Origin of the sequence: Exiguobacterium sp. PvP048 (assembly GCF_040549175.1) — a bacterium.
Classification (GTDB): Bacteria; Bacillota; Bacilli; order Exiguobacteriales; family Exiguobacteriaceae; genus Exiguobacterium_A; species Exiguobacterium_A artemiae.
In genome coordinates, this window is sequence record NZ_JBEPSU010000002.1 from 573,680 (window position 1) to 618,763 (window position 45,084).

Genomic DNA, 45,084 nt, shown 5'->3' on the forward strand with positions numbered 1-45,084 from the left:
GGGTCCGGATTGAAATTGAGTATCCGATTTACCGCCGGGGAGGGTTTATTGTTTCTTTCTATACATATGAAAATGGAAAACCTGATTTATGGTGGAGATCTGACTACGATACGATGAAACAGGTGCATCGTTCTCTTGTGAGTACTTTGAAAGAACTACGGTTCCATTTTACAGAAATCACAGTATTTCAGAAAGAAGCACCGCTTTGGGAAAGTGAAGATGCATCCGGTGAACAGATCGCGAAACGCGTCGAACATCCGCAAACCCAAATCATGCAGTATGACGGGTATCAAGCCTTTGTGAACGACTTACCGCGTCCGTTACCGGGCTGGGAAAAAGCATGACAGGGAGAGAATGATATGAATCAAATCGCAGCAGTACTCGGTGGGCTTCAGCAGAAAATCAGTCATGGATCAACGTTCATTCAACGGAAGTACAATGAAATCGGGCAGGCGAAATTCAATCTTCCGGAACCGGTGACGGCAGCATCACTTGCGGCATTCGAAGCCGAATTTAATCAAAAATTGCCGAGTGAATACCAAACGTTCCTTGAATTGCATGACGGAGCGGATCTGTTTATTCTTGACGACGGTTTGGGGCTGGTATTGCATTCCTTGGAGCGGGTGATTGAAGCGACGAATGAGGCAATCGAATATGAGTTGATTCATGAGGACTTCGATCATTACTGGGTAATTGGGGAAATCAATGAGGGTTATCTGTTGATTCACCGTGAGTTTGCAAAAACGGAGGATACACCATATATGTATTGGGTGTTCCATGAATTATCGACCGAGGACGCCGATCCAATCGGTCAAAATTTCGGAACGTTCCTTGAGTATTCAATCATTGCCCAAGGAGACGTGTTTTGGGAATTTAAAGACTTCAGCATTGAGAAGGATGATTATTTCGTCGAAGAAGATACTCCGAAAGAAGACGTCAAGCCACCGTTGCCAATCAAATTCGTCGATTCCGTTCGGGTCGAAATCGAATATCCGATCTCAAAAACTGATTCAGATTACGAATATACCGTCTCGATCTACGAAGGGAAGTCTGGGAAAGAACGGTTGATGTCGCGTCATGAAGGCGGATCCCGTTTTAACTAAATTTAGCGAGAATTCTCCCACCTCTAAGCGTCTCAGGGAGAAGCCCAGCGGAGGTGGGAGATGAATCGCCCTGTTTTTCAAGACTGAGATTGTTTGATAAAATCAGTGTAACGAATCAACAGGAAAGGTGTGATTGCATTGCTGAAGGCGTACAAGTTTCGACTCGATCCGACGAAACCCCAACAAGAATATTTCGTGAAGACGTTCGATTGTGTCCGTTTCGTCTACAATAAGATGCTTGAAGAGCGGATCCAATTGTATGAAGATTCGAAACTGAACCCTAACGCGAAACAGAAGCTCCCAACCCCGGCGAAGTACAAGCCGGAATTCCCTTTCCTCAGAGAAGTCGACAGCCTGTCTCTTGCGAACGCTCAGATGGATTTGAACAAAGCGTATACCAACTTTTTTCGAGATCCGTCTGTCGGGTTTCCGAAGTTCAAATCGAAGCACAACGCCCGTGCCTCTTACACAACAAATAATCTGAAGGGGAGCATCCGAATCGAAGATCGTAAGGTGAAACTTCCTAAGATTGGTTTCGTGAAGTTGAAGCAACACCGTCCGTTCGTTGGCGTCATCAAGTCCGCGACGGTCTCGATGACGAAGACCCGGAAATTCTTCATCTCCATTCTTGTCAATCAGACCGAAGAGCGATGGGTTCCCGCTAAGAATAAAGTAGGAATCGACCTTGGTCTGGAACACTTCGCCATCATGACGAACGACGAGTGGACTTCTGAGAAAGTTGCCAATCCTCGTTTCCTTCGAAAGTCCGAAGAGAAGATCAAGAGGGCACAACGTGCCTTGTCCCGCAAAAAAAAGGGGAGTAAGAATCGAGACAAGGCGAGGATCATCCTCGCCAAGAAGCATGAGAAGATTGTAAATCAGCGTCAAGATTTTCTTCATAAGCTGTCGAAACGGATCGTTGACGATAACCAAGTCATCGTCGTCGAGACACTGAAGTCGAAGAACATGATGAAGAACCATACGATCGCCAAATCGATCGGAGACGTCAGTTGGTATGAGTTCGTCCGGCAGTTGGCCTATAAATGCACATTCTACGGACGAACACTGATCAAAGCGGACCAATGGTACGCCTCAACGCAAATCTGTTCTTCTTGTGGAACGAAAGGCGAGAAGAAAACGTTGGATGTGCGCGAGTGGACATGCACTTGCGGTGCGCATCATGATCGAGATATCAACGCAAGTATCAACTTGTTGCTGTTAGCAGACTGAAACCCCTTCAGGGTGGGAACCACCCGATGAGCTTGGTCAATAACCGTAGCTCGTAAAAGTACGGTCTTCCCAAGAAGCTCCCACTTCAATTTGCGAAGCAAATAAGTGGTGAGTAGTTCACCGCTCGTCGGACTCGTCCTGATTGGGTGGGGCATCATCGGAATGATGTTACACGGCTGGGTCACGGGATATGAGCGAAACCGAAAACGGATCTAAACAGGATAATGCTTTGAAATCAACTGACGTGAACTCTTCCCGACGCTAAATACAGCGTAGGGGAAGAGTTCACGTTTTTTGCTGAAGAAGATACAAAGCAAAAGCCAAACGTATGTTAAGTGTTGGCGATTAAACGTTTTAACTTTTGTTCCGTCGTCGTGCCTTCCATCGGTGTATAGATACTGCATCTTAAATCAGTCTCTCCCTGAACTTGCAGTGAGGTCAGATCAAACAGCATCTTTCCGGCTTTTGCATGCCGAAATTCAATCATGATCTCGGGTGCTTTACTGACCTGGCTTTGAGTCCATAGTTCCAGGAAGTCTGGATATGTGCTGCTCATCTCCTCGATAAAGGCGGTATACCACTCGTCTCCGGAATACTGACCGTAATAGGTGCGGAAAATGGACAGAAAACCTTTTGCGAAATGTTCCCAGTTAACAGCCAGTACCTTAAATTCCTTTTGGGAAAAAACAAGCCGGATTAAATTTCGTTGAGATTCCGGGATGTTTGCAAAGTCTACGAATACGTGGGCCGCCGCCGTATTCCAACCGATGATCTGGCAGTAGCGGTCCGTGACAATCGTCGGACAATACGTCAGGTCCGATAAAATTTTTCGAGCGATGAACTGATCGGGGATGGATCTTTTTTTAAAGGCGGAGTGACGGAGTTCGCATCAATCGTTAAATCGTACAGGTACTCCCTTTCATCCTTGTTCAAACACAATGCCTGCGCCACACAATCCAGGACACTTCTCGAAACTTTGATGTCTCTGCCTTGCTCGAGCCAGGTATACCACGTCGTGCTGACGCCTGCTAATTGGGCTACTTCTTCCCGGCGTAACCCCGGAGTGCGTCTTCTTGTGCCGGACGGAAAACCGAGGGATTCCGGTTTAAGCTCGGCTCTTTTGGTTTTTAAAAACGTCGACAGTGCGTCGAGTCTGTTTTTATCATTCATGTCTTGTCCTCCGATCGAAATCACCATCCAAGTATAATTTATAATAGGATAAACAGCCACTTGTAATAGGAGAGTAAACAGCTATGCTTACCCTATACGATAACGAGGAGTGAGGAATTTGGAACGAGTGGTTATTACAGGTGTTGGTGTGATTTCTCCTATTGGAAATGATGTCGATACATTTTGGAAGCATTTAATTGAAGGAAAGTCCGGTATTTCAATGATTGATACGTTTGATACAACGCCGCATAAAGCAAAGATTGCTGGAATCGTTCGGGATTTTGATGCGGAACAGGTCATTGGGAAAAAAGAGGCGCAACGACTGGATCGGTTCACACAGTTTGCACTCGCAGCCGCAACCCAAGCATGGGAAGATTCGGAATTAGAAAGCGTTACTACGGATCCCGAGAGGATGGGTGTGTATGTCGGTTCAGGAATAGGCGGAATCGAGACCCTGATTCAGAACGTGGATGTCCTGCATAAGCGGGGAACGAGAAGAGTGAGTCCGAGTTTAGTACCGTCCATCATGTCAAATGCGGCTGCGGCTCATATCAGCATCAAATGGAAAACCATGGGGCCGACGATGTCGCCGGTATCGGCATGTGCCATTGGAAATACAGCGATTGGAGAAGCATTCAGGCTGATTCGTATGGGAGAAGCGGATGTCATGTTTGCAGGAGGGACGGAAGCCGCCATTACGGATTTATCTTTAGCGAGTTTCGGAAACGCGACTGCCTTATCTACACGAAACGATGCCCCCACTCAAGCCAGCCGTCCGTTTGATGCAGGACGCGACGGATTTGTGATGGCCGAGGGGGCGAGCATTTTAATCATCGAATCACTGACACATGCTTTAGCAAGAGGGGCGAAAATTTATGCCGAAATCGCAGGGTATGGAGCGAGTTCTGATGCGTATCATATAGTGGCCACTCATCCGGAAGGTCAGGGCGCATATCTGGCCATGAAAAAGGCATTGCAGAGTGCCGGAATCGAAGCCGGTCAAATTGACGTCATCAGTGCGCATGCAACCAGTACCTTGGTGGGCGACCAGTCAGAAACGCTGGCCATCAAAAAACTGTTTCAGGAGCATGCCTACACGATTCCCGTTACAGCAAACAAGTCCATGCTTGGCCATATGCTCGGAGCGGCAGGAGGAGCGGAAGCGATCGCCTTGGCGAAGAGTTTACAGTAGGGGATCATTCCACCGACGATCAATCTCGAAACGGCAGATCCTGTATGTGATTTGGATTATGTTCCGGGAGTGGCCAGAACCGCAGAGATGACATTCGGATTATCCAATTCCTTTGGGTTTGGCGGTCATAACGCGGCGATTGTCTTAAAAAAATTCGAAGACTAACCGATTGATTTCTTAATGAGATGGACGCAACAGGAAACAGTTCGTCACGACCAGTCTTATTCGGCACCGTCTTGACCGGGTATCACTTGCATCGAATTCAGCAGTGAGCCAATATGAAGGGGAAGCTACAAAATCGAGTATTCAAAAGGGGATTCGACAGATGATTAAGCTGATTTTGACTGACATGGATGGCACGTTCTTAAACAGTAGCGGCGATTTTAATCGGACTTTTTTTCAAGAAATCCAGACGTTGTTGAAGCAACACAATATTCAATTTGCACCAGTCAGCGGTAAGCAGTGTGAACGGATTGAAGAGCTCTTTTTGGAAGCCGCCAACGGGATGTGGATTTTAGGCGACAGTGCGACGCGGATTAAACGGGCGGGTACTTACGTTTATGAATCCCTGCTTCCGAACAACATCGGTCGTCAAATTATCCGGCAATTGGAGAAACTGGAGCTCGGACATACGATCATCGCCTGTACAAAAACAGCAGCAGTCGTCAGCGAGACGATTTCAGACGAGAAGTGGGCAATCGTCCGCGGATCGTACAGACAGGTGGAGCGGGTCGCAGACTTAACGGCGATTGAAGACGATTTTGTCAAAATTACCATTCATGATCCGAAGTTACGTTGTTTTGAGACGGTCAAGTCACTGGAACCGTTCCGGGATAGTGTTTATTTTGTTGCCTCGGAAGCCGCCTGGATCGATATCGCGAATCATGGGGTCCACAAAGGAACGACCGTTGAACAATTGCAACGGATCTTACAGGTCCGGCCGGATGAGACGATGGCATTTGGTGACGGCTATAATGATTTGGAACTGTTTGAACAGGCGGATTTCAGCTATGCCGTCAGTAATGCCGTACCGGAGTTGAAGGCCCGGGCGCATGCCGTAATCGGATCAAATGATGCGGACAGTGTGTTGCAAACGATTCAGCGGACGATCGAGGAACAGGCGGAAATCAAGATAACTTGAGGACACGTAAGGAAAGCTGAAATAGATGGAGGCAAAACAGTCAAATTAAAATGTCATGGTTTCTCAATCGGAAAGCCATCTGACTGATCCGATTTATATGTTTCCTTCAGACAGTGAAAGGTTTCTTCCTCATTGAGCAGAATGAAACAACCCCGGTCGTCAAAAATATACAGGATGATGTCTTTGCCCGGATTCACAAAATAAATCTCGGGATAGTACGTCTGTCTTGATTTAAATCGGGGATACAACTCAGGAAAGTCTTGATTACAGATCGCTTGAAGCAACTTTTTATAACGAATGGTCTGTCTGCTCGGCAACAAACGGGCGTATTGGTAAATGACTTCCTCCTCACCACGGACATGCTTTTTTTCAAACTCAATCGCGTATCGTTCCTTGTTATTTTTGAGAAAACGCTCAAAAATTTCCGTACTTTTCATTGCAGGAGAATAAAGTTCTTTTCGGACACGTACAATGAGATACAGACGATCATCTTCTTGAAACAGATCTTCAAACAAAGTGAGGGATTTTTGATAGACCTTCTCAAAGTACGCCATGTTCAGTTCGTCAGAATCCTCTTGAATTTGGTAAAGTCCTTTTTCCAAGTCGAGACTGAGTGTCAGCGGACGCTCCGCAAAAGATTCTTCCAAAATATCTGGATTGTCAAAGTGAGTGCGGAAATAAGCATTTAGATTCATAAGGACTTCCTTTCTTATTGATCGTTATGTACTTTTCTGATGGGATTAAATAAAGAATGATGCCTCCAGATAAATAAAAATGTTAGCGTATACATAAGCAAAATAAAACGATTTACCAAAAAAGAATTGAATTCCTAGCGAATCAGCATGTAACATCTCATCCAAAGGACATTATGGACTTTTTTGTTTTCGGATAAATGCAGCACTTAATATTACAATTCAGTATACATTAATTTAAATTGTCAAACGTCAGTCAATAGTTTAAATATCAACTCCGACTAATTTAAGAATCGCAATGATTACGATGATAGATAACGCGAATGAACCGGCATAAGCCAATTGCTTTTTCATTGGTTATGTCCCTCCCACTATGTTTCGACATTAAAGTTGCTTGGAGCAAGTATGTACTCAAGCGCTTCTTGTTCATACTGTTATCTTAACATGAGTGATTTTAATTGTAAATAATATCCATACGAGAAAATTCTCGTTGAAAGGGGAGTGTAATATGCCTAAAAAATCCATTCAAGATTATGCTTTTTTCGGAAATATCAAAAAGATGAAGACATGTATCGCGCGCGGAGATGATTTGAATGCGCTCGATGAAGAAGGATCTGCCGCACTGCACTGGGCAATCGAGGAAGGGTACGACGAAATCGTCAAGCTGTTGCTTGATCATAGGGCGGACATCAATCAACGCGATAAAGATGGTCTGACACCGTTGCATCTCGCCTTGTATGAAAAGCAGGGTGAAATCGCGATTCAACTGATTGGTCGCGATGCAACCCTTGATTTTGACGGGCACGGCTTTACGGCACTGCATTTTATCGCTGCCCATTCCGGCAACAAGCGGGTTTTCCGAAGATTACTGGAAGACCGGGCACTGGTGAATTGGCAGACAGATGATGGAGAAGGGTATACGCCACTGCATTATGCAGCTCAAGAAGGAAAAATAAAGAAAATTCGTATGCTGGCGGAAGCGGGAGCCGATGTCAACCGGATGGAAAGGAACGGCTTCGCACCGCTCCATCTGGCTGTCGGGGAAGGACATGTCAAAGCGATACAGGCATTACTGGCAGCAGGAGCTGACATTGAAATCGAAAATCCGTTAAATGAGAACAATACCCCTTTAATGCTGGCGAGTCAGTACGGTTTAACCGAAATCACCAAATTATTGTTGGAACACGGTGCCAATCGACAGCATCCAGACGCGGAAGGAAGAACGGCACTCGACTTTGCCGTCAAACACCGTTATCCGGAAATCGTAGCTTTATTACAAACTTAAGCAGGAGGAAATCGATGTGAAGAAATGGATTGGGGTCTTGATTATCGTCCAGACGGTTTTGTTTAGTATGCTGATCATCCAGCTCAATAAAATGACGGAGACGATTGCGGCTGTGGGATCTATGATCGTCACGAAAGATGGGGATATTGCCTGGGGAGGGGGCTTACCGACAACAGATTATATCCTGTTCGGAATTTTGATTATTTTAGGAATCTATCTCGTCATTCCGGCAGACAAAATAAAGTGGTAATCCATATGAATTCTGTTCAACAACAGCATCCGGACATGATAAACTGAAGGTATGGAATATATTTACTTATTTCCTTGGAATAGAAACTAACTGGAACACAACCCACATAAAAAAGGACGTGACAGGATGAAAAAAGTAACGGTTCGTAAAGCGGTGGCAAGTACGCTTGTAACGGCTCTTGTATTGACGGGTGTCGGAGTTAACAGCAATGTAGCGGACGCTTCGACCAAGACGACTCAAGTCGCCAAGAAAAAATTCGACTACAAAAAGTATCGCGCCAAACAAACGAAAGTCGTAGCATCGTACGGCAGCACACTCTTCCATATGGGGAATCTGGGTGGAATCAAAGTACCGGACTATATCACGGATTCTGTGTACCGCGCTAAAGTGGAAGCGTATAACAAAAAATCAAAACAGTATATGACGGACCGGAAGAAGGCACGAAAAGAAGCGGAAGCCTTGAAAAAGCTGATTAAAGAAGTGAACACGCAGAAGGAAAGAAAGGCTGCGGACAAACGGATTGATACTTTGAAAAAAGAAACGATTCGTTTGACGAAGGCGGAAAAGGTGTTGACCAAAGAAGGACAGGCTCTTTATAAAGTGATTGTTGACTACGAAAATAAGCAAATCAAGTTATTTGAAGGTCAGTACGGATCGATTACAAAAGCTTTAACCGTACTCGACTATAAGGACTACGCCAATCGTTTGAAAATCTACCTGGATGCCAATAACTTCAGTGCAGACGAGAAAATCGAAATCATGGATCAAGTATATGATCGGCTTTTGTATGCTCGTGAAGACTCATCAGAAATCGTCGGAGACAAACGCGGTGCAATCAGACTGCTGGTTTACGCCGGTAAATTTGAAGAAGCAAATCAACTGTTTGTGAATACAAAAGAAACGATCCTGGTTGAAGAAAACGCGAAATTAGATGCGTTATACACAAAAATTATTGAAGTCTACATGACGGAAAAGTAACAACAGAATTGGTTTACAATGCACAGCATCCTTTTCGGATGCTGTTATTGTTATGCTTATTTTTACTTTAAGCTCTATTCTGCTGGGGCGGAGAAGACAGGGAGTTGAAGATGATGTTAGAGTTACAGCTTTTGAACATTGATGAGCTCGAAGTTCCCGAGAAAATATACGTCTTGATTAAAAAATGAAGCAAGGAGTGTGCACGAAATGAAAAAGCGGTTTACCGTGAAGTCCAAACAACATCTGAGCGGAGGAATCATTAAAATCATCGTCGATACAGAGACCGGTGTGAATTATATAATGACAAGCGGTCTTGGTCTCAGTGGCATGACACCCTTATTAGACAAAGAAGGAAATGTGGTTGTCGATAGAAATTAAATCTCTATACACATTTTTATGTGTCTTTTAAAACGTTTATCTATACGTTTTTTGAAACGTGCGATACGATGTATATAGTTATTAAAGTAAAGAAATTATCTACTATATCATATTTAAAACTATCCACGTGCTTTTCACTCATTCATCTAAACGTTTCAATGGCCTGGTGCCTATCTATGAAAACTGAGATTACTGTAACGAGGTGAAGAGCAGAGTGGGATTGAGGAGGAGTTTTATATGATTTCGAAATCAAAAGAACGGTCGGTTGTGATGCTTACTGCGGATCAAATTATCTCAACGACTGCTGTCTCACGTTCTTTCAAACAAACAAGAGAAAAAGCACAAGAGGTGCCACTCTTCGTCACTAATGCGCAAGGAGAAATTGATACGGTCGTTGTAGGTTTTCATCAATTCGAAGAAATGAGCGAGATGATTGTCAAACAAGCAGCTTTAATTGAAGAATTTGAGCTTCTTTCTCGTCTGCGAGATGCGGAAAATTCGCCGGAAACATTCATTGATGCTGACGACGTGTTTGCTTCTCTGAGCATTGACTAAAAATCAATGTTGAAAGTGTGGAATGCTCGTGTTTGAACTACCTCCACCTACGCTTTACTTAGAGGTGAAGGATTCCTGAGTTATCCGACCTAACGATCGAAACCTGATCAGGCTAGCCCCGTCGTCCCGACGGTTGAAGAAGCTAAGATACGTTCGGCTTCTTGTTTGAGATTCAGTCCTGCGTTCACATCCCGGTCGTGATGGATCCCGCAACTCGGGCATGTCCATTCCCGTAAGCCAAGATGTTTCACGTTTTTGTGTTGATGGCCGCAACTGGAGCACAGTTGGCTCGAAGCAAAGGTCTTGCCGACCTTCACGACGGTTTTCCCGTACCAGCCCGCCTTATATTCGAGCAGGCGGAAGAACTCCGACCAGCTGACGTCCGAGATGGCCTTGCTCAACTTGCGGTTCTTCTGCATGTTCTTCACCTGCAAAGTCTCGATGCCGATGACATCGTGGTTTTTGACGATCTCGGTCGATACCTTGTGCAGGAAGTCAGTGCGCTTGTTGGCGATCTTCTCGTGGATACGGGCCACCTTCCGCTTCTGCTTCTGATAGTTCTTAGAGTCAGAAAGCCTCACTTTCTTGGCCAGGGCGATTCGTTGACGGTGGGAGAGCTTACGCTGTTCGCGCGCCAACTTCTTCTCAAGTGTTCGGAAGTAACGGTCGTTCTTGTAGATCGTGCCGTCTGACAGGGTGGCAAAGTTCTTGAGTCCGACATCGACACCGACAGATGAACCGGTCTTCGGCAGTTCGTGGATTTCCTGCTCGACGAGCAGGGAGACAAAATATTTGCCTGACGCATTACGTCGGATCGTGGCATTCAAGATACGGCCTGTGATCTGTTTCGAATAGGCGAAACGAACCCATTTCAGCTTCGGAAGTTTGAGCTTGTTGCACACAATCGAGACTTCAGGAAGTTGAGACTTGCCCTGTATGTTGGTCGTGTACGACTGGACGGGATGGCGCTTGGACTTGAAACGAGGGTGATCGTTCTGCTTCTTGAAGAAGCGGTCGAACGCATCGGCAAGATGTTTGACGCTGATCTGTACAGATGTACTATCGACTTCCTTCAACCAGTCGAACTCCTGCTTCAACAAAGGAATTTCTTTGGAACAAGAACCGTAGGACAGCCCTTTCCCAGTGGTCTTGTACATTTCCTCCCACTTCGCCAGGAAATGGTTGAAGACGAAGCGCGAACACCCAATCGTCTTCGCGATCAGGATTTCCTGCTCTTTTGTGGGATAGATTCTGAATCTGTAGGCCTTGTGCTTCAACACCATGTTTCACCTCCTTCAAAAGGACCTTCAAACAAAAGGATCTTTAAAAGGACTATACCCGAAAGACAGGCTGGCGATTCATCTCCCACTTTCACTTCGTTTAGAAGTGGGAGTATTCTCGCCTAAATTCGATAAAGTTAATTTTCACCCTAAAGCTGTTAAAGAACTTAAAAAACTGGATCGACAAATCATTCGAATTATTCAGCTTGATGTACAGGAGAAATTAGCAGTTGATCCAAAAAATCACGGTGAACCGCTACGTGCTCCATTAACTGGTTGTTATAAGCTAAAGTACAAATCATTGAATCTTCGGCTCGTTTACACGATTCGTGACGAGCAATTAACGATCATAAAAATATCGGATGATCAGGAAATTCAGCAAGAGATTGAAGGGATTGTTAGTATTTTAGCAATTGGTGAGCGTACGAGAGAACGCGTGTATAAAAATGCGTTAAATCGAAAAGAAAAGTAAGTACAATTTGTGATGATTAAAGAAGACGATTCCTGTATTGGACGAGGAATTGTCTTTTTGTATGTCGTTAAAATCGATTAGTTTTGATTTCTATTTCGTAAGAACAAGTTCCTTAAAGAGTACTTCTCATTCTTAATAATGCAATCGATTGCATACCGATTCTTTTAACACCTTGTCTTAAATGAATCGGATTTCTTACAAAAAACTAGTTTTTATTTCACCGGATTTATGTAAAAATAGAACACAACAAACTGAGAGGATTTTTAGAAAAATAAACGAGTAAACTATCTGTCTTTTGGATAGGAGAGAGAATCGTTGTTTTTCAAATTCTAAATAACTTATTCGTTTTGAACCTGGAGGGGAACGTATGAAAGTGTTGAAGATGTGGAACCAAATCAGTTTAGTGAAGCAAATTGCAGTCGGTTTGATTATTGGTATTATTTTAGCTGTATCGATTCCTGAAGCTGCCCAGTCCATCACCATCTTTGGAACACTGTTTGTTTCCGCGCTGAAGGCCGTTGCGCCGGTTTTAGTATTCTTCCTGGTCATGGCAGCAATCGTCCAGCATAAAAAAGGACAACAGACGAACATGAAGTCGATTGTCTTCCTGTATCTCCTCGGAACGTTTTTAGCGGGAGCCGTTGCTGTCGTCTTCAGTTTCCTGTTCCCTGTCAACATTGCGCTGACGGAGAGCACGGAGAAATTAGCTGCGCCTGGTAATGCGGTTGAAGTCATCCGGACACTCGTCCTGAATATGGTGGACAATCCGGTCAATGCGTTAGTCCAAGGTAATTACATCGGGATTTTAACGTGGGCCATCGTATTGGGCTTAGCACTGAAAAATGCATCGGACACAACAAAAACGTTCATTTCTAATTTCTCGGATGCGATTGCGAAGATGGTCGGGTGGATCATTAAACTCGCACCGCTTGGTATCATGGGGATTGTCATTGAGTCGATTACGAAAAATGGTCTTGGATCCCTTCTCAACTATGGTCAACTGCTTGTCCTGTTGATCGGGACGATGCTGTTTGTTGCACTTGTCGTCAATCCACTGATCGTCTTCATCAACGTTCGTCAAAATCCGTATCCGCTCGTCTTCAGATGTATCCGTGAGAGCGGGATCACGGCCTTCTTCACACGGAGTTCGGCTGCGAATATTCCCGTTAACATGGAACTGTGTAAAAAACTTGGTCTTGATAAAGAGACGTATGCGATTTCGATTCCGCTTGGTGCGACCGTCAACATGGCGGGAGCTGCCGTAACGATTTCGGTTTTAACACTTGCCGCGGTCAACACCCTTAACATCCCGGTCGATCTTCCGACAGCCATCATCTTGAGCGTGTTAGCTGCTGTCTGTGCCTGCGGGGCTTCTGGTGTCGCGGGTGGATCACTCCTGTTGATTCCGCTTGCCTGCAGCCTGTTCGGCATTCCGAATGAGATTGCGATGCAGGTCATCGCTGTCGGATTCATCATCAGTGTCTTGCAAGATTCGTTTGAAACAGGACTCAACTCTTCAACGGATGTGTTGTTTACAGCGACAGCCGAATTCAAAAAGCGGTTAAAAGACGGCGAACAACTGTCAATCAATCGGCCGATTATGGCGGAAAAACCAACTGAACGAGTCGTCAACAGCTGATTCGTGTTGATGAAATCATAAAAAGGTGAAAGGCATCCAGGCTGACGGATGGGCTTTCACCTTTTTTTGTGGTAAGAGAACAAAAAAACAGGAGAGAATCCGTGATTCCCTCCTGGTCTGCGGTTAACCGAAGTTACTTTTGTGCTTTTGTCTTTTTAAAGCTGTAAATGACACTGATCAGGATGACGAGGACGATCGTTCCGAGCGACATCCAGATTGGCATTTTGTAAACATCACTGAGAATCATCTTCGCTCCGATGAAGACGAGCATGAAGCTGAGACCGTGTTTCAGGTAGTAGAAGCGGTCAATCAGGTTCGCAAGAACGAAGTAGAGACTGCGGAGTCCGAGAATCGCCATGATGTTCGCGTAGAAGATGATGAACGGATCACGCGAGTAGGCGAAGCTTGCTGCGACCGAGTCGACGGCGAAGACGATATCCGAGACTTCGATGAAGATCAACGCGATTAACAGTGGTGTAAAGAACAATTTACCGTTGATCCGTTGCGTAAATTTACCAGACGAGATGTCTTGCGTAATCGGCAAGCGCTTCTCAAGCCAACGGATCGTTTTATTTTCTTCAAGCGACGTTTCCTGACCGATGTTCTTAAACATCATGTAACCCGTGTAGACGAGGAATGCACCGAAGATGTAGTACACCCATGCGAAGTTCTCAAGAAGCGATACTCCGGCGACGATGAAGATGACGCGGAAGAGAATGGCACCGAGAATTCCCCAGAACAAGACTTTGTGCTGATACTTCAATGGAATCGCGAAGTACGCAAAGACGAGTGAGAAGACGAAGACGTTATCAATCGCGAGTGCTTTCTCGATGAAATAAACGCTTGTGTATTCAATGGCGGCGTCGCTACCTTGCGCGTAGAACAACCAACCGCCAAAGGCGACGGCGAGTCCGATCCAGACGAACGTCCACGTCCAGGCTTCGCGGAGCGAGACCTCATGAGCTTTCCTGTGAAATACGCCAAGGTCCAGTGCGAGCATGATGAAGACGATTGCTAAAAATACAATCAATAGTGTCAACAGCGCTTCCTCCTTTGAAGTGATGTGCTTTTCATATTTTGATTATAAGTTCATAAGAACTCAAAGTAAAGCGATGAGTGTGCTGTTTTTCTTTGGAAATGCAATTGGACACTTTTTTGCCTTAAAATATAATCAGACTCAAAAGGAGACGAAAACATGAAAAAATCCAGTGAACGTAACAAAACCGCCTGGGAATACCGTGCTTATGAATTTTGGAATCAACGCGACGGGTCACCGGTGGACAAGGCAAAAGAAATCATGGCCGACCCGAGAGCAAGCCTGAAGAAACATCAGAACTATTTTGAAGAAGTTGTCGGAAAACGAATTGCCAATCTCTGTGGATCAAACGGACGTAAGGCGGTTCCACTGGCGTTGCTTGGAGCAGACGTCACCGTCTTTGATATTTCGGAAGACAACCGCCGCTATGCCCTTGAACTTGCCGATTGTGCCGGGACAGAAATTGAATATGTCGTCGGCGATATTTATGAGATCGATTTGCATACCTATCAGCACCAATTCGATGTCCTGTATCTTGAAGGCGGGATATTACATTATTTTCATGACCTGGAGGCATTCACGGCGATTTTATTTGCCTTGCTCAAGCCGGGCGGGAAACTGATTTTGAGTGATTATCATCCGATCAAACATTGTATTCATGAAGACAAGTACATCCCGCGCTATTTCGATCAGAATACATATGAAGAAAAAATTGCGTACCAATCCCATTTTGATCCGGCTGAACAAGCTGATTTTCCGAAGGTGCTATTGCGGCATTATACGATGAGTGAAATCGTGAACACCGTCATTCGAAGCGGTTTTACGCTTCAACAACTCGATGAACATCCGGGGTGGAAAGGGGAAAACATCCCGTGGGAATTCACGCTTGTCGCGACAACATAAAACCCAGCGTCCTCACGGATGCTGGGCTTGTTCGGCGATGGCTTGAAAAATCGGCTGCAAACTTTTACCTGTTGGCGTCAGTTGATAGACGGCTTCTGGTCGTTCAATGACTCCCCGTTGTGTAAGATGGGTCAGACACACGGTCAACTCTCTACGTGAATGCTTGGGTCCGGTTGACGACAACTGGTCGATTGAACAAGGAGCCTGCAATAATTGAGCGATGATGTGCATCTCGTGCACCGTTCCGAGCATCCGGATAGTGTAGTCGAGTGCACGCAGATCCGTCGGCATGATTATAGACGTTCAAGACGACGGGAAACGGCAGTCAGGATGACGGCGAGGATGACCATGATTCCGCCGACCCACGGTGTGTGGACAAGTCCGATCGTGTCGGCAACGAGTCCACCGATGGTTGCCCCAAGCGCAATCCCGATATTGAAGGCGGAGATGTTCAACGCGGAAGCGACATCAACCGCTGCTGGGACGTATTTTTCCGCCAGCTGAACGATATACAGCTGCAGACCTGGGACATTCATGAAAGCAAGCAGTCCCATCAGGATGATGCCGATGATCCCGGCGATTTTAAACGAAATCATGAACGACAGAGCAATCATGACGATCGCGTGTAAAATGAACATGTAAAACAACGCTTTGATCGGATTTCCGTTGGCGAGTTTTCCGCCGACGGTGTTGCCAATGGCGACAGCAATGCCGTAGACAAGCAGGATGATACTGATCAGGCTCGGACTGATGTGGGTGACGTCCTGCATGATCGGTGTCAGGTACGTGAAGGCGACGAACGTTCCGCCGTAACCGAGGGCGGTGATCAGGAAACCGAGCATCAGACGTCCGTTCGTCAACAGTTTAAACATATCGGAAAACTTCGCCGGCGGTGATTGTTTCAAGTCTTTTGGAATCAGGAAAATGCTTGCGATGATGGCGATGACGCCGAGTGCGGCAACAGCAAAGAATGTCGCACGCCAGCCGAATGATTGACCGATGAATGTGCCGAGCGGGACGCCGGTTACGGTCGCAACCGTCAGACCGGTGAACATCAAAGCGATGGCACTGGCTTTTTTATGTTCCGGTACGAGCTGAACGGCGATCGTTGCGCCAATCGAGAAGAAGACACCGTGCGAAAACGCGGTGATGAACCGGGCGACGATCAACAGTTCGAAAGTGGGTGCGATGGCTGATACGAGATTTCCGGCGATAAAGACGACCATCAACGCCATCAGTAATGTTTTCCGGTTCATCCGGTTCGTCAGGGCAGTCAAGATCGGTGCACCGACGGCGACACCGATTGCGTAACCGGAAATGATCAGTCCGGCCAGAGTGATGCCGATATTTAAGTCACCGGCGATCGCAGCGAGCAGACCGACCGGGACAAATTCCGTTGTTCCGATACCAAAGGCGCTGATAGCAAGTGCGAGCAGGGCGAAGCGGCCGTTTTGCGGGACCTGTTCCTGTTCAGCACGCGGGTTTAATTGATTCATGATAATTCCTCCTGGATAAATGAGCTAAAGTGAGATAGTGCAACCATGCTCCGAACGACCGGGCCCGGATCGTTTTTCAAACAGGGACACTTCTGCGTGATCCCATCATAGAGCGGCATTGTTTTTTATGGAAGTACGTACTTTTAAGTGCGATAGGCACTAAAAAGTACCCTACCATCACCAATTAAAGCAATGGACGAAGGTGGCTTGTACTTTCCGTTAACAGTTGTTATCATAAACCCATCAAATCTACTTGAGAAGTACGCACTTTCAAGTGCGATAGGTACTAAAAAGTACCTGTCCCACCGTACTTCGTAACGAAAGGAAGAATCAGCATGGCCTACAATATTCCGGTCGAAGCGACGCTACAAGTCATCGGAGGCAAATGGAAAGTCGTCATCATGTGTCATCTCATTAAAGGCGAACGCCGGACAAGCGAATTGAAAAAGCTGATGCCGAACATCACTCAAAAAATGTTGACGCAACAACTGCGTGAACTCGAACAGGACGGTGTCATCATCCGGACGGTCTACGAACAGGTTCCGCCGAAAGTCATCTATTCGTTATCGGATTACGGTTGGTCGTTGCGCCCGATTTTAGATGCGATGTGTGCCTGGGGTGAAGGGCACATCGATTTAACCGGTGAGGAAGTTGTATCTTCTTAAAGCGAACTATCATACTGCACAGCAAAACGACCGCCTGCCGTCAGGACGGTCGTTTTTTTCTGGGATCCGTTATTTAACGAAGGAAGCGGCTTCGCGGAGGAAGAACTGTTTGATGGCATCATAAACCGTCTGCTGTTCTTCGGTCAGGCCACGGCTTAAGCGTGATAAATAGATGTTTGAGACGATTGTCAGGTTATCCTTGGCGACGAACGGAAGCTTCAGTTCACGGCAGACGGAAACGGGAACGAAGCTGAAATGCCGTTGCTGACGCAGGGCGACCTGCAGGGAAACGTCATCAATGTAACGAATCGAATCCGCGTATAAACTGAATTCCGTCATCTTTAATTTGATGAAACTGTTGTAATCCTTATTATGTGACGGGAACAGGAACGATTTTGCCGTTTCGTTGTCATAGAGCACACGCATAACGTCCTGCTCCGTGTAATGACCGGGATAGGTCAGCACAATCTCTTCTTCGATGACCGGTTCACTCGTGACTTCGGGATGTTTGATTTCCATAAAGCTGATCGAGAAATGGATTTCATCGGTCAAAAGTTGCGACAGGATTTCACGGTTCGACAAAATCTCTGTATTGAACAGCGTCGCTGACGGGTTAACCAAAAATTCCGCCAGTAGGATCTGAATGAAGCGGCCGTGTGAACTGGCGAGGCTGATCGTCACGTCCTGTTCCGAATGCGACAGCCGTTCTTTGACGAGTTCGAGTTCATTTTCGATTTTTTCGACGGACTGCAACAGGATCCGTCCCTGATTCGTCAAGGTGATCGTCCGACCGTTCCGGTTAAATAATTCGGTATCCAATTCCCGTTCGAGTTTTTTGATCGTCATGCTGAGTGCCGGCTGACTGATGAACAGACGTTTCGCGGCATGAGTAAAATTCAGTTCTTCTGCGACGGTTCTGAAATAATGTAAATGAAGCAATTCCACCTCTTACACCTCCTATAAGTAATCGTTTATAGTAGTATACATCATTATATATTTTTGTTTATGTGGAAACCGGTATATGCTGAGTGCAGAGGTGATGGAAATGAATATCGCAATTTATGGAGCAGGATCACTCGGTACCATCATGGGTGCGTATTTGAGTGAAACATATCCTGTCGTTGACTTGATTGATACGAACAAAGAACATGTCGCGCGACTAAACGAGAACGGGGCACACGTCGTCGGACCCGATATGACGCAACGCGTCACGGCTTTTCTGCCGGAAGAGATTACGAAAACGTATGATATCGTATTGTTGCTGACGAAACAGCTCTACAATCCGCAAGTCTTACCGGCGGTCAAAGCGATTTTAAAAGAAGACGACATCCTCGTTTCCTTGCAAAACGGGGTGCCGGAAGAAATCATCCGCCAGCATATTCCGAGCGAACAGATTATCGCGGGATCCGTGGAGTTCGGGGCGACGTATGTCGGACCGGGACAATCCCGCCTGACAACAGACTACGCGTTCTTTAAAAAATATGCGTTGCAAATCGGCGAACTCGACGGGGCGACGACAGACCGGATCGTTCGGTTAAAAGAAGTTCTCGATACGATCGGCGGAACGGAAATTTCCGATAACCTGCCGGGTACGAAATGGTCGAAACTGATCATCAACAGTGCCTTCAGCGGATTGTCTGCCGCCTGTAACGCGACGTATGGTGACGTGCTCGACCATCCGGTCCTGTTGCGGGCCGCGATTCACGCGATGAAGGAAGTGCTCGATGTCGGGCATGCGCACGGTATCGAATTTGCCCGGATGGGGGAAGCGGACTTGACGGTCTACAGCGAACTCAGTGACATCGACCAAAAGATGGTCGAACTGCCGCAGCTGATGAACAGCTCGCGGAATCTCGAGGCGAGTATGTTACAGGATTTACGGAAACGTCAGCCGACGGAAATCGACTACATTAACGGTGTCGTCACGATGTACGGGGAAACGTACGGCATTCCGACTCCGGTCAATTCAATGATTCAAGCACTCGTCCGAAATGCACAGGACAAACAGGAAGTAACCGACTTTGAACAAAGTGTCGAGCAGTTCAAGGCACTTCTCGCAGTCAAATAAGGGGGATGAGCAGATGAAAAAAGAGGATGTCCAGAATATCGTCGCGACACCGGTCAACGCACCGGTCTTTCCGGCGGTCGATATTTTCTTCCGGAACCGCGAATACATGAATATCGTTTATGAAACGGACCTGGAGCAATTGCGGGCCGTTGTACCGGAACCGCTTGAGCTGATCGGCAACCAGATCAAGTTCGAAGTCATCAATATGCCGGACAGTACGGGACTCGGATCGTATCTGGAATGCGGTCATGTCATCCCGGTCCGGTACAACGGGGAAGTCGGGGAGTTCTACCTGTCGATGTACGTCAATAACCAGGCGGCCATCGCTTCCGGGCGTGAAGTTGCCTCGTTCCCGAAAAAATACGGTTCGCCCAAGCTCTATTTGGATAACGACGTTTTAGTCGGAACCCTCGATTATCATTCGCTTCGTGTCGCCCAGGCGACGATGGGCTACAAATACTATCCGGTCAAGGAAGAAGAGGCGAAAGCGATCATCGGGACACCGCAATTCATGCTGAAACAACACCGCGGCTATGAAGGGGAGCTGATGATCTCTGAATTAACGCGCAGTCAAATCACGGATATTCAGGTGAAGGAAGCCTACCGTGGACCGGCCCGTTTGGAATTGTTCCAGCATGTCATGGCACCGCTGGCCGATTTCCCGGTCGGAAAAATCATCGATGCCCAGCACATCATCGCCGACTTACGGCTTGGCGGTCCGAAGAAGATTTTTGATTATATGAAGTAAAATAACGAAACGGGAAGCCGTATCTTCCTGAATCGCGATAAAATAAAAGGCCGCATCCAGGTGATGCGGTCTTTTTTGTGAAAAATTACATCCGGGTCAGCTGTGTGTATTAATTAAAATATCGTCACAGCCGAGTAAACCAGTAAGGCAGACATCGTGAATCGGAAAAGGCGGTCATACCGCGTGAAGAAGCGGCTGAACAGGGAGCCGAAAGCCGACCATAATAAAAGAGCCGCCCATCCCAACAGAATCGTATACCCCAGATACTCCATCGTTTGCACAGCCGAACCGCTGTGCGGCAGAATGAAGGTCGACAGGACCGTCAGAAAAAATAAGATGCTTTTGACGTTGATCATCTGAAAAACAAAACCGGATAAAAACGTTGCCTGCACATCAATCGTTTTACCGCTGGTCGGTTTCGGAAAACCGATTTTCCACGCAAGATACAGTAAGTACGCTACACCCGCCAGCTGCAAATACGGTTCCAGCATCGGCAACAATTGATCCAAACCTGCTGTGAACCCGGCACTCAGCAGTCCGAGAAAGGCGAAACCGGTCAGAATGCCGCCGTTGAATTTCCACGCGCCGACGAATCCGAAATGACGTGCTTCGTTCATCATGAGCAGGTTGCTCGGACCGGGGGTGATGGAAGTGATGATGACATATGACAAAAATGCTGCTACGTTCATGAAAATTCTCCTTTGATCGCTATCGCTCTATTTTTCATTATTGTATGATGAACCTATAGATTAATAAAATTGAAATAAAAAATGGAACCATCATTTATTTCGATGGATGAACGAAAGGAGTGTTTAATTGAATGGAAATCAGGCATCTTGCCACATTTTTGAAAATCATTGAGACCGGCAGTTACACGGCAGCAGCTGCTGAGCTGGGGTACACGCAGTCGACGATTACCTCCCATATGCAAACTCTGGAACAAAGTGTCGGGGGCGAAGTGTTCACGTACTTCAATCGGAAATTACAGCTGACCGCTTTAGGAAAAGAGCTGATTCCGTTAGCGGAAGACCTGCTTGCGACTCATGACAAGATTAAAAACATGCAAAAAACGGACGGATTGTGCGGAACGTTGCGCGTAGCCGCTCCGGAATCCTTGACGATCTCCCGCCTCGGTCCCGTCATCAAACGATTTTCGCAACACCATCCCGATGTCAAACTGATTTTGACGAACGGGACGTGCGGCGAAAACCAGGAGGAACTTTTGAATGGACGGGTCGACGTGGCCATGATGCTGTTTCCTGCCATGGCAGTCGAAAAATGTCTCCATCATGTTTTGACCGAAGAAAAAATCGTGATGGTCGGTGCCCCGGACGCACCTGAACATTTTAAGGACATCCAAAAAAAGCAATCGGACCATGTGTATATCACCAATGAACAAGGATGCAGTTACCGGACGATGTTTGAGCAACACCTGACCAAACAAAATCTGCTTTCTTTTCAGACGATGGAGTTATGGAGTATCGGTGCCATCAAGAAAATGGTCATGAGCGGTCTTGGATTCGCCGTGTTACCGTATATCACGGTCCAAGAGGAACTGGAGAACGGCAGTCTGAAAATCATCAAGCAAGACGAGGCGTTCGAACCAATTTATTCGCATATCCTGATCAAGAAAAAGAAATGGGTCTCACCCATCGCCCATGCGTTTATGGAAGCGGTCATCGATGCGATTCCGAAACAAGTTGATTGGACGGCTGATGTCGAGGCGAACTCGTTCAAAGAATAAGGGCATTTGGATGAAGGGAAAAAGCTTGGTCATCTAAGCTTTTTTTAGGTGTCGCTATAAAAAGGGAGTCGTGCAGTGGACTCCATCATGTCGAAACAGCGGGGGACTCGTCGTCTTGGATTGCATCGAGATGCAGGACCGGATGATAGAGGCGATTGATTTGTATAATCAGGCGAAAGGGATTCAGCAGTAAATAGCGTATTCAAATAAATACAAAAATCACATTTCTGAAAGATGCGAGTGATCTCTAAGCGTATGGGATAAAGAGGTGAAGAACGTCATACAATCAAACACCCGACGCCAACTGTACCGATGGCGTCGGGTGTTTTTTGGAATAACGAATTGAGTACGTCTAGAAAACCCCAGATTTCTCATTATCTACAAGATGAATTAAGACGTTGTCTTTTCCTTGACCGGGACCCACACTTCGCTATAGACGTTCAGAGAATCGTCTTCGTGATTCGTGAATGAGATACTTGGTAAATCGACGAGTTCATAGCCTGAAGTGGGTAGCCACTCTGCATAGGTTTTTGCCATCGTCTCTTGAAGCGTTTGTGGAAACGGTCCGGTGTTTGGAAAAACGGCCCATAGACTGTCCTCAATCGTAATTTGCTCTAAATCTCCGTAAGGATTTTGGATACTCGTCGCAAAACCAATCATATGAGTCAAACTTCCTTGTTCCTCTAGATAACCTTCATCAAAATCAAACGAGACATTCAAGGCGGTTTCCGGATATAGATCGGCTAATTGGTGCATTTCTTGGCGTTGCTGTGGCGTAATCGATTGAGCTAACTCCACAATGGAGTGATTGACGCCCTCGAATTGAATCGGAACACGTTTGGAGACGCCGACGACATGAAACTGACTTTTTCGCTCAATTTTAAACTCCATGGAAACTCCTCCTTTAATATCAATATAAAAAGTAAAACGGGGAAAAGATTTTTGAATTTTATTTTTAATGACTTCTGAAGGTAAGAAACCAGACCACTCACGAAAGGCACGTGAGAATCCTTCAATCGATTGATAGCCGTATTCGTAAGCGACTTCGGTAACCGAATGCTGATTGACGAGATTGATATTCGCCTGCGAAAGACGTCTGTTTCTGATATATTCGTTTAGTGTCATGCCGGACATATACGAAAACATTCGTCTGAAATGATATTCGGAAACTCCAGTAATTCGGACAATGTCCGTTCCTGAAAGTTCTTCGGTCAGATGGCGTTCAATATGGTCCATGAGTTGGTTCAGTTCTTTTAACACCGTCATTCCTCCTTTCTTGATATCAGTGTAGAGGATTCAAAATAAACGAACTTGACGATTTTTGGACGGATGATGTCGGATGGTGATTGAATCGAACAGTAAAGAAAAGAATTCATTCATTATCAAGATATATGAGACCAGTGAATTAAAGCGGATATAAGTGGTGATCTCGTCGTTCAATAACGAGGATCTGATCAGCGGTTTCTACCGGCACATCGTCAAACTCATCATAGTTTCGCTGTTCATATGAACGGATCTGATAATGCTCCAATCCATCGATGGTTTGCAGATAGTCCGGCAATCTTTCGGTCGGTTCCGTTAAAGTTGGATTGGTAAACGGAAAATTATCGTCGTTTGGATTGTGTGTATGAATGTAGACGGCGTCCAATCCTGCATCTAGCCGGGACAGTTCAATCCAAAGTTGATACGGTTGTCCCCACTCCTTGAGTGCGGCATCGAGCTCATTCATCAGCTGAAACAGTGCCCGGACATGTGCTTTTCGAATTTTGAGATGATCATTTCCACGTCCATAAAAATCAAGGTGGACATGCCAAAAATCAAACCAGCTGTCAGAACTGAAATCTAAGGCATGGGCCGAGATGTGTTGTTCGGCCTGAAGTTGTCGAAAGTAGCGGCGTTTGCCACGGAATTTTTTCATGGGATAGGTGTCTCCTTGCAGGGAATGATGTTCTATTCATTATACAGGAGTCATCATCACACAAAATAAATAAAAACAATAAAGAAATTTTATTTCAAAATGTTTACGCTTTCAAATAAAACATTGTTTCTGAATGTCGGGCTTGTTATACTAACGGGGAACACGGGGAAGTAGCAATCATGCAGGGGTCAAAACAAAAGGGGAGCTGAGCATATGGGACAGAAACTCAACTGGACGGCGACACTCGGATTGACGACGGCGCTACTTGCCGCGTCACTGCCGATGCAACCGGTCGCGGCCGAAACGACACCATCCGTTACACAACGGGTTGACGCACAACTGGAACAGATGACGCTTGAACAAAAGGTTGGTCAAATGATCATGCCGGATTTCCGGTTATGGAACGGGGTTAATCATACGCAACTGGCACCGGAAGTCGGACGAATCATCGACCGGTTTGATTTAGGTGGTGTCATCCTGTTTGCAGAAAATGTCAGCGAGACGGAACAGACGACGAAACTGGTCCATGATTTGCAGAAAGTCGTCGAGCAGGATCCGAGCAACGATATCCCGTTGTTCGTGACGATTGACCAGGAAGGCGGCATCGTCACACGACTCGGTACGGGGACCAATTTACCAGGCAACATGGCACTCGGGGCGACCCGTAGTCCGGCTTATGCAGAAGCGGCAGGGGGAATTATCGGCTCCGAACTGCATGCACTCGGCATCAACGTCAACTTTGGTCCGGTCCTGGACGTCAACAACAATCCGGGTAATCCCGTCATCGGGGTCCGCTCGTTCTCAAGTGATCCGAACCTGGTTGGGGAACTGGGCTCGGCCATGACGCAAGGCATTCAGCAGCAAGGAGTCGCTGCGACGGCGAAACACTTCCCGGGACACGGGGATACGGCAGTCGACTCGCATTACGGCTTACCGGTCGTCGACAAATCGCTGGCTGAACTGAAACAGCTGGAACTGATTCCGTTTAAACGGGCAATTGACGAAGGAATCGACATGGTCATGACGGGACACATCGGGATGCCGCAGATTGAGGATGAGGTCGTCGAGTCAAAACAAGGAACGTTCCCGCTACCGGCGACGTTGTCGGATGACGTCATTACCGGTGTCTTACGGGAAGAGCTCGGCTATCAGGGACTTGTTGTCACTGATGCGTTGAACATGCAGGCGATTGCCGACAACTTTACGGAGTCGGAAGCCGTCATCAAGACTTTTAAAGCCGGTGTCGATATCGCGTTGATGCCGACGATTTTAAGATCTGCGAACGACGTGACGAAAATGGAGTCGATTTTTGACGACGTGATCGAAGCCGTCGAAAGCGGTGACTTAAAAGAAGCGGACATCGATCGTTCCGTCGAGCGGATTCTGACGCTCAAAGCGACACGCGGCATCTGGAAGGAAACAATTGATCCGGTGACGCTTGAGGAACAACTGGTCGAGGCGAAGGCTGTCGTCGGCAGTCCCGAACATAAGGCGCTTGAGCGGCAGATGACGGAAGCGGCAGTCACGCTCGTCAGAAATGATCGCAAGACATTACCTTTCAAGCCGAAAAAAGGGCAGACCGTCCTCGTCCTGTCACCGACAAAAGATCAGACGGACAGTATGGTCAAGACGATCCGGTCGCTTGAGAAAAATGCCGGGAACCTGAAGCGGGTGAACGTGCTGACGGAAAATTACGGAGTCTCGACACCGCATCTCAATCAAAATCCGGCACTTCAGGAGAAAATCAATCAAACCGATTATCTGATTGTTGGCTCGAACGTCAACAACAGTGCGAAGCTCGGAGCATCTTCCGCGGATCATTATGTGCCGGCGGAAGTCTTCCGTCAGGCTAACCGAACAGGAAAGAAATCCGTCCTGCTCAGTCTGCGGAATCCGTATGATGTCGCCGTACAACCGGACGCTGATGCCCAACTGCTCGTTTACGGCTTCAAAGGGGATCCGAACGGACCGGATTCGGAAGCGGGAAACACAAAATCAGCCGGACCGAATTTACCGGCAGGAATCCGCGCCATTTTTGGTGAATTCGTACCACAAGGGAAATTACCGGTCGATGTGCCAAAGTTTAAGGACGGTACGTTCCAAACCGATTTGTAACGGGAGTTCGGGGACGGATTCCGCAATTGGAATAAGTAACAGGCTCGTTTGAGGGAGTCCAATCGACGCGGTTGGGCTTTCCCTATTGACTTCTTTTGCAATTTTATTTCTATTTAATAAATTTATTTATGAATTAATGTTTCGTTGTGCTCAGGATAAAAAGGAGCTGTGGAGAGAGGATGAAAATCATGTTAGAGAAATTGGCGACAGAACGCCGGAATCAGCGAACGATGGAGCTTGACGATATGACGGTCGAGGAGATCTTGACGGTGATGAACGAGGAGGATCAGTCGGTTGCCGGTGTGATTCGACAGGAAATCCCGGTCATCAAACAGGTCGTCGCACAAGTCATTCAATCATTTCAAGCGGGCGGACGGCTGATTTACATCGGAGCCGGCACGAGCGGTCGCCTCGGTGTGCTCGACGCGGCAGAATGTGTGCCGACGTTTGGTGTCTCGCCAAAGATGGTCGTCGGTTTGATTGCCGGAGGCGAACGGGCGCTCATCAAGGCCGTTGAAGGGGCGGAAGACAGTAAAACGCTGGCCGTCGAAGATTTACAGGCGCTCAAAGTAAACGCAAACGATACTGTCATCGGCATCGCGGCGAGCGGCCGGACCCCTTACGTCATCGGCGGTCTCGATTACGCCCGTAAAATCGGCGCAGCGACGGCGGCATTGTCCTGCAACAAAGAAGCCATCATCAGCCAGCACGCCGATCTCCGGATGGAAGTCGAGACCGGTCCGGAAGTCTTGACCGGTTCGACCCGGCTCAAAGCCGGAACGGCACAAAAGCTCGTCCTGAACATGATTTCGACGGCAGCGATGATCGGCGTCGGGAAAGTCTATCAAAACCTGATGGTCGATGTCCAATCGACGAATGAAAAGCTTGAAGTCCGGGCCAAACGGATGATCGTGGAAGCGACAGGGGTCGATCTTGAGACGGCCGCGCGTTATTTCACATCAGCGAATGGTCACGTTAAGACGGCGATCGTCATGATTTTAGCGGACGTTTCGTATCCTGAGGCAGTCGAACGATTACAACGTGCGCACGGATTCGTCCGTGACGCGCTCTAAGGGGGATTCAGATGAAGAAGGAAGAAGTGTTGGCGGAAGGGATACTCGAACACGTCGGCGGAAAAGATAATCTCCGCCAGCTGGCCCACTGTATGACACGCGTCCGGTTGGCGCTGAAAGATCCGACAAAAGCGGATATCCAGGCACTCAAACAACTGGACGGCGTCATGGGTGTCATCGATGACGAGACACTGCAAATCGTCGTCGGACCGGGGACGGTCAACCGGGTCGCGGATCATTTGAGCCGGAAAACGGGGCTTGCCATCGGGGAAGAGTCGGTCGATGAGAACCTGACGTTTGAGGAACGGGCCGCCATCGAACGGCAAAAAGTGAAGGATAAACAGAAGTCACCGTTCAAACGCTTTTTACGCCGCTTAGGAAATATCTTCATCCCGCTCATTCCGGGACTGGTCGCGTCAGGAATCATCAACGGAGCAGCGAACTTTGCGAAAAACGCCGGGGTTGATGCGACGGAAACGTGGATGCAGATTTTATTACTGATTGGCAGCACCGTCTTTGCCTACTTAGCGATTCTCGTCGGATGGAATACGGCGAAGGAATTCGGCGGCACGCCGGTCCTTGGCGCGATTGCCGGAGGGATTTTATTTAATCCGTTGCTTGTTGATATAATTATCTACGGCGAACCGCTTGTCGTCGGGCGGGGTGGCTTGTTTGGGGTCATCTTTGCCGCCTGGTTGATGACATATCTCGAAAAACACATCCGCCGGTTCATGCCGGTCTCGATTGATATCATCTTTACCCCACTCTTGACGGTCCTGATCGTCGGATTTACAGCACTTTATGCCATCATGCCGGTCGCCGGTGTCCTGTCTGACGGGATCATGAAAGCAATCAACGTGATTCTCGAAGTCGGCGGACCACTCGCCGGTGCCGTCCTCGCCGGATTCTTCCTGCCGCTCGTCATGGTCGGACTGCATCACGGTTTGACACCGATTCATCTCGAACTGCTCAACACCGTCGGCAATACGGCCCTCTTGCCGATCCTTGCGATGGCGGGAGCCGGACAAGTCGGTGCCGCACTGGCGATTTTTGTCAAGACACGCAATCAACGATTGCGCAACATCATCAAGGGTGCGATTCCGGTCGGTTTCCTCGGAATCGGCGAACCGTTGTTGTACGGGGTCACGTTACCGCTCGGTCGTCCCTTCCTGACAGCCTGTATGGGAGCGGCAGTCGGCGGGGCCTTCCAGGCGACGATGAAGACAGCAGCGCTTGGCGTCGGCGTGTCCGGTCTGTCGTTGACACCGTTGATTGATAACGGGATGTACCTGACGTATATCGGCGGGCTTGTCATCTCGTACGTCTTCGGATTCCTGTTTACCTTCTGGTTTGGATTCAAGGAAGAAATGGCAGACGGAATTTAACGTCGGCACAAGAACCGCACACAACAAAAAGATGGAAGATCACGTCATCGTGATGTTCCATCTTTTTTTGACGCGTTGCCGGCATCAGTCAGTCAAAACCTGATTGATGTTCGTTTCCGACTTCAACTGGTGTTGAAGCAACTGTTTGACGTCCTGTTCCTGTGTGATGGTACGGAGAGTTTGACCGTACCACTGGTCGAGTTGATCCCGTGTGACGGTATACGTGTAGTCCGGGAACGTAAAGGTGATCCGGTCGACATTATCGACGAGGACAAACAGATACGTGGCATTGAACAGAACCGTTTCTTTGACTTCCTGTTCGATGTTTTCTGTCTCGATGTCCTTGTAAGTCAAATGAATGCCGTATGGTGTTTGCTTCGTTTGCAGGGCAATCTGCCGTAATTCCTGGTGGTGGGCCAATTCCTTGACGATATTCGTGACGGCACTGTTGTTGCCGACCACTGAATGCTTATAGTGGAACAAATCCGTTTTCGAATCAGCATGCTGGCTATAGACGTTCCATACCAGCACGAGACATGCGACGGACAGGAACGGGATGAAGATACGTTTCATTTTATTTTCCCCCTTATGTAATACACATTCATGGTATCATAGTTCAGGTGGAATCTCCTAAAAAATGTGAATTTTAAACATTAGTGTCATTTTTTTCGTGTTAACTAATCAAAAAGGAGTGATTCAGATGAAAGGACTGGCCGTTTATTTGAGTGAAGCACTGACGGATGAGGTGAAAGCGAACATCGGACAGATGCGGTCACTCGGCTTTAACTCGATCTTTACGTCGTTACATATCCCGGAAGATGATCCGGCGCTCTATACAGAGCGGCTGCGAACTTTAGGCGAATTGGCGCGAGACCTCGAAATGGAGCTTGTCGCGGATATCGCCCCGACGTCGCTTGCTGCGCTCGGCAAGACATGGGAGGATGCTGGAACGTTAACCGGGTGGGGCGTGACCGGACTACGGATTGATTACGGAGTGACGCCGAAACAGGTCGCGAATTTGTCAAAACAGATGATGATCGCCTTGAACGCCAGTACAGTAACAGCGGAAGAACTCGACGCGATGAAAGCAGAGGGGCTGGTACTTGAGCACGTCGAAGCTTGGCATAACTTTTACCCGCGACCGGAAACCGGGCTCGGCCGGAACTGGTTCGATGACAAAAACCGTTGGCTCCATGAACAGGGAATCCGTGTTCAGGCCTTCATCCCGGGTGACGGGCAACTGCGTGGTCCGCTTTACGAAACGTTACCGACGCTCGAGGATCACCGCGGACAATCACCGTTTGCCTGTTATCTGGAGCTTGTAGCATCCGTCGACCGGATTCTCGTTGGGGACCCGGGCTTGTCGGAAAGCTCGATGCGTCAGTTTGCCGCCTATCAGGAGGGAATTATTGTTCTCCGGGCAACGGGACAAGGCGAAGATCCGATGTTAGAAACCATCCAGACAAACCGGATGGATCCGGCACGCGATGTCATCCGTTCGGTCGAGTCACGTGCCTACGGCCGACCGGGCGATGGACTTCTCGAACCTACAACTCTAGCCGACCGACCTGTTGGATCGATTACGATCGATAATCTGCGCTACGGCCGGTATGCGGGGGAGCTGCAGATCACAAAACGGGATCTTGCGGCAGACGAACGGGTCAATGTCATCGGACGCGTTATTGAAGCCGATCGACCGTTGTTGCAACAGATCGGTCCCGGCGGACGGTTTCGGGTGGAGTGGGTGAAAACAAAGGGGGACACGGAATGAAAAAGATTATGCTGATCGGCTCCGGCGGATCGGGTAAATCGACGCTTGCGAGACAACTCGGTCAACGGCTCGGCATCCGTGTCCATCATTTGGACAGTTTATCAAAATTAGGCGAGAACACTTCCACTTCTAAACGAAGTGAAAGTGGGAGATGAATCGCCAGCCTACTTTTCGGGTATATTCCCTTTGAAGGAGGTGAAACATGGTGTTGAAGCACAAGGCCTACACATTCAGAATCTACCCCACGAAAGAGCAGAAAATCCTGATTGCGAAGACGATCGGATGTTCGCGCTTCGTCTTCAACCACTTCCTGGCGAAGTGGGAGGAAACGTACAAGACTACTGGAAAAGGACTGTCCTACGGTTCTTGTTCCAAAGAACTTCCTTTGTTGAAGCAGGAGTTCGACTGGTTGAAGGAAGTTGATAGCACTTCTGTTCAAACGAGCGTGAAGCATCTTGCCGATGCGTTTGACCGCTTCTTCAAGAAGCAGAACGAACGCCCTCGATTCAAGTCGAAGCGGAACCCCGTCCAATCGTATAAGACCAATATTCAAGGGAAATCTCAACTTCCCGAAGCCTCTATCATCGGGAACAAGTTAAAACTTCCGAAGCTGAAATGGGTTCGTTTCGCCTATTCGAAAAAGGTCACAGGCCGTATCTTGAACGCAACCATCCGGCGAAACGCTTCAGGAAAATACTTCGTCTCCCTGCTCGTCGAGCAGGAGATTAACGAGCTGCCGAAGACCGGTTCATCCGTAGGTGTCGACGTCGGACTCAAGAACTTCGCCATCCTGTCGGACGGCACGATGTACAAGAACGACCGTTACTTCCGTTCGCTTGAGAAGAAACTGGCACGTGAACAGCGTAAGCTCTCCCGCCGTCAACGAATCGCCCTGGCCAAGAAAGTGAAGCTTTCCGAGTCGAGGAACTACCAGAAGCAGAAGCGGAAGGTTGCGCGTATCCACGAGAAGATCGCCAACAAGCGCACTGACTTCCTGCACAAGGTATCGACCGAGATCGTCAAAAACCACGACGTCATCGGCATCGAAACCTTGCAAGTGAAGAACATGCAGAAGAACCGCAAGTGGAGCAAGGCTATCTCTGACGTCAGCTGGTCGGAGTTCTTCCGCATGCTCGAATACAAGGCGGACTGGTATGGGAAAACCGTCGTGAAGGTCGGAAAGACCTTCGCATCGAGTCAACTGTGCTCGAGTTGCGGTCATCAACACCAAGACGTGAAACATCTAGGCTTGCGAGAATGGACATGTCCGAATTGCGGGATTCACCACGACCGTGATGTGAACGCAGGACTAAATCTCAAACAAGAAGCCGAGCGTATCTTAGCTTCTTCAACCGTCGGGACGACGGGGTTAGCCTGATCAATTTTCGACCGTCAGGTCGGATCACTCAGGAATCCTTCACCTCTAAGCGAAGCGTAGGTAGTTCAATGTGGCGGGCGGACTGGCAGGTGGTACCACGCGCAGAACAACAAAAGATCCAAACGGACTTGATTAGCCAGGACGACTGGATCATCGACGGGAATTATGGCGGGACGATGGATATTCGGTTGAACGCAGCGGATACGATCATCTTTCTTGATCTGCCGCGAACGACCTGTGTCTACCGGATTCTGAAACGGTCAATCCGGTACCGGCATCAGGCACGACCGGATATGGCGTCCGGGTGTCCGGAAAAAATCGATGTTGCTTTTTTGAAATGGGTGTGGCGTTATCCGGATGAACAGCGGCCGGGCATTCAAGCAAGACTCGCACAAGTAGCAGCAACAAAGACGATTGTCGTGTTAAAGTCACGGAAAGAAGTCCGGCGGTTCATCGAAAAGATCGTCTGATCGAAAAATAGACAAAGCAAACGACTCCCGGACGTCCGGGAGTCGTTTTTTAATAGTGCCGATCATTTGGAGTCCCAGGCCGACAGATTCAAATCAAACACAATGCCGGCAGCGGCGTCCTGTTCATTTAAAAACAAAAATTGATAGTTTCCGGCATCAAGAAACTGTTTTTCCTGATGGGGCGTCAATGCTGACTTTAAAAACAACCGTTGCTTAATGACTATCGTCCTGTTTGAAATAGAAGTAAAATCGACCGTCACGTGTGCGGGCTGTTTGCGTTTCACATACGGACTGAGAACATCCTGATTTACATTGGCGGCAAAGCTGAACGTCGGCGGATGTGCCGTCTGTTTAAATCTTTCCAACAATGCCTTCGATAGTTTCAGTTTCATCTGCAAATCGATGGTCTGGTCGTCTTTTACATGAATATGCAGCGGTGTCCGCTTAAACTGATCGCCGTTTAGAGCGGCCGGATAATCGCCGATGGACGAATAACGCGGCTTCGGCAGTTTTTGAGATGCTGTATCGACCGAAATGGTGTTGGGATTAAACCAAACAGCGGCGCCGATCGTCAAGAAACAACTGATCAGCCAAAACCAAGGTGTTTTTTTCAAATGAGTTCAATCCTTTACGTAATTAAATCTGCTGTTTTCGTCAACGGCAAGCGTTCTGGTCCAGTGTTCCTGAATCACCTGCAGTACAAATGCCGGGTCATCCCAGTGCGCGATGTGGGATGTCGAAGGAACGGAGATGAAGGTTCCACCGGTTTTCTCCTGCCACAGGGCGATTGCTTCTTGACGGAACGGTTCATCGGAAACGGGTAACGTCGCGCGGAGCAACACGAGGTTGCCACCCGGAACGTCATCGAGGAAATCGAGAATCTCATCTTGATACATCGCCGTCAAAATGGCACGGGCCGTCTTCGCGCGGGCATGCCAGTAGTACCGGCCGTCCTGCATCCGGACAAAATCCTTACCGGCCAAATCAAGCAGTGGCGATCGGCGCATGTTGGGTCCATAGACGGCAACGTCGCGGAACTCTTCCCACGTCGCAACAGACTCTTCGAAATCGGTGTCGTAAAACGCGGATTCCTGCTCGAGTGGGGTACCGCGTAATCGTTTGCTCTGATATCCGCCGTCAATTAAAATCGAGCCGAGAACCCGGTCCGGCTGTTCCTTCTGATAAAAGAGGGCGATGAAGCTGCCCCAAGAGTGGGACAGAAAATAAAAATCCTGGATACCGATCTGGTCAAACAGCTGATTCAGCCAATCGGAAAAGCGGGCGAATTGATAGTCGCGTTCGTCCGGGAACGGCTCGGTTTTTCCGTGACCCGGCGCATCAATCGAAACGATCCGGTACGTATCTTGTAAGGCGTCCGCCAGTTCGATGAAGCTGAGGCTTGTTCCGCCGAGGCCATGCAGGCAGAAAATGACCGGCCGGTCCGGTTCACCCCACTCTGTAATCTGTGTCGAAATGCCGCCGCATGCAATGATATATCGTTTCATCTGTCTGCCTCCGTTTCATAATAGGTATTTACTTACTTTTTAACCAGTATTATACATCAATTATTGTATACTGAAACTAGCAAATGGATTGAAATGAGATGGAGGAGATAGACGATGAAAATTACAGCAGCGACACTTTGGACGAATGATGTCAAACCGATGCAGGACTTTTACACGGGGACACTCGGTTTTCCGCTCATCGAGGAGACAGCGAGCGCGTTTACGTTGAAAATCGGGAAGAGTCAGCTTCGATTCGAGCTCGACACGACACAGCAACCGAAACAATATCACTTTGCCTTTAACGTGCCGGGGGATGCCTTCCGACTGGCGAAGGATTGGTTGCAACGTCGTGTCCCGTTATTGATCGAGGACGGCGAAGACGAAATCTTTTTTGAAAACATCAATGCTCATTCCGTCTATTTTTATGATACGGACGAAAATGTCGTCGAATTGATTGCCCGCCATGATGTCAATCCGGACAAGTCGCTTGAAAAGTTTACCGTGAGCGATATTCTCGATATTGGTGAGATGAACGTCACGACACCGGATGTCGCCAGTGTCGGTGCACAATTCGCCGAACTTGGTGTCTTTCACCGGTACCATCAGCCGATCAACGTCGACTTCCTGAATTTCCTCGGCGCGCCGGAAGACGGCACCCATCTGTTGCTCGGACGAGAAGACCGGACGTGGTTGTTCTCACCGAAACCGGCCATTACCAGCCCGCTTGTGCTTGAACTGGACGGGAATTTGCACGTCCGACTTGATGCAGACGGGATGTTGCACCACGAAAAATAAACCCGTCCTGTGACGGGTTAAGGGTCAGGCGATGAGTTGTAAAATCCCGAACGTCGTCAAGACGACATAAGAGACCGAGACAAAAATCAAGACGGGCTGAAAGAGCGAGTCTTTGGATTGACGGGTAATCCCTTCGACGAAACAGCTGAGGAGGAAGACAAAGATCGCCAGGCCGATATACATCAGGACAATCGTCAGGATACTTTGGATGATGCCGAACGTGAAGAGGGAAAACACGGTAAAGAACAGATAACCGAATCCTGCCAGGAGGATGAGACCAAGCAGGATCCCGAGCGCCGGATGAAGCCGGTTGACACGCGCCGTCCAGTTCGGAATGCGTGGGCTGAGTAACGTCCAAGCCGTATGTAATGACAGACAAATCGAGATGAACAACATCAGGAAAAAGAGTGCCTGCAGGAGGGGCGACAGTTGATCGGTCCAGAACGGAACGATTAAAAAGACGACCGGGAAGCAGAGGCTCAAAAGATGTTTTTTCAAGTGAATCACTTCTTTCGTAAGAGTAGGAACTTTCATTAACAATATCTTCCTTATCCGTACCGTATCATACGTGAAGATAAGAGGGAAGGAGCACGGATGACACATTTTTGGAAAGTGGACGGCAAGTGGCGGATCGGGCGGATTGTCTTACTTGCGATATTGTTGGTGTTGATTTCATGTTTTTTGTATACCTATCATCAGAAAATCCTGCGGCAGTTGTACTTGGAAGACAGATTAGAACAGCAGTACGGGCTGAAAAAAGACGAGTATCAGATATTCGGTCAATTTACAAAGTTTGGTTATGGATATAGTGTATTTCTAAAAGATGAACCGCGAACATCCTATTTGTTTAGTGTCAGAGATAAAGACGGGAACTACTTTGCAGTATACTTAGGACATAATTTTTTAGATCCATCCGAAGAATTTATTGATTTCCGAGAACCAAAACATCCCGAGTTTGAACAATTCAGAGATGATCCGTAAGCGAGTGAGATGTTACAAAATACACTCAATCTTAAATCAGGAGGAATCCACATGTGGCAAGATTATCAATGGCTCAACCAACCAACTGAAATTGACAACCAACAACAATTAAAATTTACAACAAATGGCGATACCGACTTCTGGCGCAACACGTATTACGGATTCAACCGGATGACGGGGCATGCCTTGTTAACACCGATTCCAGCACCGGCTTTTTCCTGCCGAATCGAAGTGAAGCTGTATCCGCAAAAAACATATGATCAGGCAGGCATCCTACTTTATTTAAACGAGGACAACTGGCTAAAAGTTTCAGCGGAATTCATTCCGGACGGGAAATCGCATCTCGGAGCCGTCGTCACCTCATTCGGTTATTCCGATTGGTCATCGCGTGATATCGATAATACGGTCTTTGATCAGCCGCTGATATTTGAACTCGTCTGCAATCAACAGGACGTTGAACTTTACTTCGTCGATGGTGAGACGAAGGAGCAGTTACGGATTGCTCATCTGCATGCGGACGGAGACTGGAAAGTCGGTCCATACGCCTGCAGTCCGAATCTCGAAGGTCAGGGATGTGACGTCGAAGTATTGGCGTTTGACTATCGCGAAGTATAAATGAAATCAGATTACTTAAGCACTCATATCGTCTTATGAATGCTTTATTTATGAAGGGAGGAAAAATGAAGTGGCCATGATCTTCAGTATCTTTATAGTATGCTGCCTATTTTACGGCATTGTCGGTCGATTCATGTATCTCATCCATCAGTTAAATCGTCCAATAGATGGCTTCATTTGTTGGTATGAAACGACAATCCGTCAACTGATTCATGGACGGATCGTCTTTAAGCAAGGGCGGATCAACTACCTTCTGTTTGCGGGGTATCTTTTAATTATTCTCTATGCGACTGTTCTTTTGTTAGAGAATCTGCACAGAGGTGGTAGTGTTTCGCTGAAAGGAATTGCCTTAATCGTTTTGGCACTTATTTTTCTTCTCACAATCAGTCCTTTAATTGTAAAAGATGAATCTTCAAACGAGGAAAATCAGGTTGGTCTAAATCGAGACAAAAAAACGTTTTGGAATTTTTTAAAAAGTCGTTTCTGTTTCTTCGTCGATCAGGTCTTGTTTTTCATTCTCATGCCATTCATATTCAGCACGGGTGTCTTGACTACTGTGATACCTTTCCTCCAATGGAATGAATTGTGGTTGACTGGTGGTTTAGTCGGTTGGTTCTTCTTTTTATCCTTGTCGTCGCATACAACTCTATTTGAATGGTGTTACTACCGGAAAGACTTTAAAAATCGGTTTTCAAGTGAAACTAGAAAGAGGCAGATTGCTCAAAAAAAGGTATGTTTTCATATCATTCTTCTAGTCGGTAGTGTATTCAATTTCTCACTGGCGATAGAGGGATTAGCTGACATAAGTAGGTGGATTGGTGGAATCATTTCGTTTTACTATTTGCCTGGGTGGTTTTTCGAATTTGTTGAAACGTCATATATGCAATACAAAAATGATTCGACTTCACCATAAAACACAGGGAAATCAACGCTTTCACGGATTATCCATTGACAATTCTTAGCACGGACTCTTACAATTGAAAATGATTATCAATACGAATGGGAGTCCTGTCCACTATGAACGTATCACGCCGTAAGAAATCCATCATTCAAGCTGTTTCCATCCTCTCGATTACGACACTGCTGTTCGGTTGTTCAAATCCGAACGAAGATGCTGACAATAAATCAAATCAAGATACATTAACGATGGCCTGGCCGCGTGACATCGGCGAGATGAATCCGCATGTCTACAACCCGTCGCAACTGTTCGCTCAGTCGATGGTCTACGAACCGCTTGTCCATTACGCAGAAGGCGGAAAGCTCGAGCCGTTCCTCGCGAAATCATGGGACATCTCAAAAGACGGAAAAACATATACCTTTAAACTGCGTGACGATGTCAAGTTCTCGGACGGCTCGACGTTTGATGCGACAATCGTCAAAAAGAACTTTGACGCCGTCCTCAAAAACAAAGCCTTACATAGCTGGCTTGGCTTTATCTCAAAAATCGACAAGACGGAAGCCGTCGACAAGCAGACGTTCCGGATGACGTTGTCGGAAGCATACTATCCGACGATTCAGGAATTGGCGGTCGTCCGTCCGGTTCGTTTCCTCGGCGAAGCCGGCTTCCCGAAAAACGGCGATACGTCAAAAGGCGTCGAACAGGAAGTCGGAACCGGTCCGTGGGTGCTCGACGAGTACAAAGCGGATCAATACGCGACGTTTAAGGTCAACAAAAACTACTGGGGACCAAAGCCGAAAGTCAAAAAAATCAAGGTCGATATCATTCCCGATGCTGAAAGCCGCGTTCTCGCCTTTGAAAAAGGGGACATCGATTTGATTTTCGGCGAAGGGGCAATCAGTGTCGACGCTTACAATCAGCTGAAAGAAACGAAATCCTACAAGACGACGATGTCGGAACCGGTCGCGACGCGTCTGTTGATCATGAACACGAAGAAAAAACAGCTGGCAGACGAACGCGTCCGTCAAGCCCTGCAATACGGCTTTGATAAGAAGACACTTGTTGAAGGGATCACGTCCGGTCTCGAAGCGCCGGCTGACTTCATCCTGCCGCCGAACCTGCCGTACACATCGAACCTGAACGTTGAAAAACGGGACTTTGATGTCGAAAAGGCTAAAACGTTGCTGGACGAAGCCGGCTGGAAACTGCCGAACGGCAAAAAGGTCCGTGAAAAAGACGGACAACCGTTACAGATTGAAATGATGTATGATGCTGCGGAACTTGTTCAAAAAGCGATGGCGGAGACGTTACAATCAGAGTGGGCGAGCATCGGTGTCGATTTGAAAATCGTTGGTGTCGAGCTGCCGGATCAAGTCCAGCGCTTCAAAGACAACAAATTCGATATCAACATGTACAGTAACTTTGGCGCACCGTATGATCCGCATACATTCGTTAACATCATCGGGACGGACGGATTCGGTTTTAAAGAAGCGATTTCCGCTTATCCGAACAAGGATCAACTGTTACAGGAAATGAAAGATGTCCTTAAAACGACGGATGAAACGAAACGTCAGAAGATGTATGCCGAGATTCTGCCGTCGCTCCAGGATCAGGGAGCTCTCGTTCCAATCTCGTATTTGAAAAAGATGGCGATTTATCAAAACGGGGTCACGAACTTTAAATTTGCCGCGAACCGGGATGAAAACCCGTTCGCTCAAATCGGCATCAAGTAAAAGGAGGTGAACGGAATGGGCGTCTATATTCTGAAACGGGTCGGGTCGGTCATTCCGATCCTGCTCCTCGCTATTTTATTACTGACGGTGATGATTCATTTGTCACCGGTTGATCCGGCGGAAGCGTATCTGTCGGCCGCCCACATCCAACCGACGGAAGAGGTGCTCGCACAAAAGCGGGCAGAGTTCGGACTCGATCAGTCGTTTTTGACCCAGTACGTGACGACCGTCGTCCGGCTGGCCAGTTTTGATTTCGGAACATCGTACGTTTCCGGGAAACCGGTCCTCGACGAAGTGTTGCTTCGTTTGCCGGCGACCGTCCAGCTGGCGCTGTCGAGTCTGTTGCTCGCAATTTTCGTCAGTATCCCGCTCGGCTTTCTCGCGGGAGTTCGAAAGAATGGTTTTTTTGACCATTTGAGCCGGGGGATCGCCTTCATCGGGGCGTCGATTCCATCATTTTGGCTCGGCTACCTGCTGATTTTCTTTTTTTCCGTCCAGCTTGATTTATTACCGGTCGGCGGGATCGGCAGTCCGAGTCACGTCATCTTGCCGGCAATCACGCTGGCGTTGCCGCTGATTGCGCTGTATACGCGGCTGTTACGGACGAGCGTCATCGAGACGATGCGCGAACCGTACGTCCTGTTTGCCCGGACACGCGGTATCCGGGAAACGATCATTTTAGGAAAACACGTCTTGCGGGTCGCGATTCCGCCGATGTTGACCGGACTCGGGATGAACCTCGGGAAGCTGTTGACGGGGACGATCATCGTCGAGACGGTCTTCTCGTGGCCGGGATTCGGCCGTTATTTTATTGAAGCCATCTTTGACCGCGACATGCCGATCATTCAAGGCTACGTCTTCCTCGCGGCCTTGCTGTTTATCGGTAGCAGTCTGCTCGTTGATTTATTGCAACTGGCAATCGATCCACGGATTGCCCGGAAAGGAGGGAACAGACGATGAATGTTCCGCTTGGACGACCCCGTCTGCTGGACCGCCTGTCGAATCAACGGCTGATTTTGATCGGCTGTTCCGTATTTTTAGGGCTGTTGTTTCTCGCGGCTCTGGCTGCCCCGTGGCTTGCCCCGCATGATCCGTATCTCGTCAATCTGGCGGTCAAACTGCAGGAGCCGTCCTGGACGTATCCGCTCGGAACCGATCATCTCGGACGCTGTACGTTGTCGCGTCTGTTGTACGGTGCCCGGGTATCGCTTGGATTCGCCGTCCTGATTTTTGCCTCGTCGCTGTTGATCGGTTTATTGATCGGGACGCTTGCCGGCTACATCGGCGGCTGGGTCGACCAACTGCTGATGCGGTTTTGTGACGGCGTGATGGCATTTCCGAGTCTGATTCTCGTCCTCGGTCTCGTCGGGATTTTCGGACCGGGACTGAAACAAGTCATCGTCGCCTTAATGCTCGTCCAGTGGGTCTACTACGCCCGGATGTTCCGCGGGTTGATCATGACGCTGAAGGAAAAAAACTTCATTGCCGCAGCACGAGTCAACGGCTCCTCGCACTGGAAAATCTTCCGGACGCATCTGTTGCCGAACATCCTGCCGCCGCTCCTTGTCATCGGGACACTCGAGATGGGCTGGGCAATCATGGACATCTCGGCGATGTCGTTCCTCGGTCTGGGTGTTCAGTCACCGGGAGCCGAATGGGGAGCGATGATTCACGAAGGTAAATCATACATCCGGACGAATCCGGAACTGATGATTTATCCCGGTCTGCTGATCATGCTCGTCATTGCGAGCTTTAATCTGCTCGGGGAATCATTATCGGAACGGTTCGGAGTGACCAAACAAACGAAATGAAAGGAGAGACTCGGATGAAACCTGTATTATCCGTCGAACACTTGACGATCGAAACGACGAACGGTCAGCCGCTCGTCCGTGATATTTCTTTTTCACTGGCAGCCGGACAAATCGTCGGTCTGGTCGGGGAGAGCGGTTGCGGTAAGACGGTGACGAGTCTGGCTCTCCTCCGTCTGCTCGACGAAAAGGCCATCCGTCAGTCCGGACGGATTGTACTGGAAGGGACGGACGTGATGACATTGTCCGACCGCACGCTCCGGCGTGTCCGCGGCGGGCAGATTGCTTTCATCATGCAAAATCCCATGAGTGCCTTCACACCGGTCTATACGATTGGTCATCAATTGATGGAAACGATCCGGACACACGACCGGTGCAGTAAACGCGAAGCGAAGGAGCGGGCAATTGAAGCGCTGCTTGAAGTCAATCTTGAACAGCCGGACCGGATTCTGAAAGCCTATCCGTTTGAACTCAGCGGCGGCATGCTGCAGCGGGTCATGATCGCACTCGCGGTCTGTCTGCGTCCGCATGTCCTGATTGCCGACGAACCAACTACGGCGCTTGACGTCTACAATCAAAAACTGGTCCTGTATTATCTCGAGAAGGTCCGGGCGACCTATGATACAGCGATTCTCTTGATCTCCCACGACTTGAGTGTCATTGCCGAGATGGCGGACCATGTCCTCGTCATGCGGGACGGGGAAATCGTCGAACAGGCCGATGTCTTTGATCTGTTCGACCGGCCGCAACATCCGTATACACGCCGGTTGCTAGAACAGCACGGTCTTCAGGCGGGAGGAATGAACGCATGAGTCTTCTGCAGATCAAACATGTCTCGCACCGGTACGGCAATCAGCGGTTTTTGTCGCGGCAGCCGGAGCAGACCGTCTTACAGGACGTCTCGCTGACACTTGAAGCCGGGACGTGCCTCGGTCTACTCGGCCGGAGCGGCGCCGGTAAAAGTACGCTCGGACGGATTCTGCTCGGACTTGAGCGGCCGAAAGAGGGACAGGTGCTGTTTGAAGGACAGGATATCTATCAGAATCTGTCATCGCGGCAGGACATCCAGGTCGTCTTTCAGGATTCATTTGCGGCCGTCAATCCGAAGCTGAGTGCGGGACAGATCATCGCCGAACCGTTGGCGAATTTTTTACGGTTGACGCCGGAGGCACTCAAGCAACGGCTCATCACTTTGCTGGAACAGGTCGGACTGGCGGAAGCGGATTTGACGAAATATCCCCATCAGTTCAGCGGCGGTCAGTTGCAACGGATCTGTATCGCCCGGGCGATCGCGACGAATCCGAAGCTGATCATTCTCGATGAAGCCGTCAGCAGTCTCGACATGGTCAATAAAGCGCTGATTCTCGATCTATTGCGAAATTTAAAAGCAACGCTTGGTCTTGCCTATGTCTTCATCACCCATGATGTCCAGGCGGCGCAAGCGTTGAGCGATCGGTTCATGATTCTCGATCATGGTCAGCTGGTCGGTGATTATCCGACGCTCCGGTCGTTCTCGGAAGCGACGGACGAGCACGTTCAGGCAATCCGTCAGGCCGTTCTTGCCGTCCATCCGCGTCACCGGACGATTCGAAAGTAAGACCTCTTTACATCGGTAAGGAGGTCTTACTATTTTTAATTATAAGGTAAATAATGGATTAAAGTGGTATCGTTAACAAAAATGGAGGAGGAGCGATGAGGATGAATAAACATTATTTATTGGGAACACTTGCGGTTGCGGTCGGAATTTTCATGTTGTTTGTCATTAAAATTTTTGAGAGATACATGTATTTAACATTGGAGGCTTCGCATGAGCCTAGTTTGACTTATTATCCGATGGCCTTTTTTGTAATGGCTGCTTTATTTTACATTGCTGGCTGGTGGAAACAGGATTTAAAAAAGCAACAGGAAACTGTCGGTCAACCGGTTAAATCTTCTTGAACGTCAACCATTCGGTCCAAACGGATTGAATGGTTTTTCTTTTATTCTGATTGTAAAGGAAACTTGACACCTGAATGCAGTTTACCTATTATTGGAAGTAAGGGGTGACTGGGATGAAGAACAGCGTCAAGACATTACGGGAAGCCCGTCAGTGGTCGCAAGGGCAGCTTGCAGAAGCCCTTGGGGTATCAAGACAGACGGTCATTTCCATCGAAAAAGAACGCTATAATCCGTCGCTTGAATTGGCTTTTTCAATCGCTGCGTTGTTTGATTGTCCGATTGAAGCGATTTTTGTGCCCGATTCAAAGAAAAAAGGAGAAGATGCCTGATGAAACACATGCCGATGATTAATCGTTTACTGTTCGCTATTCTACTTGTCTACGGTACCTACCTGACTCTTGTTGATGGACCGAGCCCGCACAGTATCATCCTCATCCTCGTCGGAATCAGTCAACTGGCGGTTGATTTGGTTTTCCCGGCTGCTGAAACGCATGACGAACGGCAGGAAAAAATTAAGATGAAAAGCGGTCAGATGTCATATGCGTTGAGTATCGTGTATGTGTTTGCGGTAGTCACACTCGTGCAGTGGAAAGTCGTCGATGACATCATGACAGCCTTGCTGTGTGTGCTGTTCATTCAGGTCATGACGTTCCCGGTGACGCTGTTTATGTACAGTCGACGAAGCTGAAGGTAAAACTAAAAAAGAACAGGTCGCGTCGACCTGTTCTTCAGTAGTACTCGGATAACTGTTCTCGTGATTCCTCCGTCAGGTAACCGAGCGATAAAAAGCTTTTGACGAATCGGGAAGGACCGACATTCGACTCGGGTTCGACGGTCCATGTAGCGTCCTTTACCTGCTCCAGAACTTCGATGTCAGCTGACTGCATCTTGACGAAATCGAAGTCAAGCGCAACGGTATCGGTTTCGTCCCACGGCAGTTCCTTCGAGGAGCGGGTGTCATGGATCGTCTTTAACAGCCGGTCACTCGGCGGCTCGAACTCGAATTGTAAGTATTCTCCGCCCGTATCCTTGACGGAAAGTCCGCCGCGGGCGACGATGGCCGGTAAAAAACGGCGGTGTGTAAAATGTCGAAGAATCATTGGAACGACTCCTTCCGGATTAAAAATGATTACTTTGCATCTTATGGAGCAGACGGTCGAACGACTCATGCTCGTCCATCGTAAACTGTTTGAAGTACTGTTCGTGAATGACTTCGACGACAGGAGCGGATTCCTCAACGATCGTCTCGCCTGACGGTGTCAGGACCAGTCGTTTTTCACGGTCGATTCGTTTGCGGGTGATGAGGTGAAGGTCGAATAATTTTTTTAAGGTCTGTGAGATGGCTCCGCTCGACAGTTCAAGTGTCGTCTCAAGTGATTTTTGTGTCGCACTTTGTTCCCGGTATAATGTATCGAGCATATCGAACTGCGATTTCGATAAACCCCAGTCCTTCAGGACAGCGTTGACTTCCTTCATATAGCGGTGATGCAGTTTTTGAATGGCCTGCCAATGACGGTAGGATGGAGTAGACAGGTGTGAAGTCATCAGATCCCTCTTTTCTGTCACCGAATAAACGGTAAAATAATGAAAGCCGCTGTTGATTATCAAGCGGTTTCATATATTCAAATTAACACAAAATCGGTTGATCTCCTACCACTTGCGCCTGATAAAAAAGCATCCTTCGTTTGACCCGACATAGACTGACCTAGCAATATGAGACACATATAAAACACCTTGATTAGGCTGCCAGTACACCGTATTTTTTCGGTGTCAGGTAGCCTAATTTTTCTTGGATTCGTTCTTCGTTATAGTAATTTAAGTAATTGATAACGCGCTCAGAGACCTCATGGTCTCTTAGTGAATTAAATTTAACGTACTGAAACTCCTCGGACTTTAAATTAGAGTGGAATGATTCGATAACAGCGTTGTCCCAACAGTTTCCTCTACGAGACATGCTGCTTGTTAAGTGATTCCTCTTAACGAATTCTTGAAAGGCGTATGACGTATAGACACTTCCTTGGTCCGAATGAAGAATGACCCCCTCGGGGTAGTTTCGATTCTCAAGCGCTATCTTCAACGTATCGATCACAAGAGGCGTTTGTTGATGCTCGTATAACTTATAGGCGATGATTTCGTTATTGAATAGGTCCATGATAGTTGAAAGATATTTCGTCGTGCTGCCGTATTGGATATAGGTGATATCCGTCACCCACTTCTGATTCGGTTTACTTGCTGTGAAATCACGCTTGATAAGATCCGGTGCCGTTATGATGCGGTCACCTTTAGACTTCCATCTTCGTTTCGGCTTGATCCGACATTGGAGATGGTGTTTTTGCATGATTTTCTGTACGGTATTCCGATTGGCTTTCAATTGATAGATTTGCTGTAATAATGCCTTTATTTTTCGGTGTCCATTCCGATACTTCGTCTGCTTACTTAGTTCAATGATGGCTTTTTCTAGCACCGAAGGTGCTTTCACAGATTCTTTAATCCAACGGTAATAGCTTGCTCTTGATACGTTCAAAGCACTAAGAATGGCGGTGACTGTATACTTCCTCCGAAGAAACTCTACAATTTTTAGGACTGTTTCTTTCTCAACTCTCTTTCGATCTCCATGTACTTTTTTAAGATCTCGTTTTCCATCTTCAGATGAGATATTTGTCGTTCTCTCTTGTC

Annotated in this window: 51 protein-coding genes and 3 pseudogenes (1 of these 54 running past the window's edge); 37 read left to right on the forward strand and 17 right to left on the reverse strand. The window is 47.9% G+C overall.

All coding sequences use genetic code 11. The features are described 5' to 3' along the window. From ABIC15_RS07400 to tnpB (ABIC15_RS07410), 3 genes are all read left to right on the forward strand, one after another. On the forward strand, positions 1-344 hold the end of the coding sequence (locus ABIC15_RS07400) for an SMI1/KNR4 family protein (protein ID WP_354020287.1). It extends 601 nt beyond the left edge of the window; 344 of the gene's 945 nt are visible here — the last part of the coding sequence; the start codon falls outside the window, past its left edge; the stop codon is at positions 342-344. A gap of 15 nt (positions 345-359) precedes the next feature. Further along, the gene (locus ABIC15_RS07405; RefSeq protein ID WP_354020288.1) at positions 360-1,103 is read left to right on the forward strand and encodes an SMI1/KNR4 family protein; all 744 of its coding nucleotides are present in this window, start codon (positions 360-362) and stop codon (positions 1,101-1,103) included. Positions 1,104-1,241: 138 nt separating this feature from the next. Then, entirely contained in the window at positions 1,242-2,333 is a 1,092-nt protein-coding gene (gene tnpB, locus ABIC15_RS07410) for an IS200/IS605 family element RNA-guided endonuclease TnpB (RefSeq protein ID WP_354020289.1), read from the forward strand. Positions 2,334-2,664: 331 nt separating this feature from the next. Here the strand turns inward: tnpB (ABIC15_RS07410) and ABIC15_RS07415 are convergent. After that, positions 2,665-3,503, reverse strand: a pseudogene (locus tag ABIC15_RS07415) (helix-turn-helix transcriptional regulator). A gap of 118 nt (positions 3,504-3,621) precedes the next feature. Between ABIC15_RS07415 and fabF the strand changes: the two are divergent. Together fabF and ABIC15_RS07425 are read left to right on the forward strand one after the other, a co-directional pair. Further along, positions 3,622-4,860 (forward strand): annotated as a pseudogene (gene fabF, locus ABIC15_RS07420) (beta-ketoacyl-ACP synthase II). 160 nt (positions 4,861-5,020) lie between these two features. Further along, the gene (locus tag ABIC15_RS07425) at positions 5,021-5,836 is read left to right on the forward strand and encodes an HAD-IIB family hydrolase (protein WP_354020290.1); all 816 of its coding nucleotides are present in this window, start codon (positions 5,021-5,023) and stop codon (positions 5,834-5,836) included. 53 nt (positions 5,837-5,889) lie between these two features. On the opposite strand, the gene ABIC15_RS07430 is transcribed toward ABIC15_RS07425, so the two are convergent. Continuing rightward, positions 5,890-6,531: a DUF3885 domain-containing protein gene (locus ABIC15_RS07430; protein WP_354020291.1), complete on the reverse strand. Its 642-nt coding sequence runs from the start codon at positions 6,529-6,531 to the stop codon at positions 5,890-5,892. A gap of 505 nt (positions 6,532-7,036) precedes the next feature. On the opposite strand from ABIC15_RS07430, the gene ABIC15_RS07435 reads away from it, so the two are divergent. From ABIC15_RS07435 to ABIC15_RS07455, 5 genes are all read left to right on the forward strand, one after another. Then, complete coding sequence (locus ABIC15_RS07435; RefSeq protein ID WP_354020292.1) at positions 7,037-7,813, forward strand: ankyrin repeat domain-containing protein; 777 nt, start codon at positions 7,037-7,039, stop codon at positions 7,811-7,813. A 16-nt stretch (positions 7,814-7,829) separates the two neighbouring features. Continuing rightward, complete coding sequence (locus ABIC15_RS07440; protein WP_354020293.1) at positions 7,830-8,063, forward strand: hypothetical protein; 234 nt, start codon at positions 7,830-7,832, stop codon at positions 8,061-8,063. 126 nt (positions 8,064-8,189) lie between these two features. Continuing rightward, complete coding sequence (locus tag ABIC15_RS07445; protein WP_354020294.1) at positions 8,190-9,041, forward strand: hypothetical protein; 852 nt, start codon at positions 8,190-8,192, stop codon at positions 9,039-9,041. A 207-nt stretch (positions 9,042-9,248) separates the two neighbouring features. Then, positions 9,249-9,419, forward strand: a complete 171-nt coding sequence (locus ABIC15_RS07450; protein WP_012370207.1) for a DUF6440 family protein — start codon at positions 9,249-9,251, stop codon at positions 9,417-9,419. A 237-nt stretch (positions 9,420-9,656) separates the two neighbouring features. Further along, positions 9,657-9,974: a hypothetical protein gene (locus ABIC15_RS07455; protein ID WP_012370208.1), complete on the forward strand. Its 318-nt coding sequence runs from the start codon at positions 9,657-9,659 to the stop codon at positions 9,972-9,974. A gap of 107 nt (positions 9,975-10,081) precedes the next feature. Here the strand turns inward: ABIC15_RS07455 and tnpB (ABIC15_RS07460) are convergent, their stop codons facing one another. Further along, positions 10,082-11,254, reverse strand: coding sequence for an IS200/IS605 family element RNA-guided endonuclease TnpB (gene tnpB / locus ABIC15_RS07460; RefSeq protein ID WP_318094342.1), 1,173 nt, complete (start codon positions 11,252-11,254; stop codon positions 10,082-10,084). A 1-nt stretch (position 11,255) separates the two neighbouring features. On the opposite strand from tnpB (ABIC15_RS07460), the gene ABIC15_RS07465 reads away from it, so the two are divergent. After that, positions 11,256-11,726 carry a type II toxin-antitoxin system RelE family toxin gene (locus tag ABIC15_RS07465; protein WP_354020295.1) on the forward strand — a complete coding sequence of 157 codons (471 nt, stop codon included), beginning with the start codon at positions 11,256-11,258 and terminating at the stop codon, positions 11,724-11,726. Between the two features lie 367 nt (positions 11,727-12,093). Next, positions 12,094-13,365 (forward strand): serine/threonine transporter SstT, encoded by a 1,272-nt coding sequence (gene sstT, locus ABIC15_RS07470; RefSeq protein ID WP_354020296.1) that lies wholly within the window; start codon positions 12,094-12,096, stop codon positions 13,363-13,365. A 133-nt stretch (positions 13,366-13,498) separates the two neighbouring features. Here sstT and ABIC15_RS07475 read toward each other — a convergent pair whose 3' ends face one another. Continuing rightward, a complete protein-coding gene (locus tag ABIC15_RS07475; protein ID WP_131504005.1) occupies positions 13,499-14,404 on the reverse strand; it encodes a TerC family protein in 906 nt (301 codons plus the stop codon). 156 nt (positions 14,405-14,560) lie between these two features. Between ABIC15_RS07475 and ABIC15_RS07480 the strand changes: the two genes are divergently transcribed. Beyond that, positions 14,561-15,304, forward strand: coding sequence for a class I SAM-dependent methyltransferase (locus ABIC15_RS07480; protein ID WP_318094338.1), 744 nt, complete (start codon positions 14,561-14,563; stop codon positions 15,302-15,304). Positions 15,305-15,316: 12 nt separating this feature from the next. Here the strand turns inward: ABIC15_RS07480 and ABIC15_RS07485 are convergent, their stop codons facing one another. Both ABIC15_RS07485 and ABIC15_RS07490 read right to left on the reverse strand, forming a co-directional pair. Continuing rightward, a complete protein-coding gene (locus ABIC15_RS07485) occupies positions 15,317-15,595 on the reverse strand; it encodes a winged helix-turn-helix transcriptional regulator (RefSeq protein ID WP_131504007.1) in 279 nt (92 codons plus the stop codon). 2 nt (positions 15,596-15,597) lie between these two features. Beyond that, the gene (locus tag ABIC15_RS07490) at positions 15,598-16,800 is read right to left on the reverse strand and encodes an MFS transporter (RefSeq protein ID WP_354020297.1); all 1,203 of its coding nucleotides are present in this window, start codon (positions 16,798-16,800) and stop codon (positions 15,598-15,600) included. Between the two features lie 335 nt (positions 16,801-17,135). On the opposite strand from ABIC15_RS07490, the gene ABIC15_RS07495 reads away from it, so the two are divergent. Continuing rightward, positions 17,136-17,465 (forward strand): winged helix-turn-helix transcriptional regulator, encoded by a 330-nt coding sequence (locus tag ABIC15_RS07495; protein WP_012370213.1) that lies wholly within the window; start codon positions 17,136-17,138, stop codon positions 17,463-17,465. Between the two features lie 69 nt (positions 17,466-17,534). Here the strand turns inward: ABIC15_RS07495 and ABIC15_RS07500 are convergent, their stop codons facing one another. Continuing rightward, complete coding sequence (locus ABIC15_RS07500) at positions 17,535-18,410, reverse strand: LysR family transcriptional regulator (RefSeq protein WP_214764957.1); 876 nt, start codon at positions 18,408-18,410, stop codon at positions 17,535-17,537. A gap of 100 nt (positions 18,411-18,510) precedes the next feature. On the opposite strand from ABIC15_RS07500, the gene ABIC15_RS07505 reads away from it, so the two are divergent. After that, complete coding sequence (locus ABIC15_RS07505) at positions 18,511-19,533, forward strand: ketopantoate reductase family protein (protein WP_354020298.1); 1,023 nt, start codon at positions 18,511-18,513, stop codon at positions 19,531-19,533. A 13-nt stretch (positions 19,534-19,546) separates the two neighbouring features. Further along, complete coding sequence (locus tag ABIC15_RS07510; RefSeq protein ID WP_354020299.1) at positions 19,547-20,281, forward strand: acetoacetate decarboxylase; 735 nt, start codon at positions 19,547-19,549, stop codon at positions 20,279-20,281. 113 nt (positions 20,282-20,394) lie between these two features. Here ABIC15_RS07510 and ABIC15_RS07515 read toward each other — a convergent pair whose 3' ends face one another. Further along, positions 20,395-20,970: a LysE family transporter gene (locus ABIC15_RS07515; protein WP_354020300.1), complete on the reverse strand. Its 576-nt coding sequence runs from the start codon at positions 20,968-20,970 to the stop codon at positions 20,395-20,397. Between the two features lie 131 nt (positions 20,971-21,101). On the opposite strand from ABIC15_RS07515, the gene ABIC15_RS07520 reads away from it, so the two are divergent. Together ABIC15_RS07520 and ABIC15_RS07525 are read left to right on the forward strand one after the other, a co-directional pair. Further along, on the forward strand, positions 21,102-22,025 hold the full coding sequence (locus tag ABIC15_RS07520) for a LysR family transcriptional regulator (protein WP_354020301.1): 924 nt from the start codon (positions 21,102-21,104) through the stop codon (positions 22,023-22,025). Positions 22,026-22,095: 70 nt separating this feature from the next. Then, entirely contained in the window at positions 22,096-22,218 is a 123-nt protein-coding gene (locus ABIC15_RS07525) for a hypothetical protein (RefSeq protein ID WP_354020302.1), read from the forward strand. A 197-nt stretch (positions 22,219-22,415) separates the two neighbouring features. Here ABIC15_RS07525 and ABIC15_RS07530 read toward each other — a convergent pair whose 3' ends face one another. Both ABIC15_RS07530 and ABIC15_RS07535 read right to left on the reverse strand, forming a co-directional pair. Then, complete coding sequence (locus tag ABIC15_RS07530; protein ID WP_354020303.1) at positions 22,416-23,285, reverse strand: AraC family transcriptional regulator; 870 nt, start codon at positions 23,283-23,285, stop codon at positions 22,416-22,418. A gap of 145 nt (positions 23,286-23,430) precedes the next feature. Further along, positions 23,431-23,943, reverse strand: a complete 513-nt coding sequence (locus ABIC15_RS07535; protein WP_114595996.1) for a hypothetical protein — start codon at positions 23,941-23,943, stop codon at positions 23,431-23,433. 213 nt (positions 23,944-24,156) lie between these two features. Between ABIC15_RS07535 and ABIC15_RS07540 the strand changes: the two genes are divergently transcribed. The 3 genes from ABIC15_RS07540 to ABIC15_RS07550 all read left to right on the forward strand — a co-directional run bounded on the left by ABIC15_RS07540 (position 24,157) and on the right by ABIC15_RS07550 (position 28,516). Then, positions 24,157-26,058, forward strand: a complete 1,902-nt coding sequence (locus ABIC15_RS07540; protein ID WP_354020304.1) for a glycoside hydrolase family 3 protein — start codon at positions 24,157-24,159, stop codon at positions 26,056-26,058. Positions 26,059-26,237: 179 nt separating this feature from the next. Next, positions 26,238-27,131: an N-acetylmuramic acid 6-phosphate etherase gene (gene murQ, locus ABIC15_RS07545; protein WP_354020305.1), complete on the forward strand. Its 894-nt coding sequence runs from the start codon at positions 26,238-26,240 to the stop codon at positions 27,129-27,131. An 11-nt stretch (positions 27,132-27,142) separates the two neighbouring features. Beyond that, complete coding sequence (locus ABIC15_RS07550; RefSeq protein ID WP_214848637.1) at positions 27,143-28,516, forward strand: PTS transporter subunit EIIC; 1,374 nt, start codon at positions 27,143-27,145, stop codon at positions 28,514-28,516. Between the two features lie 84 nt (positions 28,517-28,600). On the opposite strand, the gene ABIC15_RS07555 is transcribed toward ABIC15_RS07550, so the two are convergent. Further along, positions 28,601-29,089, reverse strand: a complete 489-nt coding sequence (locus tag ABIC15_RS07555; RefSeq protein ID WP_354020306.1) for a DUF4825 domain-containing protein — start codon at positions 29,087-29,089, stop codon at positions 28,601-28,603. A 127-nt stretch (positions 29,090-29,216) separates the two neighbouring features. On the opposite strand from ABIC15_RS07555, the gene ABIC15_RS07560 reads away from it, so the two are divergent. The 4 genes and pseudogenes from ABIC15_RS07560 (at position 29,217) to ABIC15_RS07575 (ending at position 32,135) form a co-directional block, all read left to right on the forward strand. Next, positions 29,217-30,287: a DUF871 domain-containing protein gene (locus tag ABIC15_RS07560; protein WP_354020307.1), complete on the forward strand. Its 1,071-nt coding sequence runs from the start codon at positions 29,217-29,219 to the stop codon at positions 30,285-30,287. Next, positions 30,284-30,388, forward strand: a pseudogene (locus ABIC15_RS07565) (EutP/PduV family microcompartment system protein); the annotation flags it as partial. The gene ABIC15_RS07560 and the pseudogene ABIC15_RS07565, both read left to right, overlap by 4 nt. Before the next feature lie 104 nt (positions 30,389-30,492). Continuing rightward, complete coding sequence (gene tnpB / locus ABIC15_RS07570) at positions 30,493-31,665, forward strand: IS200/IS605 family element RNA-guided endonuclease TnpB (RefSeq protein WP_354020308.1); 1,173 nt, start codon at positions 30,493-30,495, stop codon at positions 31,663-31,665. An 89-nt stretch (positions 31,666-31,754) separates the two neighbouring features. After that, positions 31,755-32,135: a P-loop NTPase family protein gene (locus ABIC15_RS07575; protein WP_354020309.1), complete on the forward strand. Its 381-nt coding sequence runs from the start codon at positions 31,755-31,757 to the stop codon at positions 32,133-32,135. A 62-nt stretch (positions 32,136-32,197) separates the two neighbouring features. Here ABIC15_RS07575 and ABIC15_RS07580 read toward each other — a convergent pair whose 3' ends face one another. Continuing rightward, positions 32,198-32,749 carry a hypothetical protein gene (locus ABIC15_RS07580; RefSeq protein WP_354020310.1) on the reverse strand — a complete coding sequence of 184 codons (552 nt, stop codon included), beginning with the start codon at positions 32,747-32,749 and terminating at the stop codon, positions 32,198-32,200. Between the two features lie 6 nt (positions 32,750-32,755). Then, positions 32,756-33,640 carry an alpha/beta fold hydrolase gene (locus ABIC15_RS07585; protein WP_354020311.1) on the reverse strand — a complete coding sequence of 295 codons (885 nt, stop codon included), beginning with the start codon at positions 33,638-33,640 and terminating at the stop codon, positions 32,756-32,758. Between the two features lie 114 nt (positions 33,641-33,754). Here ABIC15_RS07585 and ABIC15_RS07590 point away from each other — a divergent pair, with 114 nt between their 5' ends. Next, positions 33,755-34,435, forward strand: a complete 681-nt coding sequence (locus ABIC15_RS07590; RefSeq protein ID WP_354020312.1) for a VOC family protein — start codon at positions 33,755-33,757, stop codon at positions 34,433-34,435. A gap of 24 nt (positions 34,436-34,459) precedes the next feature. On the opposite strand, the gene ABIC15_RS07595 is transcribed toward ABIC15_RS07590, so the two are convergent. Continuing rightward, positions 34,460-34,969, reverse strand: coding sequence for a hypothetical protein (locus ABIC15_RS07595; protein ID WP_214765141.1), 510 nt, complete (start codon positions 34,967-34,969; stop codon positions 34,460-34,462). Positions 34,970-35,029: 60 nt separating this feature from the next. On the opposite strand from ABIC15_RS07595, the gene ABIC15_RS07600 reads away from it, so the two are divergent. From ABIC15_RS07600 to ABIC15_RS07650, 11 genes are all read left to right on the forward strand, one after another. After that, a complete protein-coding gene (locus ABIC15_RS07600) occupies positions 35,030-35,416 on the forward strand; it encodes a hypothetical protein (RefSeq protein ID WP_354020313.1) in 387 nt (128 codons plus the stop codon). 51 nt (positions 35,417-35,467) lie between these two features. Then, entirely contained in the window at positions 35,468-36,031 is a 564-nt protein-coding gene (locus ABIC15_RS07605) for a DUF1349 domain-containing protein (protein WP_354020314.1), read from the forward strand. 70 nt (positions 36,032-36,101) lie between these two features. Continuing rightward, positions 36,102-36,944: a hypothetical protein gene (locus ABIC15_RS07610; RefSeq protein WP_354020315.1), complete on the forward strand. Its 843-nt coding sequence runs from the start codon at positions 36,102-36,104 to the stop codon at positions 36,942-36,944. Positions 36,945-37,048: 104 nt separating this feature from the next. Further along, positions 37,049-38,662, forward strand: coding sequence for a nickel ABC transporter substrate-binding protein (gene nikA / locus ABIC15_RS07615; RefSeq protein WP_354020316.1), 1,614 nt, complete (start codon positions 37,049-37,051; stop codon positions 38,660-38,662). 15 nt (positions 38,663-38,677) lie between these two features. Then, complete coding sequence (locus ABIC15_RS07620; RefSeq protein WP_214764943.1) at positions 38,678-39,622, forward strand: ABC transporter permease; 945 nt, start codon at positions 38,678-38,680, stop codon at positions 39,620-39,622. Continuing rightward, complete coding sequence (gene nikC / locus ABIC15_RS07625; RefSeq protein WP_354020317.1) at positions 39,619-40,473, forward strand: nickel ABC transporter permease subunit NikC; 855 nt, start codon at positions 39,619-39,621, stop codon at positions 40,471-40,473. The genes ABIC15_RS07620 and nikC overlap by 4 nt, the downstream gene beginning before the upstream one ends. A gap of 14 nt (positions 40,474-40,487) precedes the next feature. Next, positions 40,488-41,282 carry an ABC transporter ATP-binding protein gene (locus ABIC15_RS07630; RefSeq protein ID WP_354020318.1) on the forward strand — a complete coding sequence of 265 codons (795 nt, stop codon included), beginning with the start codon at positions 40,488-40,490 and terminating at the stop codon, positions 41,280-41,282. Next, entirely contained in the window at positions 41,279-42,067 is a 789-nt protein-coding gene (locus ABIC15_RS07635) for an ATP-binding cassette domain-containing protein (RefSeq protein ID WP_354020319.1), read from the forward strand. The genes ABIC15_RS07630 and ABIC15_RS07635 overlap by 4 nt, the downstream gene beginning before the upstream one ends. Positions 42,068-42,168: 101 nt before the next feature. Then, positions 42,169-42,408 carry a hypothetical protein gene (locus tag ABIC15_RS07640; protein WP_354020320.1) on the forward strand — a complete coding sequence of 80 codons (240 nt, stop codon included), beginning with the start codon at positions 42,169-42,171 and terminating at the stop codon, positions 42,406-42,408. Between the two features lie 113 nt (positions 42,409-42,521). Then, positions 42,522-42,737, forward strand: coding sequence for a helix-turn-helix transcriptional regulator (locus ABIC15_RS07645; protein WP_354020321.1), 216 nt, complete (start codon positions 42,522-42,524; stop codon positions 42,735-42,737). Further along, positions 42,737-43,096 (forward strand): hypothetical protein, encoded by a 360-nt coding sequence (locus tag ABIC15_RS07650; RefSeq protein ID WP_354020322.1) that lies wholly within the window; start codon positions 42,737-42,739, stop codon positions 43,094-43,096. Before ABIC15_RS07645 ends, ABIC15_RS07650 begins: the two co-directional genes overlap by 1 nt. Positions 43,097-43,136: 40 nt before the next feature. Here the strand turns inward: ABIC15_RS07650 and ABIC15_RS07655 are convergent, their stop codons facing one another. From ABIC15_RS07655 to ABIC15_RS07665, 3 genes are all read right to left on the reverse strand, one after another. Then, a complete protein-coding gene (locus ABIC15_RS07655; protein ID WP_354020323.1) occupies positions 43,137-43,508 on the reverse strand; it encodes a hypothetical protein in 372 nt (123 codons plus the stop codon). A gap of 19 nt (positions 43,509-43,527) precedes the next feature. Next, positions 43,528-43,953 (reverse strand): MarR family winged helix-turn-helix transcriptional regulator, encoded by a 426-nt coding sequence (locus tag ABIC15_RS07660; RefSeq protein WP_354020324.1) that lies wholly within the window; start codon positions 43,951-43,953, stop codon positions 43,528-43,530. Positions 43,954-44,146: 193 nt separating this feature from the next. Further along, positions 44,147-45,084: IS3 family transposase (locus ABIC15_RS07665; protein ID WP_354020325.1), on the reverse strand; the 938-nt coding region annotated here is incomplete at its 5' end.

What these genes read in the sequence shown, in the direction of transcription:
- ABIC15_RS07630 (WP_354020318.1), top strand. Translation starts at nt 40,488, where the DNA reads ATGAAACCTGTATTATCCGTCGAACACTTGACGATCGAAACGACGAAC.
- ABIC15_RS07585 (WP_354020311.1), bottom strand. Translation starts at nt 33,640, where the DNA reads ATGAAACGATATATCATTGCATGCGGCGGCATTTCGACACAGATTACA.
- ABIC15_RS07520 (WP_354020301.1), top strand. Translation starts at nt 21,102, where the DNA reads ATGGAAATCAGGCATCTTGCCACATTTTTGAAAATCATTGAGACCGGC.
- ABIC15_RS07620 (WP_214764943.1), top strand. Translation starts at nt 38,678, where the DNA reads ATGGGCGTCTATATTCTGAAACGGGTCGGGTCGGTCATTCCGATCCTG.
- ABIC15_RS07465 (WP_354020295.1), top strand. Translation starts at nt 11,256, where the DNA reads ATGTTTCACCTCCTTCAAAAGGACCTTCAAACAAAAGGATCTTTAAAA.
- ABIC15_RS07645 (WP_354020321.1), top strand. Translation starts at nt 42,522, where the DNA reads ATGAAGAACAGCGTCAAGACATTACGGGAAGCCCGTCAGTGGTCGCAA.
- ABIC15_RS07560 (WP_354020307.1), top strand. Translation starts at nt 29,217, where the DNA reads ATGAAAGGACTGGCCGTTTATTTGAGTGAAGCACTGACGGATGAGGTG.
- ABIC15_RS07550 (WP_214848637.1), top strand. Translation starts at nt 27,143, where the DNA reads ATGAAGAAGGAAGAAGTGTTGGCGGAAGGGATACTCGAACACGTCGGC.
- ABIC15_RS07455 (WP_012370208.1), top strand. Translation starts at nt 9,657, where the DNA reads ATGATTTCGAAATCAAAAGAACGGTCGGTTGTGATGCTTACTGCGGAT.
- ABIC15_RS07535 (WP_114595996.1), bottom strand. Translation starts at nt 23,943, where the DNA reads ATGAAAAAATTCCGTGGCAAACGCCGCTACTTTCGACAACTTCAGGCC.
- ABIC15_RS07600 (WP_354020313.1), top strand. Translation starts at nt 35,030, where the DNA reads ATGACACATTTTTGGAAAGTGGACGGCAAGTGGCGGATCGGGCGGATT.
- ABIC15_RS07590 (WP_354020312.1), top strand. Translation starts at nt 33,755, where the DNA reads ATGAAAATTACAGCAGCGACACTTTGGACGAATGATGTCAAACCGATG.
- ABIC15_RS07660 (WP_354020324.1), bottom strand. Translation starts at nt 43,953, where the DNA reads ATGACTTCACACCTGTCTACTCCATCCTACCGTCATTGGCAGGCCATT.
- ABIC15_RS07505 (WP_354020298.1), top strand. Translation starts at nt 18,511, where the DNA reads ATGAATATCGCAATTTATGGAGCAGGATCACTCGGTACCATCATGGGT.
- ABIC15_RS07485 (WP_131504007.1), bottom strand. Translation starts at nt 15,595, where the DNA reads ATGCCGACGGATCTGCGTGCACTCGACTACACTATCCGGATGCTCGGA.
- ABIC15_RS07480 (WP_318094338.1), top strand. Translation starts at nt 14,561, where the DNA reads ATGAAAAAATCCAGTGAACGTAACAAAACCGCCTGGGAATACCGTGCT.
- ABIC15_RS07595 (WP_214765141.1), bottom strand. Translation starts at nt 34,969, where the DNA reads ATGAAAGTTCCTACTCTTACGAAAGAAGTGATTCACTTGAAAAAACAT.
- nikC (WP_354020317.1), top strand. Translation starts at nt 39,619, where the DNA reads ATGAATGTTCCGCTTGGACGACCCCGTCTGCTGGACCGCCTGTCGAAT.
- nikA (WP_354020316.1), top strand. Translation starts at nt 37,049, where the DNA reads ATGAACGTATCACGCCGTAAGAAATCCATCATTCAAGCTGTTTCCATC.
- ABIC15_RS07540 (WP_354020304.1), top strand. Translation starts at nt 24,157, where the DNA reads ATGGGACAGAAACTCAACTGGACGGCGACACTCGGATTGACGACGGCG.
- ABIC15_RS07650 (WP_354020322.1), top strand. Translation starts at nt 42,737, where the DNA reads ATGAAACACATGCCGATGATTAATCGTTTACTGTTCGCTATTCTACTT.
- ABIC15_RS07445 (WP_354020294.1), top strand. Translation starts at nt 8,190, where the DNA reads ATGAAAAAAGTAACGGTTCGTAAAGCGGTGGCAAGTACGCTTGTAACG.
- ABIC15_RS07510 (WP_354020299.1), top strand. Translation starts at nt 19,547, where the DNA reads ATGAAAAAAGAGGATGTCCAGAATATCGTCGCGACACCGGTCAACGCA.
- ABIC15_RS07435 (WP_354020292.1), top strand. Translation starts at nt 7,037, where the DNA reads ATGCCTAAAAAATCCATTCAAGATTATGCTTTTTTCGGAAATATCAAA.
- ABIC15_RS07430 (WP_354020291.1), bottom strand. Translation starts at nt 6,531, where the DNA reads ATGAATCTAAATGCTTATTTCCGCACTCACTTTGACAATCCAGATATT.
- ABIC15_RS07555 (WP_354020306.1), bottom strand. Translation starts at nt 29,089, where the DNA reads ATGAAACGTATCTTCATCCCGTTCCTGTCCGTCGCATGTCTCGTGCTG.
- ABIC15_RS07655 (WP_354020323.1), bottom strand. Translation starts at nt 43,508, where the DNA reads ATGATTCTTCGACATTTTACACACCGCCGTTTTTTACCGGCCATCGTC.
- ABIC15_RS07640 (WP_354020320.1), top strand. Translation starts at nt 42,169, where the DNA reads ATGAATAAACATTATTTATTGGGAACACTTGCGGTTGCGGTCGGAATT.
- ABIC15_RS07425 (WP_354020290.1), top strand. Translation starts at nt 5,021, where the DNA reads ATGATTAAGCTGATTTTGACTGACATGGATGGCACGTTCTTAAACAGT.
- ABIC15_RS07635 (WP_354020319.1), top strand. Translation starts at nt 41,279, where the DNA reads ATGAGTCTTCTGCAGATCAAACATGTCTCGCACCGGTACGGCAATCAG.
- ABIC15_RS07405 (WP_354020288.1), top strand. Translation starts at nt 360, where the DNA reads ATGAATCAAATCGCAGCAGTACTCGGTGGGCTTCAGCAGAAAATCAGT.
- sstT (WP_354020296.1), top strand. Translation starts at nt 12,094, where the DNA reads ATGAAAGTGTTGAAGATGTGGAACCAAATCAGTTTAGTGAAGCAAATT.
- ABIC15_RS07450 (WP_012370207.1), top strand. Translation starts at nt 9,249, where the DNA reads ATGAAAAAGCGGTTTACCGTGAAGTCCAAACAACATCTGAGCGGAGGA.
- ABIC15_RS07605 (WP_354020314.1), top strand. Translation starts at nt 35,468, where the DNA reads ATGTGGCAAGATTATCAATGGCTCAACCAACCAACTGAAATTGACAAC.
- ABIC15_RS07490 (WP_354020297.1), bottom strand. Translation starts at nt 16,800, where the DNA reads ATGAATCAATTAAACCCGCGTGCTGAACAGGAACAGGTCCCGCAAAAC.
- ABIC15_RS07515 (WP_354020300.1), bottom strand. Translation starts at nt 20,970, where the DNA reads ATGAACGTAGCAGCATTTTTGTCATATGTCATCATCACTTCCATCACC.
- murQ (WP_354020305.1), top strand. Translation starts at nt 26,238, where the DNA reads ATGAAAATCATGTTAGAGAAATTGGCGACAGAACGCCGGAATCAGCGA.
- ABIC15_RS07495 (WP_012370213.1), top strand. Translation starts at nt 17,136, where the DNA reads ATGGCCTACAATATTCCGGTCGAAGCGACGCTACAAGTCATCGGAGGC.